Below are 57,214 nucleotides of genomic sequence, written 5' to 3'. Positions count from 1 at the left end.
ATGACCGATTTCTGTTAACGTCAGTTCCTCTTTATAGAAAAGACTGATCACGAGCTTTTCTTTTTCCGATAGCTCGGTCATTTTTTCAGCAAGCTGTTCTATTAATTCATCTTTCAGCATCTTCTCTTCAGGTGTCACTGTTTTCTCGTCGCGAATCATGACTTGGACGTTTTCACCGTCTTCTTGATCATGCAGCTTCTCGTCGATTGAAAGCAGATTCGCAAAGAAACCTTCATTCATTGTTGTGACAACATCCTGTTCACTCATGCCAAGTTCCTCTGCCACTTCTGTCGGCGTCACATTTCGTAAATAGCGCTGTTCAAGCTTTTCAATAGCCGCTTCTACTTTTTTTGTTTTTTCTCTTGATGTACGAGGCAGCCAGTCCTCTTTACGAAGACCGTCGATGATGGCCCCGCGGATTCTGAAGGATGCATATGTATCAAACTTCAGATCTCTTCCGGGGTCGAATTTTTCAAGGGCATCATATAAACCGAGCATCCCTAGACTGATCAAGTCTTCTTTATGCACTGACTTCGGGAGTCCGATGGAAATTCTTCCAACATGATATGTGACGAGCGGCATATAGCGGCGCATAAGATCATCTCCAGCAGCTGGGTCCTTCCACTCTTTCCATCTAGCCCATAGCGCCTGATCTTCGTAATTTAAGGATTGCATCTTTCTCCCCCTATACTTCCTTAGTTATATCTTCATAGTGCCTTGCTTCACAGTGCGGATCTCAAGCTCTGTCGTAAGCGGATCAAATTCAATCGTACGGCCATTGTTCCCGCCCGTATCCTCACTAATGATCGGGATGCGATAAAGAGACAGATGTTCTTTAACAGCTGATACGTTTCTAGGTCCAATTCTCATCAGATCATTGGTTGACTTAAACTTAAACATTTCTGCGCCGCCAGCAAGTTTTGCCTTTAGCGCATGTTTGCGTGCTCCTTCTTTAAGAAGCAGATCAATTGTATGCTTGACACCTGTATCTGCATATTTAGCCAAGTTCTCCACTGCCCCTTTTGCAAGGGATGAGTCTGGAAGCATGACATGGACAAGACCTGCCAGTTTTTTTTCCTGATCAAACAGAACAAGTCCTACACAAGAACCAAGTCCGGATGTCCGAATGCGGTCCGGTGTTTTCACAATCTGAACATCCGCTATACCAACCTTTACAACTGCCGGAATCTGAACGTTCATTACAGGTTACCTAATGCTTTGAATAGTTTTTCAAACGATTCAAAGTCTGGTAATAGAAACATATTTCCTTTCAGCTCTTGCTTATTTTGATCATCAAAAATCGATGTATCAATCACAATTGCCTGATCCCCTAGAGGGCTGAATTGCATTAACCCTTCACTAATGACAGCCCCGAACATATCGAGCGTAACATCTGGAACACTTGGGTGAAGCTGCAATTTTGTTAAATCGGCAAGGGCTGATAAATAAGAGCCTGCTAAAATATTTCCCAGCTCGTGTAGTGCTGACGTCCCCATCACATGCTCGTGAATGGTATCAATATCAAATGCCGGATCCTGTACAAGCTCTCTTACAAATTGCTCTGCTTGCTCAAATGGCATAATGAAAAAGATAGAGCCGGATAAATCTCCTTCCATCCGCAGGAAAATACTTGCAACTGGGAGGTCTGCACCGCCAAAGAAATCCATTAATTCTTCAAACGAGAGAACCTTGACAAACGGAACAGCCATATCTATTTTGCGATCCAATAGGCTGGCAAGAGCAGACGCGGCGTGGCCTGCTCCAATATTCCCAACCTCTCTTAATACATCCAGCTGTTCATCTTTTATTTCATTGAAAATGCTCATTTCACATCCTCCTTAATGAACAGGTGCATCTTGAACGCTCTTGTCGAGGACGGCACCAGGATGAATGATATTAAATAGACGCTGATCATGCTTAATGATACCTGTCACCCATGATTGTCCTTCTTTTTCAGCTGATTCAGGAGAAGATTCTACTTCTTCTTGATGGACTGTAATGACATCATTCGCTTCATCAACAATCCAGCCGACTTCAATGTCACCAACTTGTACAATAATCATTCTTGTTTCATCTGTAATGTCGTTGTCAGTTGATCCAAGTCTGACTCTAAGGTCGATGACAGGTGTCACGACACCGCGCAGATTAATAACACCACATATATAAGGGGCAACGCCAGGGACTCTTGTTGGCTGCTGCCATTTTTCAATGGACTTTACTTCTGATACTGAAATGGCGTATTCTTTTTTGTTTACGATAAACACAATCATCTTTTCGCCAGTTTTGATATCTGTACTCATTTCAGACCGCTCCTCTATTGTTTTTTACTTGATCAGTGCATTACAGTCAACGATGAGTGCAACTTGACCGTCGCCTAGGATTGTTGCGCCTGAGATCGCAAACACGTTTGGCAGGTAATCTCCTAGTGATTTCAATACAACCTCTTGCTGACCAATAAATGAATCGACCACAAATGCTGTCAGCTTATCTCCTTTACGAACAACGATGATGTGCAGTTCTTCCTCTAATTCATTCGCATTTGGTACGTGGAATTGTTTCTTCAAGTACACGACCGGTACGATAAATCCGCGGAAATCAATCACTTCACGATCATGCGTTTGAAGGATGTCGCTTTTCTTAATGACAGCCGTTTCAATAATAGAAGAAATCGGAATCGCAAATGTTTCCTCTTCCAGTTTCACAAGAAGAACGGAAATAATCGATAATGTAAGCGGAAGCTGGATCGAGAATAGTGAGCCCTGTCCTTCTGTTGAGTTGATGCTCACAGATCCACCTAGTGATTCCAGCTTGTTTTTCACAACGTCAAGGCCTACACCGCGGCCTGAGATGTCAGAAATCGTATCAGCTGTAGAGAAACCTGCTGCAAAGATCAATGAATCAATTTGATGATCTTCAAGCGTCTCTGCTTCTCTTTCTGTAATAACCCCGCGCTCTAATGCTTTTTCAAGCACTTTCTTACGGTTAATTCCGCCGCCATCATCTTCTACTTCAATGAAGACGTGGTTTCCGCTATGATACGCCTTTAATAGAACGGTGCCTTTTTCTGGCTTGCCTTTTTTCACACGTTCTTCTGGCGATTCAATTCCGTGATCTAGACTGTTTCTAAGTAAGTGTAAGAGCGGATCTCCAATCTCGTCGATGACTGTTCGATCAAGCTCTGTCTCAGCACCTTCAATGATCAGTTCAATTTTCTTATTCAGCTCTTTTGTCAATTGACGAATCATACGCGGGAATCTGTTAAACACTGTTTCCACAGGTACCATTCTCATGTTCAGGATGATCGATTGCAGGTCTCCAGAAATACGTGTCATTCTTTCAACGGTGTCTGTGAGTTCGTTATTTTCTAATTCTTTTGCAATCTGCTCTAAACGGCCTCTGTCAATCACCAGTTCTTCAAATAGATTCATTAGAGAATCGAGACGGTCAATGTTGACACGAATCGTTTTTGTTCCGCCGGCAGCTGCACCGTTATTGCCATTTGCTTTTGGCGCATCGCTTGCTGGTGCTTTCGCAGCAGGCACAGATACTTCTTCTTTTTCCTGTTCAGGTTTTGCCTCTTGTTTTTCAGCTTGAGCAGCTTCTTCAAATGCAGAGACTTCTGAGATCTCAACATGTTCAACTTCTGAGATCGCCATCACGATTTTTTTCACTTCATCCATCGGTTGTTTAGATAAATAAGAAATACTGAATTCAGATTCGAAATCTTCTGATTCTAAAAGTTCTGCATTTGGAACTGTTTTGACGACCTCGCCTGCTTCGTTCAGTCTTTCAAAGATCATATAGACACGAACGGCTTTTAATAAGCATGCGTCACTTAATGTCACATTGAGTTCATAACATTTAAAGCCTTGTTCCCTCGCTTCATCAAGCACTGTTCGTTCAAATTCGTTATAGTCTAAGTCGTTAGCAGCCGTAGCTGATACATCCGCTGTTTCAACACTAGGAGCTGCCTCAGCATGGCTTCCTGTCACATCTAGCTTTTTACTAACCTCTGTGACATCGCGTTTCCCATCTCCGCCTTCTGCAATTGATTGAACCATTGCTTCAAGGTGATCAAGTGCTTCAAACATCGTGTCCATTGACTCAGGTGTGACAATCATTTGTTCATTTCGAATGGCATCAAACATGTTTTCTAAATGATGTGTTAGCTGAGCCATATCAGCGTAGCCCATCGTTGCACTCATGCCTTTCAATGTGTGAGCCGCTCTGAATATATCATTCACTAGCTGCAAGTCGGTTGGGTTCTTTTCTAAATCAAGAAGTTTTTCATTACAAGTTTGTAAGTGTTCTCTGCTTTCATCTAAAAAGATATCTAAGTATTGGTTTACATCCAACGTGTTCACGCCCTCTCTTTTTTCATGGAGCTTATAATTGCATGTGCGATGTCATCCACATGCCTTGTTTCATGTGCAAGGCCTGCTTTAATGACTGATTTAGGCATTCCGAAAACAACACATGATTCTTCTTTTTCTGCAATGACTTTCGTAGGACCGCTTGCGACCATTTTTTTGACACCTTCTGTGCCGTCACTACCCATGCCTGTCATAATGACAGCAATTTTCTCGTAACCCTTTATATTGCTGATGGATTCAAATAAATAGTTAACAGAAGGTTTGTGCCGGCTTTCCGTGTCCTCTGGAGACAGCCTGATGACTAAGGATGCCCCTTGTTCATGAAGTGACATATTCATTCCACCAGGAGCTATGTAAGCCACTCCATTTTTAGCGATATCTCCATCTTGTGCTTCTTTAATCGAAATTTGAGATAAATGGTCTAACCTAGTAGCAAGTGATGCCGTAAATCCTGCCGGCATATGCTGCACAATCAAAATGGGTGCTTCTATGTCCTTTGGCAGCTTCGTGACGACTCGTTGAAGTGCTCTTGGCCCTCCCGTCGATGTTCCGATTGAAATAATCTTTCGGAGTGAGCTGCTTTTTACTGCTTGCGGGCGAGGAAAAGCCACTGGACTTGGCGTCTTCATCACCGGCTTAGGAGAAATCTGCACTTCTGTGCGTTTCCTTGACATCCCTGCCGCAAGCACTCGCTCTACAATTTGGCCTCTTACTTTGTGCAAATCGAGCGAAATACTTCCTGAAGGCTTTGTCACAAAGTCAAACGCACCAAGTTCTAAGCAATGGATAGTTAAATCTTTCCCTTGCTTTGTCTGGCTTGACACCATAATCACGGCAAGGTCATGTTCAGCCAGAATTTGTTTTAATGCTTCTGTTCCATTTAAAACAGGCATTTCCACATCTAGTGTGACAACATCTGGATTCAGTTCCTTGATCCGTTTTAAGGCATCTTCCCCATTTCGCGCCGTTCCGACGACTTCTATTTCTTGCTCGGCACTTAGGAAATCACTAATGAGCTTTCGCATAAAGGCCGAGTCATCTACTACAAGCACTCTAATCATGAGTCCACCTTCCTCCTTTTAAAAAAAGAGGACAACTTATCTATAAACGTATGCTGCTCTCTCTGTGCCTCTCTTATCTGCTGTTGATAAAGTGTTTCTGCCAGCATCTTGATCGTTTTACTCAGCCTTGAATGAGGCTGCTTGATATAAAATGGAATTTGTTCAGCCACTGCTTTTGGAACCGCAGGATCATCTGGCACAGCACCAGTAAATACTAGTTTTCTGTGTAGAAATGATGTGACCACTCCTGCTAATTTCCGGTAGGTTTCAGACCCTTCTGACGGGGTTTTACACCGGTTGACAATGATTTGCACAGATTGTTCAAACTGATGAATAGCTAAGTGTTTAATTGCGCTGTAGGCATCCATGATCGATGTTGGTTCTGGCGTTGTCACAACCACAACTTCTCCTGCTGATAAAACAAAAGGCAGTTGATCTTTTGACAAGCCGGCACCCATATCAAAGAAGATACAATCAAAGTCGTAGATCATTCTTTCCATTTCCTCTAGAAAGAACGACCATTGATCTTTATCTAAAGAAAACAGCTGTTCAAGTCCGCTTCCGCCAGAAATGTAATAAAGGTTGTTCGTTCCTTGTGTCATAGCTGCTCGGATAGATTTCTTCCTGACAAGAACATCTAATATAGAGCTAGTCGATGTTTTTCCTAGTAAAATATCAATATTCCCCATACCAAAATCAAGGTCGATGACTAACACTCGCTTGCCTGCATTTGCGATAGACAGTGCCATATTCAGCGTCAAATTTGATTTTCCTACTCCGCCTTTACCGCTCATGACAGCAATCGTTTTTGCCTGTCCGCTTATACCAAGAGGAGCCGGTGTGATCGTTTGATTCTGCTGAACGAGCTTTCTTAAACCTTCCGCTTGGTCGGGCTTCATCATTGTAAGACCATCCTTGTTAATTCAAGAGGAGAACCCTCAAGAATATCCTCAGGTACATTTTGACCATTTGTTAAAAAGCCAAGGCCGATTTGAGAGTCTGTAATGATTTGAAAGATTGTTCCCATCGTGTCTGTTTCATCTACCTTTGTAAAAATGAATTGGTCGATTGGAACGTGTTCAAATCGTTTAACCATGGCTTTCATGTCCTGATACTTCGAGGTCGCACTCATCACTAGGAAACTTTGAAAGCTTTCATCAAATGGAATAATGTCTGTCAGCTCTTTGATATACGCTTCTTCTTTAAAGTTACGACCGGCTGTGTCTACGAAAATATGATCATACTCTTTAAAGGTCTCTTGAGCTTTCACAAAATCCTCTCTCGAATAACAAACCTCAAGCGGTGCATTGAGCAGTTCCGCGTATGTTTTCAGTTGTTCGATCGCTGCAATTCGGTACGTATCTGTTGTAATAAAAGCGATTTTCTTTTGCTTCTGAATGGCAGTTTTGGCAGCCAGCTTTGCAATTGTTGTTGTTTTACCAGCCCCAGTTGAACCAAACAGCACAATGTATTTTGAACGAATCATCGGCTCATCAGAAGTGTGAGCCGGCAGCATATCTGTCAGCAATTGTTCAAGTTCTTTTTGAATTTGATCTTCTTTGACAGCACCCTTCGTTAAAAGACCTTTGAGACATTCGTCTCGAATGGCATCATCAAGACCTTGATCCTTAAGCTTTTGATCGATTGCCATGAGAGGATCGGGCAGAATACCAGCATGCCGCTCATTCCTCGCATATTCTAAAGGCTGAGTATGAGAAGGTACTGGTTTCAATGCCTCAGGAGCAAAGGATGGCTCTGCAGGCCGGTGTTGCACCTGCTCCTTTTTCGGAAATACTTGAAGAGGAGGCGCAGGATGTCCACCTTTACCCGCTCTTTCTTCAAAATCTTGATCCAGCACAGCTATTACTTCAACCATTTGCTGTTTCTTTAAACCGAATAGCTTTCGTTTCACAACGGTTTTGGAATTTAAAATGACGGCATCCTTCCCAAGCTGCTGCCTAATTTGAATCGTTGCTTCCTGCATTGAATTCGCTGTGATTTTTTTCATTTTCATTAGATATCCACCACTCCGATGCTCTGTACTTCCACATTTGCTTCTAGTTCGTTATAAGATAGTACCGGTAAATCCGGGAAATATCTTTCTAACAGCTGCTTGACGTACATTCTTATAGGAGGTGAGCACAATAGAACCGGCGTTTCCTGACGAAGCGAAAGCTGTTCAATTTCTCTCGCCACTGATTGAATCACACTTTCAGAGGATTCTGGATCTAATGATAAGTAGTTGCCATGCTCTGTCTGCTGTACGCTGTCAGCAATCACCTTTTCCACTCGGCCTGAGCATGTCACGACTTTGAGCGATTCATTTTCTCTTGCATATTGTGCGGTAATCTGTCTTGCCAGCGCCTGTCTGACATACTCTGTTAACAAATCTGTATCCGTCGTTAATTTTCCGTAGTCTGCAAGCGTCTCAAAAATGGTGACAAGATTTCGAATAGAAACCTTTTCTTTCAACAGTTTTGCCAACACTTTTTGAATATCACCAACTGCTAGTGGATTTGGGGTCACCTCATCCACTAACACAGGATAACTTTCTTTCAGATGATCGATTAATTGCTTCGTTTCTTGACGTCCGAGCAGTTCGTGTGTGTTTTGTCTAATCTTCTCTGTGATGTGAGTAGACACAACAGATGCAGGATCTACAACCGTATAGCCGAGCATCTCAGCCTGATCTTTTTCTGCTTCTGAGATCCATTTAGCCGGAAGACCAAAGGATGGCTCGATTGTTTCAATTCCTTCAATCGGATCATCATCAGGCGTAGGAGACATCGCTAAGTAGTGATCAAGCAGCAGCTCGCCTTTTGCCACTTCGTTCCCTTTTATTTTGAGTCGATACTCATTTGGGTTAAGTGCAATGTTGTCTCGAATTCGGACAACTGGAATCACAAGACCTAGTTCAAGGGCAAGCTGCCTTCGGATCATCACAATTCGGTCTAACAGGTCACCGCCTTGATTTGCATCGGCTAGCGGAATCAAGCCATAGCCAAACTCAAATTCAATGGCATCCATTTGGAGAAGGTGAATGACACTTTCTGGACTTTTCATCTCTTCTACCTCTGCCTGTTCCTCTAGTACCTCTTCTATTTCTTCTTGATCCTGTTTGTTTTTTGACATCAAGTATGCACCGAGGGCAAGTAAACCTGCGATCGGTCCTGTCAAAAGTACGCCGATTGGAGTAAACAACCCAAGAAGGAAGATCGTACCTGCTGTGACGTAAAGCATAGCTGGGAATGCAAACAGCTGTTCAGTGATATCTGACCCAAGGTTCCCATTAGAAGCAGCCCTTGTGACGACAATCCCTGTCGCTGTTGAAATGAGAAGTGCAGGAATTTGTGAAACAATCCCGTCTCCTACCGTTAATAATGTAAAGTGGGAAGCTGATTCTTGAATCGACATTCCTTGCTGAAGCATCCCAATAATAATCCCAAAAATAATATTAATAATGACGATGATAATACCTGCGATGGCATCCCCTTTGACGAACTTACTTGCCCCATCCATCGCACCATAAAAGTCTGCTTCTCTCGCTACTTTTTCACGACGATTTCTTGCTTCACTTTCTGTCAGCATTCCTGCATTTAAATCTGCGTCAATACTCATTTGTTTACCTGGCATCGCATCAAGGGTAAATCTTGCCGCAACCTCAGATACACGCTCTGCCCCTTTGGTGATCACTATAAATTGAATGATGATCAGGATAAGGAAGACAACCAGACCAACGAGTATATTTCCTCCAACAACAAATGAACCAAACGTTTCTACAACTTTTCCAGCGTCTCCAGTTGAAAGGATAGATCGTGTTGTAGAGATGTTAAGCCCTAAGCGAAACAGCGTTAAGAGCAAAAGCAATGATGGAAATATTGAAAATTGCAGTGGTTCTTGCATGTTCATTGTGGTGAGAAGCACGATAAGCGCAAGAGAAATATTAATAATGATTAAAATACTTAATAGCATTGGCGGAAATGGTATGACCAGCATCGCCACAATTAAAATAACACTGAATAAAACAGATAAATCTCTTGCTGCCATGCCTGTTCTCTCCTTTTAAAACCAAAAATTCATAAAATCTTTTGTTTCGTTTTATATACGTAAGCTAAAATTTCTGCGATCGCCTTAAAGTATTCCTCTGGCACCGCTTGGTCGATGTCGACCTGATCATATAGTGCACGAGCGAGCGGCCGGTTTTCTACGGTCATGATATCGTGCTCTTTCGCAATCGTTCTAATTTTCAAAGCCAAAATATCTGTTCCCTTTGCCACAACAAAGGGCGCGTCCATCTTTTCTTCGTCATATTTTAAAGCAATTGCATAGTGGGTTGGGTTTGTAATGATGACGTCCGCTTTTGGGACTTCCTGCATCATCCGTCTCATGGCCATTTCCCGCTGGCGCTGTTTAATCTTTGATTTTATGAGCGGGTCACCCTCAGATTTTTTATACTCATCTTTAATGTCTTGTTTGGACATCCGTAAGTTTTTTTCATAATCAAATTTCTGATACATATAATCAAGCCCTGCTAAGATCATGAGAGCACCTGCTGCATACAGACCCATAATCAAGGTCATATTTGCGACGAAATGAAGGGTTTCCTCTGCTGTTAATAAAGGAAGCCGCAGAATTTCGTCAAAGTGCATCCAAAGTGCAATAAATGTCGCAAAACCAACAAAACCAATTTTCAAAATAGATTTTAATAGCTCTACGAGGGCTCGAATACTGTATATCCGTTTAAACCCTTTGATAGGATCTAGCTTTTCTAATTTCGGTTTGATGACTTCTGTTGAAAAGAGAAAGCCAACTTGTAAATAGTTACTGATGACACCTGCCAGCATACCAACACCAAGGATTGGCATGAGAAGGAGCGCTGTTTCCTGAAGCAATTCCATGAATAGTTGATGAATATTAGATGTGCTAACCTTCATTAGCATGGTTGTTGAATAAAAACGTTCAATAAGCGCAATAATACGCTCTTTCATAAAAGGCCCAATAAAAAAGAATGATAAAAAGATTAATAGAAATGAGATGGCTGTATTGACGTCGGTACTTTTGGCAACCTGACCTTTTTTACGTGAATCTTGTCTCTTTTTCGGCGTTGCTTTTTCTGTTTTTTCACCTGCGAAAAATTGCAAGTCTAGTCTAAGCCTTGTCATCATGACGAACCACCGACCAATGCTAAGAAATTCCTCATGGTGAGTACAATCGTATCAAATGTATTTTGGACAACACCGAAGATGACGCCCATACAGATGATGATCATAATAAAACTCACACCCATTTTAATAGGAAGTCCGACCACAAATACGTTCATCTGCGGAACTGTTCGTGCCACAATGCCCAGTGCCAAATCGACCAAAAACAAGCTGGCGACAACCGGTGCCGAGATTTGAAAGGCAATGATGAACATTTGGTTGAAACTCTTTGCAATAAAGTAAGCAAAGGATTCACTGCCGAAATTCAGTGCGTACTGATCAACTGCAATATATTGAAAGCTGTAATAGATTCCATCAAGTAGCAGGTGGTGTGCATTGGTTGCCAGCATCAATAGCAATGTGACCGTATAAAAAAACTGCCCCATCAGCGGCGTTTGCGCCCCTGTTTGTGGATCAATTACATTGGCGATCGCAAAGCCCATTTGAAAATCAATGAATGAGCCGGCAATTTGAACAGCGGACACCATGATATATGCAATCAGTCCAAGCAGAAGTCCGACCATTGCTTCTTTCACAGCAAGCATCATATAAAGACCGTCTACGTCGAGTGCTGGCGGTTCCTTAATCGTGCTAAAACTAATCACGGCTAAAAACAGTGAGAAGCCAACTCTGTGTACAGCTGGGATTGTTCTATGCGCTAAAAGCGGTACTGTCACAAAAAAAGCGGTGATCCGAATAAAAACTAACAGAAAAGCAGGGAATAATTCTATGATTGACATCGCTGGTTAACCTGCAAATCGATCTAAATTCGAGAACAGCTCTGTCGTAAAGGACACAATGGTTGACAGCATCCATGGACCAAACACAACAAGCCCAATAAGAACTGCAACAATTTTAGGAATGAACGCAAGCGTCTGTTCTTGAATTTGGGTTGTCGCCTGAAACACACTGACAATCAGTCCCACAATAAGAGCGAGCGCTAGAAGCGGCCCACTGACAAGCAATACCACATACACTGATCTTTCAGCCATCGTAATGACAAATTCTGAACTCATGTTTTAAGCACCTACTCTAAAAGCTTTGCAGCAAAGATTTAACAATCAAATACCATCCATCGACTAAAACAAATAACAATATTTTGAAAGGGAGCGATATCATAACCGGAGGAAGCATCATCATCCCCATTGACATCAGGACACTTGCGACCACCATGTCAATAATTAAAAATGGAATAAAGATCATGAAACCAATTTGAAATGCCGTCTTTAATTCTGAAATAGCAAAAGCGGGTACCATCGCCGTTAACGGAATATCTTTTATCGATTCAGGTGTATCCATTTTTGCGTAACTAAGAAATAAAGCCAAATCCTTCTGTCTCGTATGTTTACTCATAAACTCTTTAATTGGCACTTCGGCTTTTTCATATGCCTGATTTAGCGTAATGTCATCATTTAAAAGCGGCGTCAGTGCCTCTTTATTAATCTCTGAGAACGTGGGTGCCATGATAAAAAATGTGAGAAACAAAGCAAGCCCTACAAGCACTTGGTTTGGCGGCATTGAGTTGGTTGCAAGTGACGTTCTAACGAATGAAAGTACAATCACTATTCGTGTAAAACATGTCATTAAAATGAGAATGCCTGGTGCAACCGAAAATACGGTTAAAAGTAAAAGAAGACGGACAGACGTGCTAATGTTCCCTGCACCGCTGGAATTAAATAAATCGATAAACTCATTCATTTTGTTTCGGGCCTTTCTTTCTGACTTCTGCTTGGGTCTTTTTCAATTCGGCTAGCTGCGCCTTCAAATTGGCTGAAAAAGAAGAAGTGGTTGGCTGATTTTGTTTCTTTACCTGCGATGTGAATTTTTGAACGATTTTTGGTAAATCTGTTTTGCTTTCCATCGCTTCTTCATATTGTTTCACGATCGCTTCACATTCTTGTTCATCATCAATTTCTTTTAGCAGCTGGATTGAGTCCGCTACTCCAACAACTAATACTCGTCTGCCCACTTTGATAAGCTGGACTGAACGGTTTTGGCCAACCGTCGTTCCGCCAATATTTTCAACATAGCGAAATGGTTTAAGTAAGCGGTTTTGCTTACCAACAAATCTCACCAATCCATATATGAGCAGGATGACAAAAAGTAAAGCACCAATCATTTTGACAAAATCCATAATGGAGACAGAAGAAGAGGGAACTTCTTCTGCCGGATTCGTTTGATTGTCAGTGGTTGTCTTTTCTGTATCCTTTTTGCTGCCTTTCTCTTCTTTGAGCCAGTCATTCACTGTGCCATTTTCAGGATCTTTCGTTTCAGCAAACAGTGAGGCAGGCTGCATCGTCAAGAAAAGCAAAAAACTGATCATTGCTATACATATCAAACGTTTTTTCAACAAGTCTTACACCCTTTTTTAGCCTAACGTTTTATTAATTGCTTCAAGTACACGGTCTGCCTGGAACGGCTTCACGATAAAGTCTTTTGCACCTGCTTGGATCGCGTCAATAACCATTGACTGCTGCCCCATTGCAGAACACATGATGATTTTTGCAGAAGCGTCGATTTGTTTAATTTCTTTTAGCGCTGTGATCCCGTCCATTTCTGGCATTGTGATATCCATTGTGACAAGGTCTGGAGAAGTTTCTTTGTATTTTTCAACTGCTTGAGCGCCGTTTTCTGCTTCTCCTACGACATCAAATCCGTTTTTTACAAGAATATCCTTTATCATCATTCTCATGAATGCTGCATCATCTACGATTAATACCTTAGTAGCCATTTACTTATTCTCTCCCTATATGTTTGTTTATTTTAAATTAGAAAGTCTTTCTGACTGACTTAATATATCAGTCACACGAACACCAAAGTTCTCATCAATGACAACGACTTCCCCTTTGGCGACAATTCGTTTGTTCACCAGAATGTCTACTGGCTCCCCAGCAAGTTTGTCCAGTTCAATGATACTTCCAGCTGAAAGCTCAAGGACTTCTTTTACACTGCGCTGAGTTCTTCCAAGTTCCACCGTAATGGAAAGCGGAATATCCATCAGCATATCAAGATTTCCAAGCTGGCTTGTTGTATGCTGAGGCTCACTGAACGCTTCAAATTCAACAGGTGCTACATTTACAGGTGCTGCCGGCTTTGGCTTCGCCTGTCTTTTCGCCGGAGCTGCTTGCTGCGCTGGTGCAGACTGCGTTTGCGGAGCTGCCGGCTGAGGTTCAGGTGTGCTCACTTGAGTGTCTTGAACCGGCTCTTCCTCTTGCGCAGGGTCTGTTAATTCTGCGATTAAATCCTTCGCAAATGTAATAGGATAAAGCTGCATAATATTTGAATCGATGAGTTCACCTATTTTTAATCTGAAGGATACTTTGACAAGCATTTCTTCAGCTGGAATGCGGTCTGTCCCTTCTCCTTCTTTCACATCAAGTAATTCGACGCGCGGCGGAGAAATATCAATCTTTTTATTAAAGACCGTCGACATGGATGTCGCAGCAGAACCCATCATTTGGTTCATTGCTTCTTGCACTGCACTTAAGTGAATCTCGCTTAAAGAAGGGTCAGCATTTGTCCCGTCTCCGCCCATCATTAAGTCCGCAATGACTGCTGCATCTGTTTGCTGGACGACAAGCAAGTTACTTGCGCTGAAGCCTTCTGTATAATTCACTTCAATAGCGACATACGGATGAGGAAATTCCTCATTCAGCATACTTTTTTGAATCACTGTAACAGTTGGAGTAGTAATCTCCACTTTTTGATTTAATAGGGTTGAAAGTGCTGTTGCAGAGCTACCGAATGAAATGTTTCCGATTTCCCCAATGGCATCTTGCTCCATTGCAGAAAGGATTGTATCAGGCTCTATATCGTCATTGCTGCCTCCTTTAAGGAGCGCATCGATTTCGTCTTGTGATAATTTACTTCCGTTATTCTCCATCTTCTTCACCTCTTATGTCGTGATCTAGAATTTGAATCGCCTGTTTCCGATTCACGCGGCCGGCCTGTCCCAAGAATTTCGGTTTATTTCCGACCATAACAGTAAGAGGCGCATTTACTGGTTTGTCCAAGGCAATACAATCACCAATTTCCAAATTCAAAAACTCTTCCACCGTCATTTCCGATTCCCCTAGCTCTGCGACTACCGGTATTTTTGCCGTCATAATCCGTTTTTCAATGGCCTTTGTTTCTTGTTGTTTTGGTTCATTTCGTTCAGACTGCATCCAGTAGTGTACAGACAGCTTCGGAATAATAGGCTCCAATACAACATGAGGAATACATAGGTTAATAACCCCGCTGACCTCACCAATTTGTGTATTAAGAGAAATGACGACAACTGTTTCGTTTGGTGACACCATTTGAACAAACTGGGGATTTACCTCGAAATCTGCCATTTCAGGCTCGATGTCGGTTATGGACTGCCACGCTTCTCTGTAATTTTCCAAAGCTCCCTCAAACATGTTTGAGATAATCTTTGTTTCGATTTCTGTAAGTGATTCTGTCTTATTATGACTAATGCCAATCCCGCCCATCAGCCTGTCCATCATGGCATAGCCGATTGTTGGGTTCACTTCAAGCATGATTCTTCCTTCAAGCGGGCTGACGTAAAATAAGTTTAATAATGTCATATTAGGAATCGAACGAATAAATTCTTCGTATGGTACTTGGTCAACCGAGCTGACAGTAATTTGAATATATGATCTTAGCTGAGCTGAAAAGTGCGTGGTGAGCAGTCTAGCGAAGTTATCATGAATCCTTGTTAAACTTCGAATCTGGTCTTTCGAAAAGCGCAGTGCACGTTTAAAATCATACACCTTCACTTTTTTCGTCGTTTCTTCTTTTTTCAGCTCTTCTGCATCCATTTCGCCTGTAGATATGGCGGATAATAATGCATCGATCTCATTCTGGGAAAGCACTTCTCCTGACATTTCTTCACCTCCATCGTGTCAATTAATCGCCTCTATTGCAGATTAAAGGAGGTTATATATACTTCTTTCACCTTGCCATCTTGCAAATAGTTATTCACTTTGTTTTTGACTAGTGTTTTAAAATGTTCTCTGCCTTTTTTGCCATCAAGTTCATCTGCATTCGTGTCTGATAAAATGTCGATTACGGCGTCTTTCACTTGAAAACTTCTTTTCTCGAGCTCTTCTTTTGCTTTTTCAGAATCCGTTTCAATATTCAATACAAGTTTGACAGCATTTCCTTCAGACTTTAAATTAGTAATAATCTCAGGAATTTCAACAGAAGCTTTTACGACTTCATCTGCTGTTGGCTCTTTTTCTGCTTTTGCTTCGTCTGACCCATTCAGCAGAAAAAAGATGCCTGCTCCAATTCCGACGATGGCAATAATCATGATTAGCATTACTACGACTAATTTCTTCTTCATTCAAACTCCTCTATTCCTTGATTCAATGAAATGACTTGGATTTTTCTGTAGAAAGAAATGATTTTCTCTTGAAGCTGCTCTTTATCTTCTTTCACAACGAATTTCTTTCCATTGGCTAATGTAATGGTCGTGTCTGGAAAGCTTTCGATTTGCTCGATATGGAGAGCGTTCAGCATAAATCCTTTGCCATTTAATCTTGTCACTTCAATCATATTAAGCAGAGAAGCGATAAACCGCTCCCCCTACCTCCTATCGTTTCAGATTCACAAGCTCTTGCAGGATTTCATCAGATGTTGTGATCGTCTTTGCATTCGATTGGAAACCGCGCTGCGCGATAATCATTTCAGTAAACTCGTCTGTTAAATCAACGTTTGACATTTCAAGTTTACCTGTTTGGATGACGCCCGTTCCTTGTTCACCAGGTACGATAGGGTTACTTGGAGCACCTGAGCTTAAGGTCTGACGGTAAAGGTTGTCACCAACTTTGTCTAACCCTCCTGCGTTACGGAAAGATACGAGTGATACTTGACCAACGGTTCTTGATACATTGTTTTCAACAACCGAAACCGTTCCATCTGGACCAACACTCACACTCGAAACGCCGTCTGGAATCGTTATCTTTTGTCCATTCATTCCAAGCAGATAATTTCCATCAGGGGTGACTAAGCTTCCCTCTGAATCAGTGTCGAAATTCCCTGTTCTTGTATAAAGAATTTCTCCTTGACTTTCAATCCGGAAAAACCCATCTCCATTGATATAGAAGTCGTAAGGTTCATTTGTATTTTGAGAAGATCCCGCTGACATGATTTTATCAATAGAAGATAAAGATGATCCTAAACCAATTTGTTTTGAGTTGATTGAACCAGAGTTGTTCGTTGGTCCACCAGAACTTCCAATGGTTTGGCTGACCATATCTTTAAAAGTGATACGGCTTTTTTTGTATCCGTGTGTATTGACGTTGGCTACGTTGTTGGCTACAACATCTAATTTTGATTGGAAGTTTTTCATTCCGCTAATTCCTGAGTAAAGTGAGCGTAACATTTATTTTCCTCCTCGAATTACTTCGTTTTTTCTCCAACTGCTGTAACATCCCAAGGGCTGATTTTCGTTCCATCTTCTAAATACAAGAAGTATTCATTGTTTATGTTTTTAACAGACTTCACAGTGCCTGATATCTCTTTATCATCTTGTTTACCGGATACTTCTTTACCAATCCAGCCTACATACGTCGTAAATGGATCTTGGTGTGCAACAAATGTAGACATAAGCTGATTCAGCTTGGTGATAGAATCGTTCATATTGGTTTGCTGTTCTAAAGATGAAAATGTTGCAAGCTGTGTGACAAACTCACGGTCATCTAGTGGGTTTGTCGGATCTTGGTTTTGAAGCTGTGTAAGCAATATTTTCAAGAATTGATCTTTGCCAAGCGTATCTGTTTTCTTTTCTGCCTTTGAAGAAGTGTCTGTTTGTGCGACTGTTCTATTTGTAGCATCAACTGTTGCCATTAGATTTCCTCCTCTTCTTCATCTGACCCAACAAGAGCATCCAGTACATCTTGGAATTCTGCTTCCTGTTCATCAGGCTTCTGGAAATTATGCCCTTTTGACTGCTGCTGCTTGTTTTCTTCATTAAACTGTCCAAATAACGGCTGCTCATTTGATTGAAGCGGTATATGGAAACGGTCCACTTGAACCGACATATTCGGAAGCGCCTGTTTGAGCTGCGGCAGATGGTGCTCTAACAGCTCTTTCGCTGCTTGCGTTGAAGCTGTAATTTTACTCGCATACATGCCGTTTTGCTTCGTCAGCTGAATCGTGATAAATCCAAGATTTTCTGGATTTAATCGAACTGTGAAGCGTCCGCTTGAGTTTCCAAATGGCGTGAATTTCATTTGCTTCCACGTATTTAGTATTTGCTGATCAACCGTTCCCGGCTTTTCATCCATTGTTTGTGTCTGCTGAACAGGAGCTGCTGATTGCAGTTGAAAAAACTGCTTATGACCTGGCAAAAGCGTATGAGTGATGTTTTTTTCAGAAGCAGGTGCAGCAGTGCTTTGTCCTTTGACAACTTCCTTTTTGATGAGCCATTCAAGGGAGGAAGCACCTTTTGCCGGAGAAGCAAGAGTAGATTCTTGTCTTGGAGAGACCAATTCTTTTAACTCTCCTAAAGCAATTTTTAACTCTTTGTCTGATCCTTTTGCGTTTGCCATCATATGGTCGATTAACTGATTAAAGTGTTTCAGCTCACTTTGAGACATCGAATTCAGTTTTGGTGCTGAACCCTGCGAGAAAAACTGCTCTTTTACTTGCTGAATCAGTTTCTCATCTACCCCATTTTTTGAAAGAAAGTGAATGAAGTCTTGACCCTTTGCATCAATATCCTGCACTAGCTTTGCATCAAAGCTGAGCGGCTGTTGATTGAGCAGTTGATATAAGAAAAAGTGGACTTGTATGAGCTGCTCACTATGTTCAGAAGCTGGCTTATCAGCTTGATCACCGTAAATGGATGATTCCATTTTTTGAAATAGCTCTTCTAGTGACTTGAGATCAGACGAATCAAGCGTTTGACCTTGAAGTGTTTGAAGCGCTCCAAGAAGGTCTCCGTCGATCCCTTCTTCAGGTGATTGCATCCATTTTTCAATGATTTGCATCGCATCATTGATGGAAAGAGAGGCACCCGCTGTTTCAGCATTAACAAGACCGCTTTGTGCGCCTGCCCCGCTAAGTAATTGTTTAAACAACCCGCGTGCAGATGCCACGCCGCCTCCCTTTGGCCCCGAAAGACCTTGAGACGATTGCTGTAAGGCTCCAATATCCAATAGCTTCACTTATTGTCCACCCCCATTTTCACTTTCTTCTTTTTTAGCAAGCTCTTTCGTAAATGTAGCTGCCTTCTGAGGTGTCAGTTTTGCTAATATGTCTGTTAGTTTATTTTTGCTCAGCTCTTCGAGGATCTTCAATGCCTCTTTATCACTTAATTCTGATAAAATTTTGGCGGATTTCCCTGCGTCCATGCTTTCATAGATACTGACAATCTTCCCTTTAGGTTTCTGGTTAGAGGCTCCTGCCCCATCAGAAGTTGTCCCTGACGCATTATTACCTGATGTATCGCTTGATGAGCTGTTGTTTGTTGAACTATCACTCGCTGACGTATTATTCGCATCATTTTTAGATGTTTTTTCAAGCGAACTGATTTTTTGATTCAGTCTTTTAATCTCTTCATCACTTGTTTTTAAGTCTTTTTGTGCAATTTCAAGTTCATTTTTTTGCTCTTTAATGGTTTTTTTCAGTTCTTTTAATTCTGCATCGCTTTGATCATTATGTGAAGATGACGTTTTTGAGGTGTCATCTGAACCAACCAAACTGCTGATCACCGGAATGTTTTGGAGCGGTTTCTTTAGATCAAAACCCGCAATATAAAGGATTGTGCCAGTCACAATCACAAGCACAATCAATGGGATAATGACAATAAACAAGATCCATTGAAATTTACCGCCGCTTGATTCCTTCGTTTTTTCCTTCTTAGGCATTATCTCGACTCCTAATGTCCTTGAAACATGAATTGGCTGATAGAGATATCATCCATTTCTTTCATTTCAATGGCCTTATGTTCAAGGGAAAACTTTTCATACTGCTTTTCTTTCATTTTTTCAAACTTTTTAAACTCAATGTTTTTTTCAGTTAAATCAGATTGTTTTTCATTCATTTGATGGCGTTTCATGATCACAAGCTGCTGATAGTGCTGAATGGTGTTATCTAAATTGGTCACAAATTGCTGGTAATGACGCATTTCTTGAACACTCATACCACTTCTCAGCTTTTCTTCTTTGCTTTTTTCCATTAATTCTTTTTTACTCATATTTTCATAGAGTTTTTCAGCGACTTGCTCAAATGCTGAAACGGATTGTTGGTACGCTGCGAGTGACTTGTCTTTCTCACTTTCTTTCAGTTCTAAGAGCTTTTGAAATTTGTATTGATATCTCACTGTTTTTGTCAATCCTCTCTATTCATCAAACGGAGCAATAAATTCACACTGTCTTCAATAGATACAGCTTCTTCTACATCCTGCTTCAAAAATGAAATCAGATGAGGATAAGCCTGCATGGCCTCATCAATGTCTTTCGAGGAGCCTTTTTTATAAGCCCCAATGTTAATGAGGTCTTCAGCGTTTTGATAAGTGGATAAAAGCTGGCGGAACCGGTTGGCCGCCTCCTTGTGATCATGACTTGCGATATTGCTCATAACGCGGCTGATACTTTTCAGAATATTGACAGCGGGAAATTGTCCTTTGTTGGCTAAAGCACGATCAAGTACAATGTGGCCATCTAAGATCCCCCTGACTGTATCAGCGATTGGCTCATTCATATCGTCACCATCAACAAGCACTGTGTAAAACGCTGTGATGGAACCAAGCTGATTCGTTCCAGTTCGTTCAAGTAATTTAGGCAGTATAGCGAACACCGAAGGCGTATATCCTTTTGTCGTTGGCGGTTCGCCAGTTGCAAGACCGATTTCCCTTTGTGCCATAGCGACCCGTGTAACAGAGTCCATCATGAACATGACATTTTTCCCTCTGTCTCTAAAATATTCCGCAATAGCTGTTGCTGTATAAGCAGCTTTCATTCTCGTCAGTGCAGGCTGGTCAGAAGTTGCGACAACAACAATCGAACGCTTCAGTCCTTCGGCACCTAAATCCTTTTCAATAAACTCACGAACTTCACGGCCACGCTCTCCTACAAGGGCAATGACATTCAGATCTGCTTCTGTCTGCTTTGCAATCATTCCCATTAAGGTACTTTTTCCAACACCACTTCCAGCAAAAATCCCGATCCTTTGACCAGTGCCAACTGTGAGCAGACTATCGATCACTCTGACACCAACGCCCATCTTTTCTCGAATCGGCGGCCTGTCCATCGGATTTGGGGGAGACTGTTCTGTCGAAACAGGCGCAAGTCCCTTTGGAAGCATACTGCCGTCCAGCGGATCACCGAAGGCATCAACGACTTCGCCGATTAATCCAGTCCCAACTTTGACCTTCAGCGACTCACCTGTCGCTTCAACTAGACTTCCTGGTGAAATATTGGATGCTTCTACATAAGGCATGAGCAGAATGTTTTCATCTCTAAACCCTACGACCTCTGCTTTTATCGGATCGTGCCTACGCCCTTTTTTATGAATGAGACACACGTCTCCGATAGAACTCTCCGGCCCCTTAGATTCAATCATCAGCCCAACAACTCGATTGACTTTGCCAAATCGTTTATAAGGATCGGCGGTTTCAATTGTTTCTTTTAACACATCAATGTTCATTTGTGATCACCTGAATCAATGACTTCTAGTAACTTTTCTTTCAACTGATTCATTTGGGTATCAACACTCGCTTCCACTTTTCCAAAGCTTGTTTCTACGTAACAAGTCCCTTTTGGCGCTTTTTCATCCGAGTAAATGGCAAGGTGTGTATCCTTTTGAAGGATTCTGATTAATTCGTCTTTATACTCCATCACATGATCGTAATGTTCAGGGTCAACATAGATGGAAATATCGTCATATTCTTTCACTTCTGAAATGACCTGCTTCACGAGAGCCAAAAATTGATCTTTCGTGTCCTCAGCCGAGTACCAAACGCGTTTGGCGAGTTCGAAAGCCAGTTCCACAATTTTTTCTGCGGAGCTTTCAATTTTTTCTTCGTAATCCTGCTTGGCAAGACTGACAATGTCATTCGCTTGATCAAGAATCGATTGGTACTGCATATTCGCATCTGTTTCACCCTTTTGGAAGCCATCTTGGTAACCTGCTTGTTTCGCTTCTTCAATGAGCTGCATTCTTTCTTCTTCAAAAGCAGCGCGGCGCTGATTGATTTCAGCCATTGTTTTTTCAAGCTCACTATTTGCTTGTTCTACTATACGGCTTGCTTGATCTTCAGCATCACTTAGTACAAGCTGCGATGCTTCTGTTTCATTGACAAGCTCTTCTTCATGATGTTCTTTTTTGAACTCCACTTGCTGCAAAGGAATCGTTTGCCGGCCTTGCTCAGGAATAACAGATGTTTCATGTTTGATAATCCTAGACAATGATATCGTCTCCTCCGCCTCGAGCTATGACGATTTCTCCAGCTTCCTCGAGTCGTCTTACGATGCTGACAATACGAGTTTGTGCTTCCTCGACATCTCTAAGCCGGACAGGTCCCATAAACTCCATTTCTTCTTTGAACGTTTCGACCATTCGCTGTGACATGTTGCGGAAGACAATTTCTTTGACCTCTTCGCTTGCCACTTTGAGCGCGAGCAATAAGTCATCATTTTCAACATCTCTGATCACACGCTGAATCGCTCTACTGTCAAGAGTGACAATATCTTCAAAGACAAACATACGTTTCTTAATTTCATCAGCAAGCTCAGGATCTTGAATTTCAAGTGTGTCTAAAATGGTCTTCTCGGTCGCACGGTCTACACCATTTAGTACTTCTACAACCGCTTCGACCCCGCCCGTTTGCGTATAGTCCTGCGTAAAGGTTGAAGAAAGCTTTTGTTCAAGAATGCGTTCCACTTCATTGATGATCTCTGGAGATGTGCGGTCCATTAAAGCAATACGTCTCGCAACCTCTGTTTGTACTTCCTCTCCTAATTCAGATAAAATCTGCCCAGCTTGGACTGGATCTAAGTAGGAAAGGATGAGCGCGATGGTTTGTGGATGCTCATGCTGGATAAAGTTTAAGATTTGTTCTGGGTCAGCCTTTCGAGCAAAATCAAACGGTTTCACTTGAAGCGAGGATGTTAATCGGTTTAAGATGCTGTCCGCTTTGTCCTCACCAAGCGCTTTTTCAAGCACTTGTCTTGCGTACATAAGACCGCCTTGTGATATGTAGTCCTGCGCGATGGCGATGCTGTGAAACTCTTCGATGATTTCATCTTTCTTAGCAGTATCTACACTTCGTACATTGGAAATTTCTAATGTTAATTTTTCTATTTCGTCTTCAGACAGATGTTTGTATACAGATGCTGACACGTCTAGCCCTAAGGAAATCATTAGGATTGCTGCTTTTTGTCTGCCTGTTAGTCGATTTGGATCTTTTCTCGACATGTGTATTCCTCCTAATCCTCGGACAGCCAGCTGCGTAGCAATTTAGCAAAGTCTTCTGGTTTTTCTTTTGCCATTTTTTCAAGCTGATTTTTTCTCACCATTTCTTCTGTTTCTGGTTCAGTGTCGATATCAGGAACATGGATTGGTGTACGTTCATCAAACTCAAACTCTTCTTCCTCTTCTTTTCTGCGTTTACGCACAAGAAGAATAATGAGAGCGATAATTGCAAGTAGTAGCACACCGCCTACAATATAAACCCAGATTGGAATATTGTTTGATGGGTTTTCTGCTGCAGTTTGCTGTTTACCGTCTAATTTTGATACAGATAAAACAATTTTGTTATCTAAGTCCGCTTGAGTGAGCGCTTGACCATTTGTGTATTCTTTATCAATTGAAGTGCTAATGATCGTTGAAAGAATCTTTTTGATATCATCTTGCCTTTCAGGTGTTAAAGAGTTCACATCGTTTGCAGTTGGTGGTTCGACCAATGCTTGAATGCCAACATCTCTAATTTTATAAGGGCTCTCTTTGATATCTTTATGAATGCGGTTGACTTCATAGTTGATACGATCTTCGCTCTTTTCGTAATCTCCGCTACCGTTCGCTCCATCGGCGCCTTGATAATTTGTGACATCATCGTCGCCTGTTCCAGCGGTGCCTCCAGCTGCTGCACCATTTCCTGAATAAGTTTCAGCAATCTTTTCAGCACTGACAGCAATGCCTTGCATGTTTTCTTTATCAACTGGTTCTACAAGATCTTCTTTTCTTTTCTCTTCAGTAAAATCAATGTCTGTTGTGACCGATACAGCCACTTTTTCTTGACCCATCATTGTTCCGAGCAGCTGTTGAATTTTTCTTTGAAGGTTCTTTTCAATCTCTTCTTTTTTCTGCTGCTGTGCATCCATTCCACTTGCATAAGAATCGGAACTGCTGTTTAAGTCGTAGTAGTTGGAATCTTGGTCCATAATGACAATGTTTTCTGTCTTTAAATTCGGCACACTTTTTGAAATAAGATGATAAAGGCCTTTTACTTGCTGCGGCGCGAGCGTGTAGCCAGACTCAACTTGCAGCACAATGGATGCTGATGCATTACTTTGCTCTTCTCCAACAAAAACGGAATCTTTTGGCAGGTTAATCATAACTTTTGAATCTTTAATCCCATCAATCGTGTTGATCAGATTGGATAGTTCTGTCTGAGTTGCGTCTACTTTCAGAACATCAAATTCATTATCTGTTAAACCGAAGCCGGAATTGTTCGCAAAGAAGGAATAATCAATATTCCCTGTCTTAGGGAGACCCTCAGATGCGAGTGTTACTTTTAAAGTGTCGGCCTGCTTTTCTGGAACGAGAATCGTTGTTCCATTATTCGCAAGTTCCGATTTAACGTTTTTGCCATCCAGTTCCTGTTTGATTTGCCCAGCTTCTGCCTCAGACAAATCTCTAAACAATGGAACCATTTTTTCAGAAGAAGCAAAGATGCTAACAACCGTAATAATGATTGCTAGGGCAGCAACGCCGCCAATCATGAGTATTTTTTGTAATTTTGATCGATTTCGCCAAAACTCAACTGTTTTTGTTCTTAATTGCATTAAAGTACGATTCATCTTAACCCCCGGTCATTCCATTCAGTCTTTTTTTGTCCGTCAGCACCTCCTACATCTGCATTCTCATAATCTCTTGGTACGCTTCGACTGCTTTATTTCGAAACTCCGTTGCAGCTGTGAGTGTCACACTCGCTTTTTGCGAGGCAATCATGACTTCATCGAGATTGACATCTTTTCCTTGTGCAAGAGCATTTGTATACTGGTCTGATTTCAGCTGTGATTGATTTAATGCCTCAATGGAATTCTTCAGCACATCAGAGAAATTCGTTTGACTTTTAGGTGCAGCCGCCTGAACGGACGATGCATTCGTCAATTCACTTGCTTGCTGAGCGGTTTGAAGCTGGAAAGGAGATATTGCGTTAACCAATTCTTTTCACCTTACTTTCCTATTTCTAAAGCTTTCATCAACATGCTTTTATTCGCATTTAGTGCGGTCACGTTTGCTTCATATGACCTTGAGCTGCTGATGAGGTCAACCATTTCCTTTAATGGATCAACATTAGGTGTTTGAACATATCCATTTTCATTGGCATCGGGATTTGTAGGATCATATTGAAGGTTGAATGGAGTTTCGTCTTCTGTAATCTTCGTTGCTTTCACGCCGTTTCCTAATTTGCCGCTCGAATTCATGCTTGAGTTCAATATAGATGAAAACGATTCACCTGACGGCTGTAATGTGACGAGCTTACGTCTATAAGGCTCCCAGTTGCCATCAACCTGTTTCGCTCTTGTTGTATCCATATTTGCAAGGTTAGAGGATACAACGTCCATTCTGAGCCTCTGAGCTGTTAATGCTGAGGCCGAAGCGTTAACGCCTGAAAAAATTGACATCACTTACCTCCTGTCAAAACTGTTTTAAGAGAATTGAATTTTCCACTCATTCTTTCAACCAACGCATTATACTGAATTTGGTTTTTAGCGAGTTCACTCATCTCTTGATCAATATCGACATTATTTCCGTTTTCTTGATATGAAGTACGGTTGCTCGAAACAACTGAATAATTAGACCCTGTTTTAGAAAAATCAATGTGACCTTGGTATGTTTTTTTAGCATCTAACTTGATCGACGCATCGTTTAGCATATCATGAAAAGCGACGTTTTTCGACTTGTAGTTCGGTGTGTCTATATTCGCGATATTATTGCTTATGACTTTTTGCTTAACATTCGCTCTGCCCAAGGCATTCTCAAGGTTGCTTATCGTTCCAGAAAATATATCCAAAACCATATACCTCCAATCATATGTATTTCATTCCATTTAATCATGTCGAGATTTGTAAAACCATATGTTCATTGTAAGAAATAATAGGATTAAAGTCTATGATGTATATGTAAAAAAAACTCGTAATATATATCTATTTTACGAATAGGTATAAAGACCTAGATTCAAAGAACTAAGAATTGTAAGGGTTTTCTTGGAAAAAAGAGTGTCATTTTTCGGACAAATCCTCTTTTTTATAAAAAAATACCCCTTTTCAGCTTGTAATTTTGGCCGAAAAGGGGTTTTGATTAATGAGATTTTAAATTTTCAAGTTCGATTAAAAATTTGTTGTTTAACACTTTGATATACGTTCCCTTCATTCCAAGAGAACGAGATTCGATGACGCCTGCACTTTCTAACTTACGTAAGGCGTTCACGATCACTGAACGAGTGATTCCTACACGGTCAGCAATTTTACTTGCCACAAGAAGCCCTTCGTTGCCATCAAGTTCTTCAAAGATGTGCTCAATGGCTTCAAGCTCACTATATGAAAGAGAACTAATCGCCATTTGAACAACCGCTTTACTTCTTGCTTCTTCTTCGATTTCCTCTGCTTTCTCACGAAGGATCTCCATTCCAACAACTGTTGCACCGTATTCAGCAAGAATTAAATCATCATCTTTGAATGTATCTTGCAAACGAGACAGGATTAACGTGCCTAAACGATCTCCTCCTCCGATAATTGGAACAATGGTTGTCAAACCTGATTCGAATAAATCACGGTTCTCAATCGGGAAAGCTGTATACTCACTATTAATGTCAAGGTTTGAAGATGTTTCAGGGATGTTGAATAGACTCTTTGTATATTCTTCAGGGAACTGACGGTCTTCAAGCATTTTCTTCATACGCGGATTTTCAATCTGCTGGTTGATCGAGTAGCCTAGAAGCTTCCCTCTTCTGCTTAACACGAAAATGTTTGAATCAATGACATCTCTCAACGTTTCTGCCATTTCCTTAAAATTAACTGGTTTCCCCGCTGCATCTTGCAGCATTGAGTTAATAATCCTTGTTTTTTGTAGTAACGCCATATTAATGATCCTCCTAGATTACTTTATTCATTTGTTAAAGTATAAATTGACTTAAGTCTTTGTTATTTGCAATCTTTCCTAGCTTCTCTTCTACATACTGAGGGGTAATGGTCACTGTCTCCAGTGTAATATCAGGCGCCTCAAATGAAAGCTCTTCAAGCAGCTTTTCAAGTATGGTATGAAGCCTTCTTGCACCGATGTTATCTGTCTCCTGATTGACATGATAAGCCACTTCGGCAATCTTATGAATAGCATCGTCAGAAAATTCAAGAGATATACCTTCTGTTTCAAGTAAAGCTTTATATTGCTTTAATAATGCGTTATCTGGTTCCGTTAAGATCTTCACAAAGTCTTCGATACTTAATTTATCTAATTCTACACGGATTGGGAAGCGCCCTTGAAGCTCTGGAATCAAATCTGATGGTTTCGCCATATGAAATGCACCTGCTGCTACAAAAAGCACATGGTCTGTTTTCACTGCCCCATATTTCGTCATCACAGTTGAACCTTCTACAATCGGTAAAATATCACGTTGAACACCTTCACGAGAAACATCTGCAGATGATGCACCACCGCTTTTGGCGATTTTGTCGATTTCGTCGATAAAAATAATCCCTTGCTGTTCTGCTTTATAAACGGCTTCCTGACTGACTTCATCCATGTCAATCAGTTTTGAAGCTTCCTCAGCAGTTAACGCCTTTCTTGCTTCTCTGACGGTCAGCTTTCTGCGTTTTTTCTTTTTAGGCATGAGATTGCCGAGCGCATCCTGCATGTTCATGCCCATTTGCTCCATACCCGAGCCCTGAAGCATATCAAACATGGATGGCTGCTGCTCTTCAACTTCGATCGTGACGTAATGATCTTCAAGTTCTCCCATAGCCAGCTGATGTGCGATTCGCTTTCTTGTCGATTCAAGTTCAACTTCTTCACTTGATTGATCTCGATCACGGTCATCTTCATCAGAACCGCCAAACAGCATCTCAAAAGGATTTTTCACAGACTGGCTTTTTTTCTTGCCAGGAACAAGTAAATGAACAAGACGTTTATTTGCTTGTTTTTCTGCTTCTTCTTGAACGTCTTTCATCTTTTCTTCTTTGACAATTCTGATCGCTGTCTCAACTAGATCTCTGACCATCGATTCTACATCACGGCCGACATAACCAACTTCAGTAAACTTCGTCGCTTCCACTTTAATAAAAGGCGCACCAGAAATTTTTGCAATTCTGCGGGCAATCTCTGTTTTCCCCACACCTGTTGGGCCGATCATTAAAATATTTTTCGGAACGACTTCATCCTTTAGCTTATCATGTAAAAGGCTTCTTCTGTAACGGTTTCTTAAAGCCACCGCCACTGCTTTTTTCGCATCAAGCTGACCAATAATATATTGATCAAGCTTTTCAACTATCTCTCTTGGGGTGAACGGCTTTTTCTCCATACGTCTCATGTCCTTTCTATTCAAGCTCTTCTAAAGTGATTTGATCGTTCGTGTAGACACAGATTTCTCCGGCGGTTTCAAGAGCAGCCTTTGCAATATCTCTCGCTGTGAGGTGATCACCTGCATGTGTTTTGAGTGCTCTCCCGGCGCTAAGCGCATAATTGCCGCCTGAGCCGATGGCCAAAATACCGTCATCTGGTTCGATGACCTCTCCTGTCCCAGAGACAAGCAGGATGCTGTCTTTGTTCATAACGATCAGCATGGCCTCAAGCTGTCTGAGCATCTTGTCACTTCGCCATTCTTTCGCTAGTTCTACGGCTGCCCGCTTTAAGTTACCACCATATTCTTCAAGCTTCGTTTCAAACTTTTCAAAGAGTGTAAATGCATCTGCTACTGAACCTGCAAAACCTGCAAGCACCTTGCCTCCGAAAAGACGGCGCACTTTTTTTGCCGTGTGTTTCATCACGACAGTCTGCCCGAAAGTGACTTGACCGTCTCCAGCCATCGCACTTTTTCCTTTATGTTGAACGGCAAAGATGGTTGTTGCATGAAATGATGACATGAAAAAACCTCCTTTTAGGATCGTTTAAAAGCCCTTGGGTGATGAGACATGTATGTTTTCCTTAAAGAATCTTTTGATACATGCGTGTACACCTGAGTTGATGATAAATTCGAATGACCGAGAAGCTCTTGAACACTTCTCAAATCTGCCCCCTCATTTAAGAGGTGTGTGGCAAAGGTGTGCCTTAACATGTGAGGATGGATATGTAGTGTGCCTGACGCCTTTTTCATTAATTCAGTGAGAATGAATCGAACGCCTCTGTCTGTAAGAGGCGCCCCGCGCTGATTCAAAAACACATATGCATCAGCACGATCATTTCCCTTCGCTTTCAGCTTCTGCCTTCCATCCTCTAAATAAGTGATGAGCGCTTCATGAGCATATGAACCGAAAGGAACATACCGCTGCTTGCTTCCTTTCCCATGAACAAGCACTGTATCCAACGATAAATCAAGATCAGATTCTTTTAATGAACATAACTCACTGACCCTCATACCTGTTGCATAAAGAAGTTCTAAAATCGCTTGGTTTCTTTGCCCCAGCGGTGTGCTGACATCAGAAACTGTAAAAAGCTCTTTAAGTTCCTCTTCATACAAAAATGAAGGAATTCGCTTATCCTGCTTTGGTAAGCTAACGAGTAAAAAAGGATTTTCTTTCACAAGCTGTTCTCTTAATAGAAATTTATAAAAGCTGCGAAGCGCAGAGACTTTCTTACTAATCGTTCTTCTTGTCAGGCCTTTTTCATAAGCTTCTGTTAAATAAATTCTCGTATCTTGATAGGATACCTCTTCAAAACCGTCTATTCCTTGAATGTTCATAAATCTGACAAACTCTTCAATTGCTTCTGTATATCCTGAGATTGTTAAAGCAGAATAGTTTTTTTCAATTTGCAGATATTCAATGAATAAGTGGACAAGACGCTGTTTATTCGTCATTTTTACACCTCTTTAAGGCTTTTAAATGGTATCACATATCTTGCTTTCCGTGCAATGTTTTACTACAGAGATTTCGAAATAGTTTGAATAGTTTCGATTGCGCGCTTAGCGTACTCTGCATAACGCTCTTGTTTGTTTTTAATCCGAACACCAAGATCTTTCAGCAAGCCAAAGTTCGCATTCATCGGCTGGAAACTTTTCTTGTTTGTCGATGTGATGTAATAAGCCATGCTGCCGATCGCCGTTTCCTCCGGAAGTGTCACAAGCTCTTCTCCTTTGACAAAACGAGCGGCGTTAATTCCAGCCACTAGTCCGGAAGCTGCGGACTCGACATAGCCTTCAACGCCTGTCATTTGTCCGGCAAAGAATAGATCCTCTCTATTTTTAAACTGATACGTTGGTTTTAAAAGACTTGGTGAGTTAATAAATGTATTGCGGTGCATTACGCCGTATCGAACGATTTCTGCTTCTTCAAGACCTGGAATCAAGCGGAATACTTCCTTTTGGTCGCCCCACTTCAGATGTGTCTGGAAGCCGACGATGTTATATAAAGTACCTGCTGCATCATCTTGTCTTAATTGAACAACAGCGTAAGGTCTTTTTCCTGTTTTCGGATCTTCAAGTCCTACTGGCTTCATCGGACCAAACAGCATCGTTTTCTTTCCTCTTTTCGCCATGACTTCAATTGGCATACAGCCTTCAAAGAAGATTTCTTTTTCGAACTCTTTTAATGGCACAGTTTCAGCAGAAATGAGCGCCTCATAAAAACGATCAAATTCCTCTTCTGTCATTGGACAGTTTAAATAAGCGGCTTCTCCTTTGTCATAACGTGATTTCAAGTACACCTTATCCATATCAATGCTATCTTTCTCTAGAATAGGTGCCGCTGCATCGTAGAAGTACAGATACTCTTCACCAGTTAAAGATTTTAATTCTTTTGAAAGTGCTTCAGATGTAAGCGGGCCCGTTGCAATAATTGTCGGACCTTCAGGAATGCTTTGCACTTCTTCTTGAAAAACCGTCACATTCGGATGATTTTTCACGCGATCGGTAACGTTTGCTGCAAATTCATGACGATCTACTGCAAGCGCTCCGCCAGCAGGGACTGAGCTTTCGTCTGCTGCTGCGATAATCGCTGAATCTAAATGACGCATTTCTTCCTTTAATACACCGACCGCATTCGTCAAAGCGTTGGCACGCAGTGAATTGCTGCATACAAGCTCTGCAAATTTATCTGTGTGGTGAGCTGGCGTTTGTTTGACAGGTCTCATTTCATACAAGTTGACTTTAATTCCGCGTTTGGCAATTTGCCATGCCGCTTCACTTCCGGCTAAACCTGCTCCGATCACATTTACAAATTGACTCATTGTACAACTCTCCTATTTCGTAAGTTCTGTTTGATGACATAAAAAAGCAGGTGAACAAGGCTGTTCACCGCTATTTTTGTTGTTCCTCTTTATAATCACAGTTCACACATTGAACTTGAATGCCTTTTTTCAGTTTTTTCTCTACAAGCATATTTTCGCATTTTGGACACTTTCTTTCAATTGGTTTGTCCCAAGAGACGAATTCACACTCTGGAAAACGATCACAGCCATAAAAAATGCGGCGCTTCTTAGATTTTCGTTCAACAATGTTTCCTTCATGACAAGTCGGGCATTTCACACCAATATCTTTGACAATTGGTTTTGTGTTACGGCAGTCAGGAAAATTAGAGCAAGCCATGAACTTACCGTATCGACCCATTTTGTACACCATCGGATGTCCACACTCTTCACAGTCAACTCCGGCGTATTCAGGCTCAATCTCAACTTCTTGCATCTCTGCTTCTGCTTTTTCTACCCGTTTTGCAAAGTCTTGATAGAAGCTGTCGATAATGCGAACCCATTCGATCGTACCTTCTTCAACGCTATCAAGTTCTTTTTCCATTTTCGCTGTGAATTCCACGTTAATGATTTCAGGGAAGAATTCAATGATTAAGTTAAGAACAATTTCCCCAAGCTCTGTTGGGATAAACCGTTTATTATCAAGTGCGACATAGCCGCGCTTTTGAATCGTATCTAATGTTGGTGCGTACGTAGACGGACGGCCTATACCCAGCTCTTCAAGTGTTTTGACAAGTCTTGCCTCAGTGTAGCGCGGAGGCGGCTGCGTGAAGTGCTGTTCAGGTTCGATATCTTTTGAAAGAACCGTATCACCTTCTTTAAGATCAGGCAGCATTTTGTCCTTTTCTTCTAGCTGATCGTCCTTCCCTTCTACATATACCTTCATGAATCCAGGGAATTTCACTTTGCTCCCGTTAGCACGGAATGTAAGCCCGTTATTGTCAAGGTCTACACTCATTGTATCAAGAACAGCCGGCGCCATTTGGCTTGCCACGAATCGTTCCCAAATCAATTTATACAGACGAAGCTGATCTCGGCTTAAGACATGTTTGACATCTGCTGGTTTTCTTAGCGTAGAAGTCGGCCTGATGGCCTCGTGAGCATCTTGTGCATTTTCGTTCTTTTTAGCGGTTCGTTTTGTTGTATTTAAGAAATTCTTACCGTACGTCTGATCAATGAAAGCAGATACTTCTTCAATCGCCGTATTGGAAATACGTGTTGAGTCCGTTCTCATATATGTAATGAGTCCGACTGTACCTTCTTTACCAAGATCTATTCCTTCATATAATTGCTGTGCAATCATCATCGTCTTTTTCGCACGGAAGTTTAATTTTCTTGCAGCCTCCTGCTGTAAAGTAGATGTTGTAAACGGAACAGCTGGGTTGCGTTTACGCTCTTTTTTCGTCACTTTCTCTACAGAGAATTTGCTCCCTTTTAGTTTCGAAAGGATTTCTTTTACATCTTCTTTTGTTTTCAGTGGATGCTTTTTGCCATTGACGCCAAAGAAGCTCGCTTCGAAGCTTTCTTTTCCTTTTAGGAATGTACCGTCAATTGTCCAGTATTCTTCTGGTTTAAATTCATTAATTTCATTCTCGCGATCAATAATCAGGCGGAGTGCAACTGATTGAACACGACCGGCACTTAAGCCCTTTTTCACTTTCTTCCATAAAATCGGACTGATTTTATACCCGACGAGACGATCTAAGATCCGTCTTGCCTGCTGTGCATCAACTAAATCCATGTTGATCATACGTGGATGCTTAAAGGAATCTTTAATGGCATCTTTTGTAATCTCATTAAAGACAACGCGGCAGTCAGAAGAGAGGTCAAGGTCAAGGCTATGCGCTAAATGCCAAGCAATCGCTTCTCCCTCTCTATCGGGGTCAGCTGCGAGATAGACTTTCTTTGCTTTTTTCGCAGCTGTTTTTAATTCTTTTAAAACGGGGCCTTTCCCGCGAATCGTAATATATCTCGGTTCGAAGTCATGCTCAGTGTCAACACCAAGCTGACTTTTCGGTAAATCTCTTATGTGCCCCATTGAAGCCTTTACTTTATACTTTTTACCTAAATAACGCTCAATCGTTTTCGCCTTGGCTGGCGACTCAACGATGACTAAATAATCAGCCATACTCAAAATCCCCCTTAAGAGGTGTTCTCTCTTTATACATTTCACAATTCATATTTATGTTAATTGCACTTATCTAACAGGCAATCATTAAAAATTCTTTATGATGAACATCATTATAAACACGAAAAACAAAGTGTAAACTTAAATCCTCACTATTATTAAATATTCCTATGTCTTTTGTCAAACGATATTTTTATGAGAGTTCAGTATATTGAACGCTGCGGAAGGAGAATTCCTCTAAAATATCCTTCGTTGAATGAACAAGCTTTGCTCCCTGCTGTATAAGTCTGGCTGGTCCTGTGGAATTAGGATCAAAGATAGATCCTGCAACCGCAAATACCTCTTTACCTTGCTCAAGTGCTTGATACGCTGTAATGAGCGAACCGCTCTTTTCTTTGCACTGAATCACGATCGTTCCACTTGTCAGCGCACTAATTAAACGATTCCTCATTGGGAAATGCCACTTTTCTGGTTTCACATAAGGCGGATGCTCGGATAAAAGCAAATGATGCTCTCCCATGTATTGAGCCATTTGCACATGTTCCTTTGGGTATAAGTGCTGAAATCCGCCTGCTATAATACCGATGGTTTTCCCTTTATTCCGAATGCACTCTTTATGTGCAAGTCCATCAATTCCTTTTGCTAAGCCACTGACAATCGTCCAATCTTCCTTTACAAGCTCACCAACAATTTTCTTCACACATGCTTCTCCATAAGACGATGGAACTCGTGTGCCTACTACACCTAAACTTTTTTCTTCATTTAAATATGATATGTTTCCTTTTAGGAATAACACAGGGGGAGGATCATAAATATGTTTTAGTGTGCTGGGATATAAGGGTGATGTGATGGGTATCATGTGAATGTTTTGCTTTAAATAGGCTTGAACGATGTGTTGAAAAATGGGGAATTCATTTTCTTCGGCTTGTTTTAAGCGGGTAAAGTCGATCGTTTGTAATGATCGATCCTGTTTGAAATGTTGTGTTTCTTCATTTATATATAGCTCAGGATCGACTTTCCACCATTTTGTTAACAAAGAGGGTGAGATGAGGCCTTTTAAGCGGTGAAAAATCATTCTTTCGGACACGTTGTACATACCATTCCTCCAGTTTAAGATAGAAAGAAGAAGACTTGTCAAAGAACAAGTCTTCTTGTGTCATTAATGCGTTTTACAAGCTTCGAAGAGATTCTTCTCTTTTAACACTTTAATCAATGTTTCTCCCATGACAGATGGTGTCTCTGCCACTTCAATTCCACATTCACGCATTGTTTTTACTTTTTCATCAGCTGTTCCTTTACCACCAGAAATAATGGCACCAGCATGTCCCATGCGTTTTCCTGGAGGCGCCGTTTTACCGCCAATAAAGCCAACGACTGGCTTTGTCATATTTGCTTTTACCCATTCAGCTGCTTCTTCTTCAGCCGTACCGCCGATTTCACCGATCATAATCACAGCATGTGTATCAGGGTCTTCATTGAATGCTTTTAATACATCAATAAAGTTCGTCCCATTGACAGGGTCTCCGCCGATTCCTACAGCTGTCGATTGACCAACGCCAGCTTCTGAAAGCTGATGTACCGCTTCATATGTAAGCGTTCCAGAACGAGAAACAACACCCACATGACCTTTTTTATGAATGTAGCCAGGCATGATCCCAATCTTACATTCTTCAGGTGTAATGACACCTGGGCAGTTAGGGCCAACAAGTCTTGTCTTTTTCCCTTCCATATACCGTTTCACTTTGACCATGTCAAGCACTGGAATATGTTCTGTGATACAAATGACTAGATCGACTTCTGCATCAACAGCCTCTAAAATGGCATCTGCTGCAAATGGTGCTGGTACATAGATAACAGAAGCATTTGCTCCAGTTGTTTGAACAGCTTCAGATACTGTATTAAATACAGGAACTCCTTCTACTTCAGTTCCACCTTTTCCAGGTGTGACACCGCCAACAATATTTGTTCCGTACTCAATCATTTGTTTTGTATGGAACAATGCGGTTGAACCGGTAATCCCCTGAACAATTACTCTCGTATTTTTATTAATAAATACACTCATTTAGGTTCCCTGCCTTTCTGCTCTACTTGACTAAAGATACAATCTTTTCTGCCCCGTCAGCCATAGACTCAGCAGAAGTGATATTTAAGCCTGAATCACTCAGGATTTTCTTCCCTAATTCAACGTTTGTTCCTTCAAGACGTACAACGAGTGGTAATGTTAAGCCGACTTGTTTCGTCGCTTCAACGACACCTTCTGCAATGACATCACATTTCATGATACCGCCAAAAATGTTCACGAAAATCCCTTTTACATTTTGATCAGATAAGATGATTTTAAATGCTTCCGTTACTTTTTCAGCTGTTGCACCGCCCCCAACATCCAGGAAGTTTGCAGGGTCCCCGCCGTAATGCTTGATGATATCCATTGTAGACATCGCAAGACCTGCACCATTGACCATACAGCCAATATTTCCATCTAGAGAAATGTAGCTTAGATCATATTTAGATGCTTCAATTTCTTTTGGATCCTCTTCATCAAGGTCACGGTATTCTAATATATCTTTTTGTCTATATAAAGCATTGCTATCAAAGTTTAATTTCGCATCAAGTGCCATGACTTTTCCATCGCCTGTTACAACAAGTGGATTAATCTCAGCAATTGAACAATCTTTTTCAATAAACGCATTGTAAAGACTTGTCATAAACTTAACAGCTTGGCCAACTAATTTTGTTGGAATATTAATTTTAAACGCTACTTCTCTTGCCTGATAGCCTTGCAAGCCAATCGCTGGGTCGATGACCACTTTGACGATTTTCTCTGGCGTTTTTTCTGCTACTTCTTCAATTTCAGTACCGCCTTCTTCAGAAGCCATCAATACAATTCTTGATGTCGCTCTGTCCAAAACAAGTCCAACGTAGTACTCCTTTTGAATATCGCAGCCTTCTTCAATAAGTAAGCGTTTTATTTCGCGCCCTTCAGGCCCAGTTTGATGTGTGACAAGTGTTTTACCGAGCAATTCCTCTGCAAACCCTTTCACTTCATCTTTTGTTTTTGCAATTTTTACCCCGCCTGCTTTACCACGGCCGCCTGCATGAATCTGTGCTTTTACGACATATACAGAGCTTTCTAGCTCTTCTGATGCTTTCACTGCTTCATCAGGTGTAAATGCTACTTTACCATTTGGAACTGAAACCCCATATTTTCTTAGGATTTCTTTTCCTTGGTACTCATGGATATTCATTTCCCATCCTCCCAACATATGTAGAAACAAAAATTATAAAATAGACTGCGCTTTCATTTTAAAGAATAAAAAAGAGAATGTCTAGGGTTCTATGTAAAATCGTAAAATCCTTCTAAACATTCAAACTTTTATTTTATTAAAAATATAAATTTTTCAGCCAAATCACTTATTTTTCCTTATTTTTTCATTTTTTGATCTAACCTATAGATAAACGAAAATATTTCTGCTACAGTATCGTATAACGCTTCAGGGATCTCCTCATCAAGTGTTAAATGGCGCATGAGTTCGACTAAATTACGGTCTTCTTGGATAGGAACTCCCGACTTTTTTGCTTCTTCAATAATATGGTCTGCCACATAGCCGCTCCCTGTTGCGACGACTTTTGGCGCCTTTTGTTTTTCTTCATCATAATGTAGAGCGACCGCCCTTCTAAGCGGTTTTGAATCCTTCATACTCGTAAGTCCAGCCCTTTCTCGCTGATTTTATGAAAGTGTTCATCTAGAAAGTGAGACGGATCTACTGGCTCTTGTCTCTTCTTTGCTGTAATTCCCGTTAGACTGTATCCTAAGGCATTTAAATTCTCCCGAACAGCTGGAATCATCGGATTAATGGTTCCTTGAAGTTCATGACCGGTTTCAACTGTAATTGACATGACCTTTTGCTGAATCGTACAGTCGATTAATGTCTCTTCGAGGTTTTCCATGTTTAAGTAAAACATGAGACGGCACTGAGAAATATCAATAGAGCCATCTTTTTTCTTATGTCCTTTTAGAATAAAGGTTAAATCTTGAACACTATGTTTTGAAAAGAGCGGATAAGAGACCATCATTTGGCTGATGGTTTGGTTCTCCTGCTGCACAAATAACTGCCCGTTCAATCTATGAAACAATTGATCGACTTCTTTTTTTACGGGTTCTGGTAAATCAGCCTGCCTCACATCATTTAAGACGAGCTTTAATTGGTGAAGCTCCTGACTTTTTACATCCTGGCTGCCTTTTTCGAGTAGTTTCAGCATACCGATTTCATCTCGTACACCTATTGCCTTTTTCATCGTCATGAGTAAATCGAGCACATCGGTTTTATTGCTTAATGCGGGTTCCGTCTGCTGCACCACCTGAGCCAATGCTTTCGCCTCTGTTTTTGACAGGAACGGAAATTCTTTTTGAAGCACGGATGCTTTTGCGTCAGGCTGAGATCCTGCCTGCTGAAGCCCTTGCAGCAATGACGTGAGCTGTTTTAAGCTAGGCTCTTGCTGCCCGTCTGCACCTTGCTTCGTCAAACTTGCCATTATCCGCTCAATTTGCTGAAGCGGGATTTGCAGCTCTTTTGGACTTGTTGACTGCTGCACGTTAGTTTGAAGAACTTGGGTCGTCTGACGCTCTTGAGCGATTGGAGTTTGGCTATTTTCTTTTGGCTGAGACAGATTGGGCTGAGGCGTTACAGGTAGACTGCCTCCTTGCTTCGCCGCCCCTTCTCTCGCTGCTAGAAGGACCGATAAGAGCTTTTCTGCATGGACGGTCGTCTCAGCATCTATGACTGATCGAATGGCTTGTGTAAGGGCCTGTGTGGCGTCTGAGTGCTTCGGGAGCTGTGTTAATCGTTCTAGCAACGCTGTCATATCCTGATGAAGAGCAGAGGATGATTTCACGGCTAAAATTGATTGAAGCACTCCTTCCTGGATCGGCAAGTCTTTTTTTAAAGCAAATAGGAGTGCCTGAAGACCTTTTTTCACATCAGCTCCTTGAAGCTGTTCGATCCACTTCACTGCCGTTTTTAACTCTGCTTCGTTGATAACGGATTTTTCTTTTAAAAAAGCTGTGGCTGTTAGGATGTTTTCAAGTCCGTTTTTAAGTGAGAGACCTTCTAATAGTTTGGCAGCTGCATCCTTTAATGTCTTAGGGTCTTGATCAAATTGCTGTACTGGCCTTAGTTTATTGAGGCTGCCTCCACCCTCTTGTTCAAATTGGAACCAATAAAATGCGTCTGCTTTGAGCTGAGCCGCTAGCTGTGCTTTTATTTTTGTTGAGCCTATTTGAACAAGGGCTGTATCATCTCCAAGCATTTTCAGTACTTTACCGAGAATCAGCCGATGCACATTTTCCTTTCCTTCGGTGTTTAATGTAACAGATTCTGCCGCACTTAACCGGCTATTCAGTGCTGTATGTATGTCCTCAACTCTTGTCATCACAGGCAGCCTCCTTAGGTCAAAAATTTATGATATAACGGATTTCACTGGCGCAAACGATAATCGATGGATTGGGGCAGCTCCATGTGTTTGAATGGCAGCCAGATGCTCTTTTGTTCCGTACCCTTTATGTTTTTCAAATTGATACTCAGGGTACTTACGCCCGTATTCTTCCATCATCTGATCCCTTGTCACTTTTGCAATACATGCACCAGCTGCGATGGACGCACTTTTTGCATCTCCTTTGATGATATTCTCTTGGTGAATAGGAAGCGGGAGCGTCATGGCATCTATGAGTAGATAATCAGGTATATGAGTTAACTGCTCCACCGCTCTCACCATCGCCAGTCTTGATGCCTCGTAAATATTGATTTCATCAATCGTAGCCGCATCAACAATGCCGATTCCGATATCAAGTGCTTCTTTTTGGATCAGGTCATAATACGCCAATCTTTTTTTCTCAGATAATTGCTTTGAGTCGTTTAAACCGAGCAGGACTGTGTCTTCCTTTAATATGACAGCGGCTGCGACAACGGGGCCTGCCAGCGGTCCTCTTCCTGCTTCATCTATTCCAGCAATACATGTGTATCCCTGCGCCTTAGCTTTGTTTTCAAATTGCAGCATTTCATTCCATGCTGCACGTAGTTGCTGCTGCTTTTCTCTCTCTTTGTGCCACTTCTCTATCAGTTTTTGGACACTTTTTCTCGTATCATCTTTTACCAGCTCACGAATGTATGACTCGTCTTGCGAATGCTTTTCTATCAGTTCTTTTATTTGTTTCACCGTGTACATCAGCTTTTCGTCAGCCTCCTTCTTTATATCGGCAGTTTTCCGCAAAAAATAAAGACCCGCATGAGCTGCGTGTCTTTTAGCTTTCAGGCTTCTCAAAAGTGAGGGGACCAAATTTTTCTGTTCGAATATCCCGAATAATGATTTCGGTGGTTTTGTCGTAATTAATAAATCCACCGCTCATGAGACAGCCGCGCTTTGTACCTATTGCATCAAACAGCTCAACCGTATCTTCAGGGATCTCCGCCAGGTCATAGCGTTTTTTTAATCGCTCTGGATAGTTCTCTTCTAGAAAGCGAAGTCCATACACAGCGACATCCTGTAAGTTGATGATAGAATCTTTGATCGCTCCAGTCACCGCTAGCCTGAGTCCTACTTGCTCATCTTCAAACTTAGGCCAGAGGATTCCAGGTGTATCAAGCAGTTCAAGTTCTTTACCTACCTTCACCCATTGCTGTGAGGTGGTAATACCAGGCCGGTCTCCTGTTTTGGCAATGTTCTTTTTCGCTAAACGATTGATTAAGGTCGATTTCCCGACGTTGGGAATTCCGATAATCAGCGCCCGGATTGCACGCGGTTTGACACCTTTTGCTTTCATGCGGTCGAATTTTTCTTTTAAGATTTCTTTTGAAGTTGTGATGATCTGATTTAACCCTTGTCCATCGACAGAGTTAATAGCAAGTGACCGAACACCTTGCTGCTCAAAGTGCGCCTGCCACTCCTTTGTCACACGAGGATCCGCTTTATCTGCTTTGTTTAATAGCATGATTTTGGGTTTGTTCTGAAGGATTTCTTCGATCATTGGGTTTCTAGAGGACATCGGAATTCTAGCATCGGTTAATTCAAATACGATGTCGATGAGCTTTAATTTTTCTGTGACTTCACGTCTTGCTTTTGCCATATGGCCTGGAAACCATTGAATCGTCATATGTGCACCTTCTCTTCTATCGATTATCTCTATACATTGTACAAAAAAAGAGCCTGTTACAGGTAACAAGCTCTTTCTTTTGATATCATTATCGTCTGATTTCTTTGATACGAGCCGCTTTACCGCGAAGTTCACGTAGGTAGTAAAGTTTCGCACGACGTACCTTACCGTGACGTACAACTTCGATGTTAGCGATTTTTGGTGTGTGTACAGGGAATGTACGCTCAACGCCTACACCGTAAGAAATCTTACGAACTGTGAAAGTTTCGCTGATTCCACCACCACGACGCTTAATTACAACACCTTCAAAGATCTGGATACGCTCACGAGTACCCTCGACAACTTTAACGTGTACACGTAAAGTGTCACCAGGACGGAACGCAGGAAGATCAGTGCGTAATTGTTCTTTTGTGATTTCTTCAATCAAATGTTGCATCGTTTTCAACTCCTTCCAACAGATGCTCATGTCCTCTTTCTTCATTGCAGCGGAACATCGTTTTCAAACTTGAATCGGCAAGCCGTCCAAGTCACAAGTAGTATCATACCATACCTATATGCAGTGTGCAATACAATCTAGTCATTATGAAGCTGCCAAAGCCATCTTTTTTCTTCTTCTGTTAACGTTTTGCAAGAATCGATCAAATCTGGCCGTCTTGTATAAGTTCGCTTCAAAGATTCTTTGCGCCGCCACTCTTCTATTTTGGCATGATTTCCAGAAAGGAGCACATCCGGCACTTTTAGTCCTTTATAATCGGCTGGTCTTGTATAGTGAGGATGCTCTAGCAGACCTGTACTAAATGAATCTTCAATGTGAGACGCTTCTTTTCCAAGCACATGAGGCAAAAGCCTGACCACACTGTCTGCAATCATCATCGCTGGCAGCTCTCCGCCTGTGAGAACGAAATCTCCGATTGAGATTTCATCTGTGACAAGATGCTCCCTGATGCGCTCATCGTAGCCTTCATAATGGCCGCAAATGAACATAAGGTGTTCTTCTTTTGCAAGTTCCTCTGCCTTCTTTTGCGTATATCTTTCTCCTTGAGGACAGACAAGAATAATTCGGGGCTTCTTGCTTGCTTTGTTCGTCAAATCTTCTACCGCATCGAATACGGGCTGTGCTTTCAGTACCATACCAGCACCGCCGCCATACGGATAGTCATCTACTGTTTTATGCTTATGATCCGAATACTCTCTAAAATTGACAACATTGAATGAGACAGCTTCTTTCTCCTGTGCCTTTTTTAAGATCGATGAGTGGAGCACACCTTCGAACATTTCAGGAAAAAGTGTTAAGAAGTCGATTTTCATTCGTCAATGAGTCCTTCCATCACTTCAATGTGTATGGTTTTGGATGAGATATCGATCTTTTTGACGACAGATGGGATATAAGGAATCAAGGCATCTTTTTTACCTTTTCTTCCGACAACCCAGACATCATTTGCCCCTGGTGTTAAAATCTCTTTGATTTGACCGACAAGCTGATCATCTTCATCGTATACTTCACAGCCAATGATTTGGTGGAAATAAAACTCTCCTTCATCTAAAGAGCCGAGATGTTCTTTTTCTACTTTTAAGATTGATTCTTTCAATAGCTCTGCTTCATTTAATGAGCTAATTTCTTCAAATGTGAGCAAATCAAACTGTTTGTGCTGCCTATGTGATGCGACAGTGACTTTCAGCGGCTCCCCTTGACCTTGCTTAAAAATATAGAGGACGCTTCCTTTTTTGTATCGCTCTTCTGGGAAATCTGTCTTTGACACGACGCGTACTTCTCCGCGAACTCCGTGTGTATTAACAATCTTTCCAACATTTAACCATTCTTGTTCCATGTTCTCAATCACCCCTGACGTATTTCCACAATGGTGCCGTCTTTCACGACGATGACATTATCTTGCATCTTGTCATCCCATTTATCACCTATTTTCACTTCAACCAGCGCATCCACTTCTGTCTCTTTCATTTCACTCCCAAGCGGCAAAATATGCAGCTGCTCTACTTGAAAGTCAATTTGCTGGATCTTCTCCTGCCGTTTATCGATGGCTTTTTGAAATTGAGGGATGGCTTCTTGCTGATGTGGTTCTTTTTCATGTTTTTTCAGTTGAAAATATAGTTGATTGCACTCACGTTCTAGTCTTTCTTTTTTCTCCAAAAAAGTCGTTAACAGTTTGTCCTTACTGCTTTCAGTTAATACTTGCATGACGGTGACATGTTGAATGATCTGCATCTTCCTTTTTGTCCCCCTATCCGAAGGCATTTGTCCTCTACAGTATAACGAAAAATAGATTTAAACGTGTAAAAAAAGGGGAGGTCCTAAGCCCTCTCCCTTTTTAGTCAGCAATCTCAAGTTGAACTTTCTTAGAAGACTCTGCACTTGCTGCAAACATGACTGTTCGTATCGCTTTTGCTGTACGTCCCTGCTTTCCGATCACTTTTCCGGTATCTTCAGCATTGACAGACAGTGTGTAAATCACTTGCTCATCTTTTTCTAATGAAGATATGTGAATATCTTCAGGGAAATCAACAAGTGGCTCGACGATGGACACAATCAATTCTTCCAAGGACAGCTCATTCATTATTTGCTGTTTTTCGCATTATGAAATTTTTCAAGAATTCCTTGGCTTGAGAAAAGGTTGCGAACTGTATCAGATGGTTTCGCACCATTTTGAAGCCATTTAAGCGCTAATTCTTCGTTGATTTTCACCTCAGCTGGTGATAACACTGGATTGTATGTTCCAACTGTTTCGATGAAACGACCGTCACGTGGTGAACGAGAATCTGCTACAACAATACGATAGAAAGGAGATCTTTTTGATCCCATACGTTTTAAACGAATTTTTACTGCCATTTTACTAGCACCTCCGAAAATATTTCAACAAGATAGTATATTAACAATGATAAAAGGGTTTGTAAAGTGTTTTTTCTTAACAACGGTTTTATCATGTATAACCAATTACATAAATGGTAATTTAAAGCCTTTTTTCTTCCCTTTGGACATGTTGGTCATTTGCTTCATCATCTTTTTCATTTCGTCAAATTGCTTTAAAAGGCGATTGACTTCCTGTACAGATGTTCCGCTTCCTTTTGCAATCCGTTTTCTTCGGCTTGCATTGATGACCTCTGGCTGTTCTTTTTCCTCGGTCGTCATTGATTTAATGATCGCTTCGATGTGATTGAGCTGCTTTTCGTCTACTTGGACGTTTTTGAGCCCTTTCATTTTACCGGCTCCCGGCATCATTTGGATCAATTCATCAAGTGGACCCATATTACGAACTTGCCCAAGCTGCTCGAGGAAATCATCGAGCGTAAAGCTCATGGTCCGCATTTTTTGTTCAAGCTCTTTCGCTTTATCTTGGTCAACGTTTGCCTGTGCTTTTTCAATAAGTGTAAGCACATCTCCCATGCCAAGAATTCTTGATGCCATCCGCTCCGGGTGGAATGGTTCAATCGCATCCAGCTTTTCTCCTAGTGCGGCGAATTTAATCGGCGTATTGGTGACAGCTCGAATGGAAAGTGCTGCCCCGCCTCGTGTATCCCCGTCTAGTTTCGTTAGAACGACACCTGTTAAACCAAGCTGTTCATTAAAGCTTTTTGCTACATTGACAGCATCTTGACCTGTCATAGAGTCAACAACAAGGAAAATTTCTTCTGGACTCGCTACTTCTTTTACTTTCTGAAGTTCATCCATCAATTCTTCATCGATATGAAGGCGTCCTGCTGTATCTAAAATGACATAATCGTGGTGTTCTTCTTTCGCTTTTTCGATTGCCTGTTTGGCAATGTCGACAGGGCTGACTTGATCACCTAATGAAAACACAGGCATATCAAGCTGTTTCCCCAGCGTTTGAAGCTGCTGGATCGCTGCTGGTCTGTAAATATCTGCAGCCACCATCATCGGCTTGCGATTATGTTTTTTGCGAAGTAAATTGGCAAGCTTCCCAGTTGTGGTTGTTTTACCTGCCCCTTGAAGACCAACCATCATAATGACTGTCGGAGATTTTTTCGCTACAGCGATTTTACTCTCTTCCCCACCCATTAATTCAGTGAGTTCTTCTTTTACAACTTTAATGACCTGTTGTCCAGGGGTAAGGCTTTTCATCACCTCTTGTCCAACTGCCCGCTCGCTTACTTTTTTCACAAAGTCTTTGACTACTTTAAAATTGACGTCAGCTTCAAGAAGGGCAAGGCGTACCTCGCGCATCATTTCTTTTACATCTTGCTCTGACACTTTTCCTTTGCCGCGGATTTTTGAAATCGTCTGCTGCAGTCGGTCGGCTAATCCTTCAAATGCCATACTGTGCCGCCTCCTAATCTAATTTCTCAAGCGATTCAATTAAAGCTTCTGCTTCTTCCGTCTGAGCGGAATCTGCTACGAGCTCTCTCATTTTTTTGAGAAGTTCTTTACGCTCTTTAAATTTCTTAAACAAGAGCAGCTTTTCTTCATATTGTTCAAGCATCGCTTCAGTCCGTTTAATATTATCATAAACAGCCTGTCTTGATACTTCATATTCATCCGCAATTTCACCGAGGGAAAAATCGTCTAGGTAGTAAAGCGACATGTAGCTCTTTTGCTTTGCGGTTAACAACGATTGATAGAAGTCAAACAAGTAGTTCATTCTCGTTGTTTTTTCAAGCGTCATGGGCTCTCTCCCCTTTGTTAAGTTCATTCCCTTTACATCAACTAAGTTTACACGGTTCTCTACTGTGTGTCAAGTTTTTATCTTGTCACTCCATAAAGCGGCGTATAAATAAAAATGCCAGCAGTTTTGCCGGCATTTTTGTTAGTCCTCTTGATCAATCACGTCTGAGAATAATCCATACACATACGATTCTGCATCGAATTCTTGCAGATCGTCTACCTTTTCACCTAAACCGACAAGCTTCACGGGGATGTTCAGCTCATTTCGAATTGCAAGGACAATCCCGCCTTTTGCAGTCCCGTCAAGCTTTGTTAAAGCAATTCCTGTCACATTCGTCGCTTTAGAAAATTCCTTCGCTTGTGCCATCGCATTTTGACCCGTTGTTGCATCAAGAGCGAGCAGCACTTCATGCGGTGCATCTGGAACCTCGCGTTCAATGACTCTCTTGACCTTCTCTAGCTCTTTCATCAAGTTCACTTTGTTTTGCAGTCTTCCTGCTGTATCACAGATAAGGACATCCGCATTTTTCGCTTTTGCTGATTGAACGGCATCATAGATCACCGCTGCAGGGTCAGAGCCAGCCGTCTGTTTGACAACAGGGACACCTGAACGCTCTCCCCATACTTCAAGCTGCTCAATCGCACCGGCACGGAACGTATCACCTGCTGCTAAAATGACGGATTTCCCTTCATTTTTCAGCTTATTCGCAAGTTTGCCGATAGTCGTTGTTTTCCCAACGCCATTGACACCTACAAATAAAATGATATTTAATCGGCCGTCTTCGATGTTCAGCGCAGAGATTTGTTCCTCTCCGCTATTGTAGATTTCAACCAGTTTTTCAGAGATGACCGATTGTACTTCACTTGGGTCTTGAATGTTTCTTAATTTCACTTCTTTTTTCAGCTCATCAATCAGTTCCATCACCGTTGTGAAACCGACATCTGCTCCGATCAGAACTTCTTCTAATTCTTCAAAAAAGTCTTCATCGACTTTACGGTAGCGTGAAATTAGTTCGTTTACTCTTCCTTGAAAGGAGTTTCTCGTTTTTTCAAGTCCATCTTTAAACTTTTCTGATACTGAATCGGTTTGCTGCGTAAATTTTTCTTTTAATTTCTTAAAAAAGCTCATTTGGTTCAAAAACCTCCTTTAATTACTGGACAAGCTCTTTCGTTTCTTCTAGTTTGACGGATACAAGCTTAGAAACACCTGACTCCTGCATAGTAACGCCGTAGAGCACATCTGCTTCTTCCATTGTTCCTTTACGGTGCGTAATGACAATGAACTGTGTTTCCTGGCTGTATTTCTTTAAATATTGCGCAAAGCGGAAAACATTTGCTTCATCAAGCGCCGCTTCGACCTCATCTAACACGCAGAATGGAACAGGTCTGACTTTTAAAATAGAGAATAGTAAAGCAATCGCTGTTAATGCTCTCTCTCCGCCTGAAAGCAGGCTTAAGTTTTGCAGTTTTTTCCCTGGCGGCTGCGCGACAATATCAACGCCAGAGTTTAGTAAATCGTTTGGATCTGTCAGCTTAAGATCTGCTCTTCCGCCGCCAAATAACGCTTGGAAAACTGATTCAAAATGCCCGCGAATTTGCGAGAATGTTTCAGAGAAGCGCTTTGTCATCTCTTGATCCATTTCTTCGATCACTTGGAATAATGTATTTTTCGCTTCTGTCAGATCGTTTCGCTGTTCTGTTAAGAAGAGATAGCGTTCATTTACTCGTTCATACTCATCAATGCTGCCTAAGTTCACTGTTCCTAGCTCTTCAATGGCTAATTTGATCAGCTTCACTCGTTTTCTTGCTTCATCTGGTGATAACGTCAGATGATACATCTCTTTTGCCCCTTCAAACGAAAGGGCATACTCTTCGTTCAAATAAGCGATGAGGTTGTCGAGCTCAACTTCCATACGGCCAAGCTTAATCTCTTCATCTTTTAAGCTTGTGGTGAGCTGCTTGTAAAGGCGCTTTTGCTCTTTCAGTTCACGTTCAGCAAATTCTAACGTTTCAGAAAGAGCCAGGCGCTGTTTACGACGCTCTGAAATAAGTGCGGTTGTTTTGTTTTTATTTTCCAGTTTCTCTTTCGCCGCTTCTTCCAGCTGTTCTGCTCCGCTTGAGCTAGACGTCATTTCACTTGTTAAGAGTGACAGGTCTTCTTTTGTTTCCATCAGCGTTTGTTCAGCCTCTTCTAATTCGGCCATTAAGCTCGAAAGCTTTTCTTGTTCATTCGCTAAGGACTGCTCTTTTTTGGCCAGCGAGATTTTCAGCTCTGTTAATTCGGCAGAAATGGTTTCTTTCGTTGAGCTTTGAGTCTGCTTACGCTTTGTTAATGTATTGATCTCTTGATCAAGCGTGGTCAGTTTCTCCCCTATTGAAACTTCAAGGGCTGCCTGCGTTTTGTCCTTATCTGTAAGTTCAGTAGAACGCTGCTGCAATTCTTCTTTTTCTTGATCATAGAGTTCAAGGTGAGCATTAATATTTTTTTCGGCTACTTGCAGTTCGTATAGCTTCCCTTTGAGCTCTTGCTGCTTTTCTCGAAGGGTTTCTCCGCGTTGACGCAGTTCGTTTAATTGGCTTTCGTTTGCTGCAATCAATTGCTTCGTTTCTTTTGTTTCTTTTTCAAGGATCGTTGTTTTTTCTTCCATTTCAACGAGCTGCTTTGTTAATGTTTCGATCTCCCGGTTTCTTGAAAGAAGGGAGTTGTTCTTTTTCTTTACACCGCCACCGGTCATTGAACCGCCGGGGTTCACGACATCTCCATCAAGGGTCACGATGCGATAACGATGACCAAGCATTTTTGCCAGTTCATTGGCGCCTTTTAAGTCTCTAACGATAAGTACCGTTCCAAGCAAGTTCTGAATGACTTTTTGATACTTTTCATCAAAGGAAACAAGGTGACTTGCTACACCGATAAATGCAGCATGCTGCTCAGCTGTTTGGACGTCCCTATGCTGAATGGTTCGTTCTTTGATCACATTCATTGGCAGGAAGGTCGCACGTCCAAAGGAGTGCTGCTTTAAGTATGCAATTGCTTGTCTCGCAGCTGCTTCATTTTCTGTGACTACGTGCTGCGTTGCTGCGCCTAGCGCGATTTCAATCGCTGTCTCATGCTGCTGATCTGTTTGAATCAGCTCTGCAATGGCACCGTGAATACCGCCTAAACGCTCTTTTGCCTTTAAGACCTCTTTCACTCCTTGGAAAAAGCCTGAAAAGTCTTCCTGCATGGATTCTAGCATCTCTTTTTTTGATCTTGCCTGCTGCACATATTGATAGGCTTGGTAAAGAGCCGTTTCTTTTTTCTCGTATTGACGTTTCATTTGCTCAAGCTTTTGTTCCGCTTCCCTAAAGCGCTTGACCTGACCCAGTATGTCTTCTTCTAGTGCGGAAAGCTGCTGCTCAGCTTCTATTTTCTTTTCTTTGACAGACACACGTTCTTCGATGTGTTTTTGGTTGTTTTGCGTGAGCCGCTCCAGCTGCATGGCCGCTTGGCGCTGCTGTTCTTCTAGTAATTTACGTTCATTGCGGATGGTAGCCTGTTCATTAAGCAGATCAAAATAATCGCTTTTCAGCTGTTCAATTTGACCTTCCACATCTTCACTATGGAGCGACAGTTGATGCTGCTTTGTTTTCACTTCATCTTTTAGCTGCTGCACTTCTTTTTGAAGGCTGTCCCGCGTGATTTTCTGCTGCTGAATCTTTTCGGTTAACTGCGTCTGCTTTTCAGTTAAGCGAATGAGCGTTTCTTCTAGCTGTCCTTGGTTTGCAGCTGCATTTTTTTTCCGTTCTTTTAATACTTCTTTTTTTCCTTCAAGCTTTTCTAATTCCTCACTTGTGAAAAGAAGAACTTCTTGCAGGTCATTAATTGATTCGTCAAGCGCTTGAATGCGGTCTCTTGACTCTTCAATTTTGGCTTCTTTTGCTTGAATATCTGTGGACTGCTTCATTTCATCTTGTTTGAAGCGCTCGACAGCTTCACCAAGTGTTGTCCATTTTTCATGAAGTGCTTCGATGTCATGGACAGTTAAGGCAATTTCGACATTTTCAAGCTCTTCTTTTTTTTGCAAATAGTCCTTTGCAATAGATGCCTGCATTCTTAATGGTTCTACTTGATCTTCTAGTTCATGCAGAATATCTTCTACTCGGTTTAAGTTGTCCTGCGTTTCAAACAGTTTATTCTCGGCTTTTTTCTTTCTTGTTTTATATTTCAAAACACCAGCCGCTTCTTCAAAGATGCTTCTCCTCTCTTCTGCCTTACTTGATAGAATTTCCTCTACCTTTCCTTGGCTGATGATCGAAAAAGCTTCTTTTCCAAGACCTGAATCCATGAAAAGATCAATAATATCCTTCAAGCGGACAGATTGATTGTTTATGAGAAATTCACTTTCTCCTGAACGATAGACTCTTCTTGTCACACTGACTTCGTGAAAATCGATCGGTAAAAAGTGATCTTCGTTATCTAATGTTAAAGTCACCTCTGCTAGATTGACTCTTTTTCTTGAGTCGCTTCCTGCAAAAATGATGTCTTCCATTTTTCCTCCGCGGAGGCTTTTCGCTGATTGTTCTCCAAGTACCCAGCGGATGGCATCGGTAATATTACTTTTGCCGCTTCCGTTTGGTCCAACAACAGCTGTGACCCCTTTGACAAAATCCACGGTCACTCGCTGTGCAAAAGATTTGAATCCTATCACGTCTAAACGTTTGAGGAACATGAGAGTGATCCTCCTTATGTATTTAAAGTACTATCATCTTACCATATGAAGTGAAAAAAGATGATGGAAAACAGAGTGAAATCCCCCTGAATGACGAGGGGGATTTTATTGGTTCATATGATGTTTCTGCAATTTAGCAAGTGCTTCCTGTGCAGCATGCTGTTCTGCTTCTTTTTTAGAGCGGCCATTTCCAATTCCGAGCACTTCTCCGCGAAGGGATACATTTGCTTCAAATTCCCGGTTATGTGCTGGTCCTTTTTCATGCAGGATGTGGTATTCCAGTACACCTTTTCCATCGCGCTGAACGAATTCTTGCAGCTGGCTTTTAAAGTCCATGACGTGCGAGAACGCTCCATCGTTAATTTTCGGATAGACATAGGCAACTAGGAATCGTTCCACTGGCTCCAGCCCCTGATCTAAATAAAGTGCTCCGATAAACGCCTCGAATACGTCCGCTAAGAGTGCTGGGCGTTTTCTCCCGCCTGTCATTTCTTCGCCTTTTCCTAAAAGAACAAGGTCTCCGAAGGACAGCTCATGTGCCAGTGACACAAGTGACGGTTCACATACGATTGCCGCTCTCAGTTTCGTTAAATCTCCCTCGCTCATCGCTGGATATTTCGCAAATAAGAATTGAGAGATCGTCAATTCTAAAACAGCATCTCCTAGAAATTCAAGTCTTTCATTATCCTCGTATGGCTTTTTCCGGTGTTCATTCACATAAGAGGAATGCGTAAAGGCTTGATATAGAAGTTTTTCATTTTGAAAGTGTACAGAAATGCGCTGCTGGAACTCTCTAAATTGCTCTAGTTTTTTGCTCTGTTTCTGTTTGTCTTTATAGTGTTTTGGCATAGCAACCTCCAGGTAGGCTTAATCGCCTTTAAGGATACTGATTATATGGAGTCTCTCTTTCTACATGCAAGGAAACATTGCTCCTTAGCATCTGAAAAAGGCTGACAATTGATCAGCTGAATGTGTTGAAACTAACATAAATTTTCAAAGTCCCGTCATGAAAATAGACGGGACTTTGTTACGCTTATTGCTGGCTATTTATGTAGTTCACAGCGTCACCGACTGTTGCAATTTTTTCAGCATCTTCGTCAGAAATTTCCATATCGAACTCATCTTCAAGTTCCATAACTAGCTCAACTACATCAAGGGAATCAGCGCCTAAATCTTCTTTAAATGAAGCTTCCATTTTCACGTCAGCCTCATCAACGCCAAGGCGGTCTACAATAATTTTTGATACACGCTCTAATACGTCTGCCATTGCCTTTCACCTCCCCTCAAAGTATTATAGTTGATTCGTTTTTAAAAAACTAGAGAAAACCTAATGAAATTTTGATATTTCTTAGGACATAACCATTCCGCCATCTACTTGGATGGTTTGGCCTGTAATATAACCTGCTCCTTCTGAAGCTAAAAAGACAACGACGTTGCTAATATCTTCAGGTGCACCAATGCGTGCAAGCGGGATTTGTTTGAGCATTTCAGACTGCACATTCTCATCAAGCTTGTCTGTCATATCTGTCGAAATAAAGCCTGGTGCTACTGCATTGACTGTAATATGACGGGTTGCCAGCTCTTTTGCTGTTGTTTTCGTTAACCCGATGACGCCAGCTTTTGCTGCAACATAGTTTGCTTGTCCAGGGTTTCCACATACGCCAACCACTGAAGCCAAGTTGATGATTCTTCCGCTGCGCTGTTTCATCATTTGACGTGTCACGGCTTTTGTACAGTTAAAGACCCCTTTTAAGTTTATGTTAATGACGTCATCCCATTCATTTTCTTTCATTCTCATGAGCAGGTTGTCCTTTGTGATCCCTGCATTATTGACAAGGATGTCAATTGAACCAAATGTGTCAATTGCTTGTTTCATGAGCGCTTGTACTTCTTCAGCATTTGAAACATCAGCTTTAACGGCAAATGCCTGCTGGCCAAGTGCTTTGATTTCGTCTACGACTTCATTTGCTTTTGCTTCGTTTCCAGAATAGTTGACGACAACATTTGCACCATTCTTCGCTAAATCGATCGCGATGGAACGGCCAATCCCGCGTGATGCACCTGTTACAACGGCTGTTTTATTTGTCAGCATCAAGAATCCTCCTTCAATGTTTGAATAGCTGCTTCAATTGTTTCCTGATCTGAAACAGAAATGGTTGTCAGGCGGCGATTGACCTTTTTCACAAGGCCTGAAAGTACTTTGCCCGGACCAATTTCAATAAACGTTGTCACGCCTAAATCAATGAGGCGTTCCACACTTTCTTCAAATCGAACAGGAGAATACAATTGTTCAATGAGCTTTGTCTCAATAGCATCACGAGATGTGACGATGTCTGCTGTTACATTTGAGATCACTGGTGTTTTGGCATCCGAAATGTCTAGCTTTGACAGAACATCTGTGAATTTTTCAGCGGCTGGTTTCATTAAGGCAGAATGGAAAGGTCCGCTCACTTCAAGGGCAATCGCACGTTTTGCGCCTTTTTCTTTCGCTTTCTCTGAAGCTAGTTCTACACCTTTTGCTGTACCAGAGATGACGATTTGACCAGGACAGTTTAGGTTAGCGAGTTCTACAAGGTGACCGCTTTCTGTCACTTCTTTTGTCACTTCTAGAAGCGCCGCTTGATCTAAGCCAAGAATCGCTGCCATGGCGCCTTCTCCTGCTGGAACAGCTTCGTTCATTAATTCGCCGCGCTTTCTTACTGCATAGACAGCATCTTGAAACGAAAGTGCGCCTGCTGCAACGAGAGCCGTATATTCACCAAGGCTATGTCCTGCTGCGTAATCTGCTTTGATTCCGCTCTCTTCAAATTTCTTTAAGATGGCGATACTTGTCGTTAAAAGAGCTGGCTGCGCGTTATAAGTGAGCGTCAGTTCTTCTGCATCTCCTTCAAAAATCATCGAAGATAAGTCAAAACCGAGGGTCTTGTCTGCTTCTTCAAATACAGCTTTAGATACTGCTTCTTGGTCAAATAAATCTTTTCCCATGCCAATTTTTTGAGAGCCTTGGCCAGGGAATAAAAATGCAATTTTAGTCATGCTGCTTTACCTCCATTAAGACTCGTTCGTGGTTTCTTTTTGGACTTCTTGATGAATGATGGCTGAAACGTCTTTTTCTACGATATCACGTGCCTGACGAATTGCATGAAAAATGGCGTTTTCATCAGAGGAGCCGTGTGCTTTAATGACAGGTGCTTTTAAACCAAATAAAGCGGCACCGCCATATTCGGAGTAATCCATTTTAGACTTCATCTGCATCAATTTCGGCTTCATCATGCCAGCTGCTATTTTTGCTGTGAAGCTGGATGTTAATGTTTCTTTCAGCATTTTAAATACAGAAAGGGCTGTGCCTTCAATCGTTTTCAAGGCGATATTTCCTGTGAAACCATCTGTGACAACAACATCAGCAACACCTTCTAGTAAATCACGAGACTCCACATTTCCTACGAAATTCAAGTCTGATGCTTTTAATAATTCAAAGGTTTTTTTCGTGAGATCGTTACCTTTTTTATCTTCTGTTCCTACATTTAACAATCCAACGCGCGGATTGCTCTTTGGAAAGACACGCTCTGCGTAGATTGATCCCATCATGGCATATTGCATTAGGTGTTCTGGTTTCGCATCAACGTTTGCGCCGACATCCAGTAATAAAAACCCGCTGCCATCAAGTGTTGGCAGTGTTGGAGCAAGTGCCGGTCTGTCTATGCCGTCGATTCTGCCTACGATAAACAATCCTGCTGTCATGAGAGCTCCAGTATTTCCTGCTGAGATGCAGGCATCTGCACGTCCCTCGGATACTTCCTGCGCCATTTTCACCATAGATGAATCCTTTTTACGTCTAACTGCACGCACTGGTTCATCTGTCGGTTCAATGACTTCTTTTGCATCTAAAATCGTGATGCGCTCGTTATTTGTTATGTATGGTTTGATTTTGTTTTCATCGCCGACAAGTGTAATCTCGATATCTGAAAATGCCGTTAAGCTTTTTTGCACACCGTCAATAATGGCTTTAGGGGCATGGTCTCCCCCCATTGCATCGACTGCAATTCTCATATTACGTGCCACCTTTTACTTTTGTTTTGAGCGATACATGACGAAGTCACCTGAGAAGACAACTTCCTCACCGACATAGCTGTTTACTTCAACTACAGTTCTGCCTTTTTCTTTATCATGTGAGGCTACTTTAGCTTTTGAGACGACTCGTTCGCCTTGTTTAACCTGCCTTGTAAATCTGATATTCGCTTTTGCTGTCAGCGCCAGTTCATCGTCGATGACGGCTACTGCGAGCGAATTAGCCTGGGCGAAGAGATGATGTCCCCTGGCAATTTGATTTCGGCTAAATACATGCTCTTTTCTCACTTCTAAAATGGAAATGGCTTGGTCATCAAGCTCTACATCAATCATTTCTCCAATCACTTCATCCAGCGGAAGTGACTTCACTTCATCCTCTAATGTCTTTTCGGCCACATGCTTAATTCTTTCGCGTAATTCAGGAATCGACAGTTCCAAACGATCAAGACGAACCGTTTGAATGCTTACACCGAATTTACTTGCCAATTCTTCATCAGTAATGAACGGAGTCGAGCTGATCGTTTGCTGGAGAAGCTTTTGACGTTCTTTTTTATTTAGTTTCATATGCAGACACCATCCGTACATTTATGACTAGGTACTAATAGTAGTATATAATCTCATAGATGATAAATCAATCCTTGTTTCAAAAAGACAAGAAAATTCCTCCAGCGCTTGATCAGCTTAATTTATCTCCGCCCAGCACCCCGCTGTCTACAAGTGTTTGCCGAAGTTCTTTGTATTCGGGGTCTGTCCAAAATGCGTCTGATTGCACAAGTTCTGCCGCATCTTTTCTAGCGGTTTCCAGCGCTCTGTAGTCATGAACCATATCTGCTACTTTAAATTCAGGCATTCCGCTTTGTTTTTTACCGAAGAAATCGCCGGGTCCTCTTAGTTCTAAGTCCTTTTCAGACAGCTCAAAACCGTCGGTTGTTTCGGACATGATCCGCATCCGCTCTTTCCCCGTTTCTGATTTTGGATCCGCCATTAAAACACAAAATGATTGATGCTCTCCGCGTCCAACCCGGCCTCTGAGCTGATGAAGCTGAGACAGTCCGAAGCGGTCTGCATCATAAATGACCATGATGGTCGCATTCGGTACGTTGACCCCGACTTCAACGACTGTGGTTGAAACGAGAATTTGAACTTCATTTGCTGTAAAGTCTCTCATCACCTGATCTTTTTCGTCACTCGCCAGTTTCCCGTGCATTAAGCCGATCGACCACTTACCACGGTAAGCCTCTGTCAGCATACTGTGGACATCGATCGCATTTTGCACATCCAGCTTGTCTGATTCTTCTATGAGCGGACAAATAATATACGCCTGTCTTCCTTTTCTCAGCTCTTTATCCACAAATGCAAGAATCCTCTCAAGCATGTCATGCTTGACCCAATACGTTTCGATCTGTTTTCTGCCGGCTGGTAATTCATCAATGACGGATACGTCCATTTCTCCAAAGACAGTGATTGCAAGTGTTCGCGGAATAGGTGTGGCAGTCATAAACAAGACATCTGGGTCCTGCCCTTTACTTCTTAGTTTTTTTCGCTGTTCTACGCCAAACCGGTGCTGCTCATCTGTGATAACAAGACCGAGCTGCTGAAATTCGACTTCGTCTTGAATGAGCGCATGCGTACCGACTAATATATCAATCTCGCCCTCTTTTAGACGTTCCAGCAATTCTCTGCGGCGCTTTCCTTTCACAGAGCTTGTCAGAAGGGCGATATTCAGTCCCCATTTTTCAAACAGCTGGTAAAGTGAATCTGCATGCTGTTCTGCCAAAATCTCTGTTGGGACCATTAATGCACCTTGATAGCCGGATAAATGAGCGGCATAAAGCGCAATGGCTGCAACAGCTGTTTTCCCTGAGCCTACATCCCCTTGAAGCAGACGGTTCATCCGGTACGGGGATGCCATATCAGACATAATTTCATCAAGCACTCTTGATTGTGCCTTTGTCAGCGGAAATGGCAGGCTGTGAACAAACTCAAAAACAGCCTCTTTGGAAAACGGATGCTGGATGCCTGATGTTTTTTCTCGCTCTTTCTTTCTGATTGCCTGCATCTTCAATTGAAAGATGAGAAATTCCTCGTACACAAAGCGGCGTCTTGCTTGCTTGAGCGAGTCTCTTGTTTCTGGTAGATGAATGGTTTTTAACGCTTCCTGATAGGACATGAGTTTATAGGTAGAGACAAGCTGCTTTGGCAGTGGATCTTCGGCTTTGTCTACATAAAGTGACAGGGCCTGTTTCACAAAGCGTCTCATCATCTTCACGGTTACATTTTCTTTTACTGAATAAACAGGCTCTATACTGCCATCTTGCTCGTGCGTCCCTTTTTTAAATTCCTGCACCATGATGGATTGACGGTTTTTATCCCATTTCCCAGTGACGGATACTGTATCACCTAAAACAAGGCTTCGTTTTAAATAAGGGCGATTGAAGCAAATCGCTGTGATGAGAAAACGCCCGACAAGCAGCCTGAATGTCAGCCTGCTTCGTTTTTTTCCATAATAGGTGAGGACGGGCTCACTGTGCACTTTCCCTTCAACTGTGACACGTTCATCATGCTTAACTTCTTCTAAATTACGAAGCTCATAGTCGTCATATCGATAAGGAAAGTAGCCAAGCAAATCGGCTACTGTATAGATTCCAAGTTCATTGAGTGTTTTTTCGGTTTCTTCTCCAATCCCTTTGAGGACAGAGACATTATCTTGCAGTTTCTGTATCACGAGATGAGGTCACACCTCCGAAAATCTTCTTTTCAAGCTCTCTTGCTGTCGGTGTTGCAGCAAGTCCGCCTTGTGCTGTTTCACGAAGTGCCGTTGGCATGGTTTGACCGATTTTATACATCGCATCAATGACTTCATCACATGGAATACGGCTTGTGATGCCGGCAAGTGCCATATCTGCTGCGATCATCGCATTTGATGCACCCATTGCGTTTCGTTTTACGCACGGTACCTCGACAAGTCCAGCTACTGGGTCACAAACAAGTCCAAGCATATTTTTCAGTGTAATCGCCATCGCTTCAGCAGATTGCTGAGGTGTACCGCCTGCCATTTCGACAATGGCTGCTGCCGCCATACCTGATGCTGAACCTACCTCTGCCTGACAGCCGCCTGCTGCACCAGAGATGCTCGCATTATTGGCCACAACAAAGCCAAATGCGCCAGAGGTGAATAGGAATCTGACCATTTGTTCCTTAGTTGGCTTTAATGTTTCTTTTACTGCAAATAACGTACCCGGCACAACACCTGCTGAGCCTGCTGTAGGCGT

62 protein-coding genes (2 of these 62 cut by a window edge) are annotated in these 57,214 nt (G+C 41.8%); all 62 read right to left on the bottom strand.

All coding sequences use genetic code 11. From position 1 onward, the window contains the following. Window positions 1-675, bottom strand: the 5' portion of a protein-coding gene (locus ACP7A0_RS01795; RefSeq protein ID WP_012009976.1) for a FliA/WhiG family RNA polymerase sigma factor. It extends 93 nt beyond the left edge of the window; 675 of the gene's 768 nt are visible here — the first part of the coding sequence; its start codon is at window positions 673-675; its stop codon lies off the left edge, out of view. A 24-nt stretch (window positions 676-699) separates the two neighbouring features. Then, entirely contained in the window at window positions 700-1,200 is a 501-nt protein-coding gene (locus ACP7A0_RS01790) for a chemotaxis protein CheD (protein WP_106030845.1), read from the bottom strand. Continuing rightward, on the bottom strand, window positions 1,200-1,826 hold the full coding sequence (locus ACP7A0_RS01785; RefSeq protein ID WP_034662328.1) for a chemotaxis protein CheC: 627 nt from the start codon (window positions 1,824-1,826) through the stop codon (window positions 1,200-1,202). The genes ACP7A0_RS01790 and ACP7A0_RS01785 overlap by 1 nt, the downstream gene beginning before the upstream one ends. 12 nt (window positions 1,827-1,838) lie before the next feature. Continuing rightward, window positions 1,839-2,300, bottom strand: coding sequence for a chemotaxis protein CheW (locus tag ACP7A0_RS01780; RefSeq protein ID WP_034662331.1), 462 nt, complete (start codon window positions 2,298-2,300; stop codon window positions 1,839-1,841). A 24-nt stretch (window positions 2,301-2,324) separates the two neighbouring features. Further along, complete coding sequence (locus ACP7A0_RS01775; RefSeq protein ID WP_106030844.1) at window positions 2,325-4,355, bottom strand: chemotaxis protein CheA; 2,031 nt, start codon at window positions 4,353-4,355, stop codon at window positions 2,325-2,327. A gap of 5 nt (window positions 4,356-4,360) precedes the next feature. Continuing rightward, window positions 4,361-5,434 carry a protein-glutamate methylesterase/protein-glutamine glutaminase gene (locus ACP7A0_RS01770; protein WP_106030843.1) on the bottom strand — a complete coding sequence of 358 codons (1,074 nt, stop codon included), beginning with the start codon at window positions 5,432-5,434 and terminating at the stop codon, window positions 4,361-4,363. Then, window positions 5,431-6,336, bottom strand: coding sequence for a MinD/ParA family protein (locus tag ACP7A0_RS01765; RefSeq protein ID WP_106036789.1), 906 nt, complete (start codon window positions 6,334-6,336; stop codon window positions 5,431-5,433). The genes ACP7A0_RS01770 and ACP7A0_RS01765 overlap by 4 nt, the downstream gene beginning before the upstream one ends. Beyond that, on the bottom strand, window positions 6,333-7,448 hold the full coding sequence (gene flhF / locus ACP7A0_RS01760; RefSeq protein WP_106030841.1) for a flagellar biosynthesis protein FlhF: 1,116 nt from the start codon (window positions 7,446-7,448) through the stop codon (window positions 6,333-6,335). The genes ACP7A0_RS01765 and flhF overlap by 4 nt, the downstream gene beginning before the upstream one ends. After that, window positions 7,448-9,481, bottom strand: coding sequence for a flagellar biosynthesis protein FlhA (gene flhA / locus ACP7A0_RS01755; RefSeq protein WP_044141909.1), 2,034 nt, complete (start codon window positions 9,479-9,481; stop codon window positions 7,448-7,450). Before flhA ends, flhF begins: the two co-directional genes overlap by 1 nt. Before the next feature lie 29 nt (window positions 9,482-9,510). After that, window positions 9,511-10,599 (bottom strand): flagellar biosynthesis protein FlhB, encoded by a 1,089-nt coding sequence (gene flhB, locus ACP7A0_RS01750; RefSeq protein ID WP_106036788.1) that lies wholly within the window; start codon window positions 10,597-10,599, stop codon window positions 9,511-9,513. After that, on the bottom strand, window positions 10,596-11,375 hold the full coding sequence (gene fliR, locus ACP7A0_RS01745) for a flagellar biosynthetic protein FliR (RefSeq protein WP_034662349.1): 780 nt from the start codon (window positions 11,373-11,375) through the stop codon (window positions 10,596-10,598). Before fliR ends, flhB begins: the two co-directional genes overlap by 4 nt. Before the next feature lie 6 nt (window positions 11,376-11,381). Then, complete coding sequence (gene fliQ, locus ACP7A0_RS01740) at window positions 11,382-11,651, bottom strand: flagellar biosynthesis protein FliQ (protein WP_003211206.1); 270 nt, start codon at window positions 11,649-11,651, stop codon at window positions 11,382-11,384. Window positions 11,652-11,667: 16 nt separating this feature from the next. Then, window positions 11,668-12,333 (bottom strand): flagellar type III secretion system pore protein FliP, encoded by a 666-nt coding sequence (gene fliP / locus ACP7A0_RS01735; RefSeq protein ID WP_007499580.1) that lies wholly within the window; start codon window positions 12,331-12,333, stop codon window positions 11,668-11,670. After that, window positions 12,326-12,985 carry a flagella biosynthesis regulatory protein FliZ gene (fliZ, locus tag ACP7A0_RS01730; protein WP_034662351.1) on the bottom strand — a complete coding sequence of 220 codons (660 nt, stop codon included), beginning with the start codon at window positions 12,983-12,985 and terminating at the stop codon, window positions 12,326-12,328. The genes fliP and fliZ overlap by 8 nt, the downstream gene beginning before the upstream one ends. Window positions 12,986-13,003: 18 nt before the next feature. Next, a complete protein-coding gene (locus ACP7A0_RS01725) occupies window positions 13,004-13,366 on the bottom strand; it encodes a response regulator (protein WP_007499584.1) in 363 nt (120 codons plus the stop codon). 27 nt (window positions 13,367-13,393) lie between these two features. Continuing rightward, on the bottom strand, window positions 13,394-14,518 hold the full coding sequence (gene fliY / locus ACP7A0_RS01720; protein ID WP_034662352.1) for a flagellar motor switch phosphatase FliY: 1,125 nt from the start codon (window positions 14,516-14,518) through the stop codon (window positions 13,394-13,396). Continuing rightward, window positions 14,508-15,506 (bottom strand): flagellar motor switch protein FliM, encoded by a 999-nt coding sequence (fliM, locus tag ACP7A0_RS01715; RefSeq protein WP_003212239.1) that lies wholly within the window; start codon window positions 15,504-15,506, stop codon window positions 14,508-14,510. Before fliM ends, fliY begins: the two co-directional genes overlap by 11 nt. A 32-nt stretch (window positions 15,507-15,538) precedes the next feature. Further along, window positions 15,539-15,967: a flagellar basal body-associated protein FliL gene (gene fliL, locus ACP7A0_RS01710; protein ID WP_034662353.1), complete on the bottom strand. Its 429-nt coding sequence runs from the start codon at window positions 15,965-15,967 to the stop codon at window positions 15,539-15,541. After that, window positions 15,964-16,179, bottom strand: coding sequence for a flagellar FlbD family protein (locus ACP7A0_RS01705; RefSeq protein ID WP_034662354.1), 216 nt, complete (start codon window positions 16,177-16,179; stop codon window positions 15,964-15,966). Before ACP7A0_RS01705 ends, fliL begins: the two co-directional genes overlap by 4 nt. Window positions 16,180-16,216: 37 nt before the next feature. Further along, entirely contained in the window at window positions 16,217-17,008 is a 792-nt protein-coding gene (flgG, locus tag ACP7A0_RS01700) for a flagellar basal body rod protein FlgG (protein WP_034662356.1), read from the bottom strand. Window positions 17,009-17,025: 17 nt separating this feature from the next. Continuing rightward, complete coding sequence (flgD, locus tag ACP7A0_RS01695) at window positions 17,026-17,472, bottom strand: flagellar hook assembly protein FlgD (protein WP_060596260.1); 447 nt, start codon at window positions 17,470-17,472, stop codon at window positions 17,026-17,028. Next, window positions 17,472-18,794, bottom strand: coding sequence for a flagellar hook-length control protein FliK (locus ACP7A0_RS01690; protein WP_106036787.1), 1,323 nt, complete (start codon window positions 18,792-18,794; stop codon window positions 17,472-17,474). Before ACP7A0_RS01690 ends, flgD begins: the two co-directional genes overlap by 1 nt. Then, window positions 18,795-19,496: a MotE family protein gene (locus tag ACP7A0_RS01685; protein ID WP_106036786.1), complete on the bottom strand. Its 702-nt coding sequence runs from the start codon at window positions 19,494-19,496 to the stop codon at window positions 18,795-18,797. It abuts the gene before it with no gap. An 11-nt stretch (window positions 19,497-19,507) separates the two neighbouring features. Then, entirely contained in the window at window positions 19,508-19,951 is a 444-nt protein-coding gene (gene fliJ, locus ACP7A0_RS01680; protein WP_034620036.1) for a flagellar export protein FliJ, read from the bottom strand. An 8-nt stretch (window positions 19,952-19,959) separates the two neighbouring features. Beyond that, complete coding sequence (gene fliI, locus ACP7A0_RS01675) at window positions 19,960-21,276, bottom strand: flagellar protein export ATPase FliI (protein WP_034662365.1); 1,317 nt, start codon at window positions 21,274-21,276, stop codon at window positions 19,960-19,962. Beyond that, window positions 21,273-22,037, bottom strand: coding sequence for a flagellar assembly protein FliH (gene fliH, locus ACP7A0_RS01670; protein ID WP_034662367.1), 765 nt, complete (start codon window positions 22,035-22,037; stop codon window positions 21,273-21,275). The genes fliI and fliH overlap by 4 nt, the downstream gene beginning before the upstream one ends. Continuing rightward, on the bottom strand, window positions 22,030-23,046 hold the full coding sequence (fliG, locus tag ACP7A0_RS01665; protein WP_008344808.1) for a flagellar motor switch protein FliG: 1,017 nt from the start codon (window positions 23,044-23,046) through the stop codon (window positions 22,030-22,032). Before fliG ends, fliH begins: the two co-directional genes overlap by 8 nt. A gap of 11 nt (window positions 23,047-23,057) precedes the next feature. After that, window positions 23,058-24,650, bottom strand: a complete 1,593-nt coding sequence (gene fliF, locus ACP7A0_RS01660) for a flagellar basal-body MS-ring/collar protein FliF (RefSeq protein ID WP_060596256.1) — start codon at window positions 24,648-24,650, stop codon at window positions 23,058-23,060. 49 nt (window positions 24,651-24,699) lie between these two features. After that, window positions 24,700-25,017, bottom strand: coding sequence for a flagellar hook-basal body complex protein FliE (gene fliE, locus ACP7A0_RS01655; protein ID WP_007499609.1), 318 nt, complete (start codon window positions 25,015-25,017; stop codon window positions 24,700-24,702). Window positions 25,018-25,028: 11 nt separating this feature from the next. Further along, the gene (gene flgC / locus ACP7A0_RS01650; RefSeq protein ID WP_012009953.1) at window positions 25,029-25,481 is read right to left on the bottom strand and encodes a flagellar basal body rod protein FlgC; all 453 of its coding nucleotides are present in this window, start codon (window positions 25,479-25,481) and stop codon (window positions 25,029-25,031) included. After that, complete coding sequence (gene flgB / locus ACP7A0_RS01645; protein ID WP_012009952.1) at window positions 25,481-25,870, bottom strand: flagellar basal body rod protein FlgB; 390 nt, start codon at window positions 25,868-25,870, stop codon at window positions 25,481-25,483. Before flgB ends, flgC begins: the two co-directional genes overlap by 1 nt. 287 nt (window positions 25,871-26,157) lie before the next feature. Beyond that, complete coding sequence (codY, locus tag ACP7A0_RS01640) at window positions 26,158-26,937, bottom strand: GTP-sensing pleiotropic transcriptional regulator CodY (RefSeq protein ID WP_012009951.1); 780 nt, start codon at window positions 26,935-26,937, stop codon at window positions 26,158-26,160. A gap of 34 nt (window positions 26,938-26,971) precedes the next feature. Then, the gene (gene hslU / locus ACP7A0_RS01635) at window positions 26,972-28,372 is read right to left on the bottom strand and encodes an HslU--HslV peptidase ATPase subunit (RefSeq protein WP_106030838.1); all 1,401 of its coding nucleotides are present in this window, start codon (window positions 28,370-28,372) and stop codon (window positions 26,972-26,974) included. A 16-nt stretch (window positions 28,373-28,388) separates the two neighbouring features. Next, window positions 28,389-28,934, bottom strand: coding sequence for an ATP-dependent protease subunit HslV (gene hslV, locus ACP7A0_RS01630; RefSeq protein WP_106030837.1), 546 nt, complete (start codon window positions 28,932-28,934; stop codon window positions 28,389-28,391). A 14-nt stretch (window positions 28,935-28,948) separates the two neighbouring features. Next, a complete protein-coding gene (gene xerC / locus ACP7A0_RS01625; protein ID WP_060596252.1) occupies window positions 28,949-29,866 on the bottom strand; it encodes a tyrosine recombinase XerC in 918 nt (305 codons plus the stop codon). Between the two features lie 62 nt (window positions 29,867-29,928). Further along, the gene (trmFO, locus tag ACP7A0_RS01620; protein WP_034662383.1) at window positions 29,929-31,233 is read right to left on the bottom strand and encodes an FADH(2)-oxidizing methylenetetrahydrofolate--tRNA-(uracil(54)-C(5))-methyltransferase TrmFO; all 1,305 of its coding nucleotides are present in this window, start codon (window positions 31,231-31,233) and stop codon (window positions 29,929-29,931) included. Window positions 31,234-31,303: 70 nt separating this feature from the next. Then, a complete protein-coding gene (gene topA / locus ACP7A0_RS01615; protein ID WP_060596250.1) occupies window positions 31,304-33,379 on the bottom strand; it encodes a type I DNA topoisomerase in 2,076 nt (691 codons plus the stop codon). Window positions 33,380-33,572: 193 nt separating this feature from the next. Further along, window positions 33,573-34,475 carry a DNA-processing protein DprA gene (gene dprA / locus ACP7A0_RS01610; protein ID WP_034662389.1) on the bottom strand — a complete coding sequence of 301 codons (903 nt, stop codon included), beginning with the start codon at window positions 34,473-34,475 and terminating at the stop codon, window positions 33,573-33,575. A 63-nt stretch (window positions 34,476-34,538) separates the two neighbouring features. After that, window positions 34,539-35,441 carry a succinate--CoA ligase subunit alpha gene (sucD, locus tag ACP7A0_RS01605; RefSeq protein WP_003212080.1) on the bottom strand — a complete coding sequence of 301 codons (903 nt, stop codon included), beginning with the start codon at window positions 35,439-35,441 and terminating at the stop codon, window positions 34,539-34,541. Between the two features lie 22 nt (window positions 35,442-35,463). Next, window positions 35,464-36,624 (bottom strand): ADP-forming succinate--CoA ligase subunit beta, encoded by a 1,161-nt coding sequence (gene sucC, locus ACP7A0_RS01600; protein ID WP_012009945.1) that lies wholly within the window; start codon window positions 36,622-36,624, stop codon window positions 35,464-35,466. 176 nt (window positions 36,625-36,800) lie between these two features. After that, the gene (locus ACP7A0_RS01595) at window positions 36,801-37,076 is read right to left on the bottom strand and encodes a FlhB-like flagellar biosynthesis protein (RefSeq protein ID WP_003211418.1); all 276 of its coding nucleotides are present in this window, start codon (window positions 37,074-37,076) and stop codon (window positions 36,801-36,803) included. Then, on the bottom strand, window positions 37,073-38,809 hold the full coding sequence (locus ACP7A0_RS01590; protein ID WP_066030915.1) for a glycosyltransferase: 1,737 nt from the start codon (window positions 38,807-38,809) through the stop codon (window positions 37,073-37,075). Before ACP7A0_RS01590 ends, ACP7A0_RS01595 begins: the two co-directional genes overlap by 4 nt. Before the next feature lie 27 nt (window positions 38,810-38,836). Further along, the gene (locus ACP7A0_RS01585; protein WP_066030916.1) at window positions 38,837-39,601 is read right to left on the bottom strand and encodes a ribonuclease HII; all 765 of its coding nucleotides are present in this window, start codon (window positions 39,599-39,601) and stop codon (window positions 38,837-38,839) included. Window positions 39,602-39,677: 76 nt separating this feature from the next. Continuing rightward, entirely contained in the window at window positions 39,678-40,526 is an 849-nt protein-coding gene (gene ylqF, locus ACP7A0_RS01580) for a ribosome biogenesis GTPase YlqF (protein WP_060596244.1), read from the bottom strand. An 88-nt stretch (window positions 40,527-40,614) separates the two neighbouring features. Next, window positions 40,615-40,962 carry a 50S ribosomal protein L19 gene (rplS, locus tag ACP7A0_RS01575; RefSeq protein ID WP_003212364.1) on the bottom strand — a complete coding sequence of 116 codons (348 nt, stop codon included), beginning with the start codon at window positions 40,960-40,962 and terminating at the stop codon, window positions 40,615-40,617. Between the two features lie 137 nt (window positions 40,963-41,099). Beyond that, entirely contained in the window at window positions 41,100-41,834 is a 735-nt protein-coding gene (trmD, locus tag ACP7A0_RS01570) for a tRNA (guanosine(37)-N1)-methyltransferase TrmD (RefSeq protein WP_012009939.1), read from the bottom strand. Next, on the bottom strand, window positions 41,831-42,355 hold the full coding sequence (rimM, locus tag ACP7A0_RS01565; protein ID WP_060596242.1) for a ribosome maturation factor RimM: 525 nt from the start codon (window positions 42,353-42,355) through the stop codon (window positions 41,831-41,833). The genes trmD and rimM overlap by 4 nt, the downstream gene beginning before the upstream one ends. An 8-nt stretch (window positions 42,356-42,363) precedes the next feature. Next, the gene (locus tag ACP7A0_RS01560) at window positions 42,364-42,750 is read right to left on the bottom strand and encodes a YlqD family protein (RefSeq protein WP_050945054.1); all 387 of its coding nucleotides are present in this window, start codon (window positions 42,748-42,750) and stop codon (window positions 42,364-42,366) included. A 103-nt stretch (window positions 42,751-42,853) separates the two neighbouring features. Next, entirely contained in the window at window positions 42,854-43,099 is a 246-nt protein-coding gene (locus ACP7A0_RS01555) for a KH domain-containing protein (RefSeq protein WP_106030835.1), read from the bottom strand. After that, the gene (rpsP, locus tag ACP7A0_RS01550; RefSeq protein ID WP_003212139.1) at window positions 43,099-43,371 is read right to left on the bottom strand and encodes a 30S ribosomal protein S16; all 273 of its coding nucleotides are present in this window, start codon (window positions 43,369-43,371) and stop codon (window positions 43,099-43,101) included. Before rpsP ends, ACP7A0_RS01555 begins: the two co-directional genes overlap by 1 nt. A 105-nt stretch (window positions 43,372-43,476) precedes the next feature. Continuing rightward, entirely contained in the window at window positions 43,477-44,817 is a 1,341-nt protein-coding gene (gene ffh, locus ACP7A0_RS01545) for a signal recognition particle protein (RefSeq protein ID WP_066030917.1), read from the bottom strand. A gap of 13 nt (window positions 44,818-44,830) precedes the next feature. Continuing rightward, window positions 44,831-45,163, bottom strand: a complete 333-nt coding sequence (locus tag ACP7A0_RS01540; RefSeq protein ID WP_012009935.1) for a putative DNA-binding protein — start codon at window positions 45,161-45,163, stop codon at window positions 44,831-44,833. A 141-nt stretch (window positions 45,164-45,304) separates the two neighbouring features. Beyond that, complete coding sequence (gene ftsY, locus ACP7A0_RS01535) at window positions 45,305-46,291, bottom strand: signal recognition particle-docking protein FtsY (protein ID WP_034662411.1); 987 nt, start codon at window positions 46,289-46,291, stop codon at window positions 45,305-45,307. 22 nt (window positions 46,292-46,313) lie between these two features. After that, complete coding sequence (smc, locus tag ACP7A0_RS01530) at window positions 46,314-49,874, bottom strand: chromosome segregation protein SMC (protein WP_060596237.1); 3,561 nt, start codon at window positions 49,872-49,874, stop codon at window positions 46,314-46,316. A 105-nt stretch (window positions 49,875-49,979) separates the two neighbouring features. Then, entirely contained in the window at window positions 49,980-50,723 is a 744-nt protein-coding gene (gene rnc, locus ACP7A0_RS01525) for a ribonuclease III (RefSeq protein ID WP_060596236.1), read from the bottom strand. Between the two features lie 184 nt (window positions 50,724-50,907). Next, entirely contained in the window at window positions 50,908-51,141 is a 234-nt protein-coding gene (gene acpP / locus ACP7A0_RS01520; RefSeq protein WP_003212028.1) for an acyl carrier protein, read from the bottom strand. A gap of 81 nt (window positions 51,142-51,222) precedes the next feature. Then, window positions 51,223-51,966 (bottom strand): 3-oxoacyl-[acyl-carrier-protein] reductase, encoded by a 744-nt coding sequence (gene fabG, locus ACP7A0_RS01515; protein WP_426004022.1) that lies wholly within the window; start codon window positions 51,964-51,966, stop codon window positions 51,223-51,225. After that, entirely contained in the window at window positions 51,966-52,910 is a 945-nt protein-coding gene (fabD, locus tag ACP7A0_RS01510) for an ACP S-malonyltransferase (protein WP_066030920.1), read from the bottom strand. Before fabD ends, fabG begins: the two co-directional genes overlap by 1 nt. A gap of 15 nt (window positions 52,911-52,925) precedes the next feature. Next, window positions 52,926-53,924 (bottom strand): phosphate acyltransferase PlsX, encoded by a 999-nt coding sequence (plsX, locus tag ACP7A0_RS01505; RefSeq protein WP_034662420.1) that lies wholly within the window; start codon window positions 53,922-53,924, stop codon window positions 52,926-52,928. A 15-nt stretch (window positions 53,925-53,939) separates the two neighbouring features. Beyond that, window positions 53,940-54,506, bottom strand: coding sequence for a transcription factor FapR (fapR, locus tag ACP7A0_RS01500; RefSeq protein ID WP_024424199.1), 567 nt, complete (start codon window positions 54,504-54,506; stop codon window positions 53,940-53,942). A 112-nt stretch (window positions 54,507-54,618) separates the two neighbouring features. Continuing rightward, a complete protein-coding gene (recG, locus tag ACP7A0_RS01495; protein WP_060596232.1) occupies window positions 54,619-56,667 on the bottom strand; it encodes an ATP-dependent DNA helicase RecG in 2,049 nt (682 codons plus the stop codon). Next, window positions 56,645-57,214: the 3' portion of an L-serine ammonia-lyase, iron-sulfur-dependent, subunit alpha gene (gene sdaAA / locus ACP7A0_RS01490; RefSeq protein ID WP_034663849.1), read on the bottom strand. The gene runs 333 nt beyond the window's last position; 570 of the gene's 903 nt are visible here — the last part of the coding sequence; its start codon lies off the right edge, out of view; it ends in the stop codon at window positions 56,645-56,647. Before sdaAA ends, recG begins: the two co-directional genes overlap by 23 nt.

The sequence above is a fragment of the Bacillus sp. DWP3-1 genome, from assembly GCF_049896565.1.
GTDB lineage: Bacteria > Bacillota > Bacilli > Bacillales > Bacillaceae > Bacillus.
This window is presented reverse-complemented; position numbering and strand designations above follow the sequence as displayed.

What these genes read in the sequence shown, in the direction of transcription:
- fliM (WP_003212239.1), bottom strand. Translation starts at nt 15,506, where the DNA reads ATGTCAGGAGAAGTGCTTTCCCAGAATGAGATCGATGCATTATTATCC.
- fliP (WP_007499580.1), bottom strand. Translation starts at nt 12,333, where the DNA reads ATGAATGAGTTTATCGATTTATTTAATTCCAGCGGTGCAGGGAACATT.
- flhF (WP_106030841.1), bottom strand. Translation starts at nt 7,448, where the DNA reads ATGAAAATGAAAAAAATCACAGCGAATTCAATGCAGGAAGCAACGATT.
- ACP7A0_RS01685 (WP_106036786.1), bottom strand. Translation starts at nt 19,496, where the DNA reads ATGCCTAAGAAGGAAAAAACGAAGGAATCAAGCGGCGGTAAATTTCAA.
- ACP7A0_RS01555 (WP_106030835.1), bottom strand. Translation starts at nt 43,099, where the DNA reads ATGAATGAGCTGTCCTTGGAAGAATTGATTGTGTCCATCGTCGAGCCA.
- ACP7A0_RS01790 (WP_106030845.1), bottom strand. Translation starts at nt 1,200, where the DNA reads ATGAACGTTCAGATTCCGGCAGTTGTAAAGGTTGGTATAGCGGATGTT.
- fliF (WP_060596256.1), bottom strand. Translation starts at nt 24,650, where the DNA reads ATGAATCGTACTTTAATGCAATTAAGAACAAAAACAGTTGAGTTTTGG.
- fliY (WP_034662352.1), bottom strand. Translation starts at nt 14,518, where the DNA reads ATGGAGAATAACGGAAGTAAATTATCACAAGACGAAATCGATGCGCTC.
- rpsP (WP_003212139.1), bottom strand. Translation starts at nt 43,371, where the DNA reads ATGGCAGTAAAAATTCGTTTAAAACGTATGGGATCAAAAAGATCTCCT.
- flhA (WP_044141909.1), bottom strand. Translation starts at nt 9,481, where the DNA reads ATGGCAGCAAGAGATTTATCTGTTTTATTCAGTGTTATTTTAATTGTG.
- flgC (WP_012009953.1), bottom strand. Translation starts at nt 25,481, where the DNA reads ATGTCAATTTTTTCAGGCGTTAACGCTTCGGCCTCAGCATTAACAGCT.
- fliL (WP_034662353.1), bottom strand. Translation starts at nt 15,967, where the DNA reads ATGAAGAAGAAATTAGTCGTAGTAATGCTAATCATGATTATTGCCATC.
- rplS (WP_003212364.1), bottom strand. Translation starts at nt 40,962, where the DNA reads ATGCAACATTTGATTGAAGAAATCACAAAAGAACAATTACGCACTGAT.
- rnc (WP_060596236.1), bottom strand. Translation starts at nt 50,723, where the DNA reads ATGCCAAAACACTATAAAGACAAACAGAAACAGAGCAAAAAACTAGAG.
- ACP7A0_RS01585 (WP_066030916.1), bottom strand. Translation starts at nt 39,601, where the DNA reads ATGTACACGGTGAAACAAATAAAAGAACTGATAGAAAAGCATTCGCAA.
- ACP7A0_RS01705 (WP_034662354.1), bottom strand. Translation starts at nt 16,179, where the DNA reads ATGATTGAAGTGACAAGATTAAATGGCAAAGGATTTATGCTGAACGCT.
- hslV (WP_106030837.1), bottom strand. Translation starts at nt 28,934, where the DNA reads ATGTCATCATTTCATGCAACAACCATCTTTGCCGTTCAACATAAAGGA.
- ACP7A0_RS01785 (WP_034662328.1), bottom strand. Translation starts at nt 1,826, where the DNA reads ATGAGCATTTTCAATGAAATAAAAGATGAACAGCTGGATGTATTAAGA.
- trmD (WP_012009939.1), bottom strand. Translation starts at nt 41,834, where the DNA reads ATGAAAATCGACTTCTTAACACTTTTTCCTGAAATGTTCGAAGGTGTG.
- fliG (WP_008344808.1), bottom strand. Translation starts at nt 23,046, where the DNA reads ATGTCGAGAAAAGATCCAAATCGACTAACAGGCAGACAAAAAGCAGCA.
- ACP7A0_RS01590 (WP_066030915.1), bottom strand. Translation starts at nt 38,809, where the DNA reads ATGACAAGAGTTGAGGACATACATACAGCACTGAATAGCCGGTTAAGT.
- ffh (WP_066030917.1), bottom strand. Translation starts at nt 44,817, where the DNA reads ATGGCATTTGAAGGATTAGCCGACCGACTGCAGCAGACGATTTCAAAA.
- fabG (WP_426004022.1), bottom strand. Translation starts at nt 51,966, where the DNA reads ATGCTGACAAATAAAACAGCCGTTGTAACAGGTGCATCACGCGGGATT.
- smc (WP_060596237.1), bottom strand. Translation starts at nt 49,874, where the DNA reads ATGTTCCTCAAACGTTTAGACGTGATAGGATTCAAATCTTTTGCACAG.
- hslU (WP_106030838.1), bottom strand. Translation starts at nt 28,372, where the DNA reads ATGGAGAAAAAGCCGTTCACCCCAAGAGAGATAGTTGAAAAGCTTGAT.
- ACP7A0_RS01725 (WP_007499584.1), bottom strand. Translation starts at nt 13,366, where the DNA reads ATGGCTACTAAGGTATTAATCGTAGATGATGCAGCATTCATGAGAATG.
- fliI (WP_034662365.1), bottom strand. Translation starts at nt 21,276, where the DNA reads ATGAACATTGATGTGTTAAAAGAAACAATTGAAACCGCCGATCCTTAT.
- ylqF (WP_060596244.1), bottom strand. Translation starts at nt 40,526, where the DNA reads ATGACGATTCAATGGTTTCCAGGCCATATGGCAAAAGCAAGACGTGAA.
- rimM (WP_060596242.1), bottom strand. Translation starts at nt 42,355, where the DNA reads ATGGAACAAGAATGGTTAAATGTTGGAAAGATTGTTAATACACACGGA.
- flgG (WP_034662356.1), bottom strand. Translation starts at nt 17,008, where the DNA reads ATGTTACGCTCACTTTACTCAGGAATTAGCGGAATGAAAAACTTCCAA.
- ftsY (WP_034662411.1), bottom strand. Translation starts at nt 46,291, where the DNA reads ATGAGCTTTTTTAAGAAATTAAAAGAAAAATTTACGCAGCAAACCGAT.
- dprA (WP_034662389.1), bottom strand. Translation starts at nt 34,475, where the DNA reads ATGTACAACGTGTCCGAAAGAATGATTTTTCACCGCTTAAAAGGCCTC.
- fabD (WP_066030920.1), bottom strand. Translation starts at nt 52,910, where the DNA reads ATGACTAAAATTGCATTTTTATTCCCTGGCCAAGGCTCTCAAAAAATT.
- ACP7A0_RS01770 (WP_106030843.1), bottom strand. Translation starts at nt 5,434, where the DNA reads ATGATTAGAGTGCTTGTAGTAGATGACTCGGCCTTTATGCGAAAGCTC.
- sucD (WP_003212080.1), bottom strand. Translation starts at nt 35,441, where the DNA reads ATGAGTGTATTTATTAATAAAAATACGAGAGTAATTGTTCAGGGGATT.
- fapR (WP_024424199.1), bottom strand. Translation starts at nt 54,506, where the DNA reads ATGAAACTAAATAAAAAAGAACGTCAAAAGCTTCTCCAGCAAACGATC.
- codY (WP_012009951.1), bottom strand. Translation starts at nt 26,937, where the DNA reads ATGGCGTTACTACAAAAAACAAGGATTATTAACTCAATGCTGCAAGAT.
- ACP7A0_RS01595 (WP_003211418.1), bottom strand. Translation starts at nt 37,076, where the DNA reads ATGAAGGATTCAAAACCGCTTAGAAGGGCGGTCGCTCTACATTATGAT.
- ACP7A0_RS01560 (WP_050945054.1), bottom strand. Translation starts at nt 42,750, where the DNA reads ATGCAGATCATTCAACATGTCACCGTCATGCAAGTATTAACTGAAAGC.
- fliQ (WP_003211206.1), bottom strand. Translation starts at nt 11,651, where the DNA reads ATGAGTTCAGAATTTGTCATTACGATGGCTGAAAGATCAGTGTATGTG.
- flhB (WP_106036788.1), bottom strand. Translation starts at nt 10,599, where the DNA reads ATGATGACAAGGCTTAGACTAGACTTGCAATTTTTCGCAGGTGAAAAA.
- ACP7A0_RS01540 (WP_012009935.1), bottom strand. Translation starts at nt 45,163, where the DNA reads ATGACGCTTGAAAAAACAACGAGAATGAACTACTTGTTTGACTTCTAT.
- acpP (WP_003212028.1), bottom strand. Translation starts at nt 51,141, where the DNA reads ATGGCAGACGTATTAGAGCGTGTATCAAAAATTATTGTAGACCGCCTT.
- topA (WP_060596250.1), bottom strand. Translation starts at nt 33,379, where the DNA reads ATGGCTGATTATTTAGTCATCGTTGAGTCGCCAGCCAAGGCGAAAACG.
- xerC (WP_060596252.1), bottom strand. Translation starts at nt 29,866, where the DNA reads ATGACGAATAAACAGCGTCTTGTCCACTTATTCATTGAATATCTGCAA.
- flgD (WP_060596260.1), bottom strand. Translation starts at nt 17,472, where the DNA reads ATGGCAACAGTTGATGCTACAAATAGAACAGTCGCACAAACAGACACT.
- ACP7A0_RS01765 (WP_106036789.1), bottom strand. Translation starts at nt 6,336, where the DNA reads ATGATGAAGCCCGACCAAGCGGAAGGTTTAAGAAAGCTCGTTCAGCAG.
- trmFO (WP_034662383.1), bottom strand. Translation starts at nt 31,233, where the DNA reads ATGAGTCAATTTGTAAATGTGATCGGAGCAGGTTTAGCCGGAAGTGAA.
- ACP7A0_RS01780 (WP_034662331.1), bottom strand. Translation starts at nt 2,300, where the DNA reads ATGAGTACAGATATCAAAACTGGCGAAAAGATGATTGTGTTTATCGTA.
- fliR (WP_034662349.1), bottom strand. Translation starts at nt 11,375, where the DNA reads ATGTCAATCATAGAATTATTCCCTGCTTTTCTGTTAGTTTTTATTCGG.
- plsX (WP_034662420.1), bottom strand. Translation starts at nt 53,924, where the DNA reads ATGAGAATTGCAGTCGATGCAATGGGGGGAGACCATGCCCCTAAAGCC.
- sucC (WP_012009945.1), bottom strand. Translation starts at nt 36,624, where the DNA reads ATGAATATCCATGAGTACCAAGGAAAAGAAATCCTAAGAAAATATGGG.